Annotated in this window: 42 protein-coding genes; 16 read left to right on the plus strand and 26 right to left on the minus strand. The window is 68.7% G+C overall.

From position 1 onward, the window contains the following. From RT2_RS22200 to RT2_RS22290, 19 genes are all read right to left on the minus strand, one after another. Window positions 1-564 (minus strand): Rv1363c family protein, encoded by a 564-nt coding sequence (locus RT2_RS22200; protein ID WP_139191138.1) that lies wholly within the window; start codon window positions 562-564, stop codon window positions 1-3. Beyond that, window positions 531-1,850 (minus strand): MCE family protein, encoded by a 1,320-nt coding sequence (locus RT2_RS22205; RefSeq protein ID WP_072846982.1) that lies wholly within the window; start codon window positions 1,848-1,850, stop codon window positions 531-533. The genes RT2_RS22200 and RT2_RS22205 overlap by 34 nt, the downstream gene beginning before the upstream one ends. Next, the gene (locus RT2_RS22210) at window positions 1,847-3,010 is read right to left on the minus strand and encodes an MCE family protein (protein ID WP_072846983.1); all 1,164 of its coding nucleotides are present in this window, start codon (window positions 3,008-3,010) and stop codon (window positions 1,847-1,849) included. Before RT2_RS22210 ends, RT2_RS22205 begins: the two co-directional genes overlap by 4 nt. Then, entirely contained in the window at window positions 3,007-4,275 is a 1,269-nt protein-coding gene (locus tag RT2_RS22215; protein ID WP_072846984.1) for an MCE family protein, read from the minus strand. The genes RT2_RS22210 and RT2_RS22215 overlap by 4 nt, the downstream gene beginning before the upstream one ends. Then, entirely contained in the window at window positions 4,275-5,297 is a 1,023-nt protein-coding gene (locus tag RT2_RS22220; RefSeq protein WP_072847020.1) for an MCE family protein, read from the minus strand. The genes RT2_RS22215 and RT2_RS22220 overlap by 1 nt, the downstream gene beginning before the upstream one ends. Beyond that, a complete protein-coding gene (locus RT2_RS22225; RefSeq protein WP_072846985.1) occupies window positions 5,294-6,316 on the minus strand; it encodes an MCE family protein in 1,023 nt (340 codons plus the stop codon). Before RT2_RS22225 ends, RT2_RS22220 begins: the two co-directional genes overlap by 4 nt. Further along, a complete protein-coding gene (locus tag RT2_RS22230; RefSeq protein ID WP_072846986.1) occupies window positions 6,313-7,482 on the minus strand; it encodes an MCE family protein in 1,170 nt (389 codons plus the stop codon). The genes RT2_RS22225 and RT2_RS22230 overlap by 4 nt, the downstream gene beginning before the upstream one ends. Before the next feature lie 9 nt (window positions 7,483-7,491). Further along, window positions 7,492-8,343: an MlaE family ABC transporter permease gene (locus tag RT2_RS22235; RefSeq protein ID WP_072846987.1), complete on the minus strand. Its 852-nt coding sequence runs from the start codon at window positions 8,341-8,343 to the stop codon at window positions 7,492-7,494. A gap of 4 nt (window positions 8,344-8,347) precedes the next feature. Further along, window positions 8,348-9,088 carry an MlaE family ABC transporter permease gene (locus tag RT2_RS22240; protein ID WP_072846988.1) on the minus strand — a complete coding sequence of 247 codons (741 nt, stop codon included), beginning with the start codon at window positions 9,086-9,088 and terminating at the stop codon, window positions 8,348-8,350. A gap of 111 nt (window positions 9,089-9,199) precedes the next feature. After that, window positions 9,200-10,462, minus strand: coding sequence for a cytochrome P450 (locus RT2_RS22245; RefSeq protein ID WP_072846989.1), 1,263 nt, complete (start codon window positions 10,460-10,462; stop codon window positions 9,200-9,202). Between the two features lie 23 nt (window positions 10,463-10,485). Next, on the minus strand, window positions 10,486-12,117 hold the full coding sequence (locus tag RT2_RS22250) for an acyl-CoA synthetase (protein ID WP_072846990.1): 1,632 nt from the start codon (window positions 12,115-12,117) through the stop codon (window positions 10,486-10,488). Between the two features lie 24 nt (window positions 12,118-12,141). Further along, window positions 12,142-13,404, minus strand: coding sequence for a hypothetical protein (locus RT2_RS22255; RefSeq protein WP_072846991.1), 1,263 nt, complete (start codon window positions 13,402-13,404; stop codon window positions 12,142-12,144). Then, on the minus strand, window positions 13,398-13,949 hold the full coding sequence (locus tag RT2_RS22260) for a Cif family virulence factor (protein ID WP_072846992.1): 552 nt from the start codon (window positions 13,947-13,949) through the stop codon (window positions 13,398-13,400). Before RT2_RS22260 ends, RT2_RS22255 begins: the two co-directional genes overlap by 7 nt. 47 nt (window positions 13,950-13,996) lie before the next feature. Further along, on the minus strand, window positions 13,997-14,191 hold the full coding sequence (locus RT2_RS22265; protein ID WP_072847021.1) for a ferredoxin: 195 nt from the start codon (window positions 14,189-14,191) through the stop codon (window positions 13,997-13,999). Beyond that, window positions 14,188-15,567 (minus strand): lanosterol 14-alpha demethylase, encoded by a 1,380-nt coding sequence (cyp51, locus tag RT2_RS22270; RefSeq protein ID WP_072846993.1) that lies wholly within the window; start codon window positions 15,565-15,567, stop codon window positions 14,188-14,190. Before cyp51 ends, RT2_RS22265 begins: the two co-directional genes overlap by 4 nt. 8 nt (window positions 15,568-15,575) lie before the next feature. After that, the gene (locus RT2_RS22275; protein ID WP_072846994.1) at window positions 15,576-16,370 is read right to left on the minus strand and encodes an SDR family oxidoreductase; all 795 of its coding nucleotides are present in this window, start codon (window positions 16,368-16,370) and stop codon (window positions 15,576-15,578) included. Continuing rightward, window positions 16,370-17,587 (minus strand): cytochrome P450, encoded by a 1,218-nt coding sequence (locus tag RT2_RS22280; RefSeq protein ID WP_072846995.1) that lies wholly within the window; start codon window positions 17,585-17,587, stop codon window positions 16,370-16,372. The genes RT2_RS22275 and RT2_RS22280 overlap by 1 nt, the downstream gene beginning before the upstream one ends. Before the next feature lie 4 nt (window positions 17,588-17,591). Further along, window positions 17,592-18,161, minus strand: coding sequence for a TetR/AcrR family transcriptional regulator (locus tag RT2_RS22285; RefSeq protein WP_072846996.1), 570 nt, complete (start codon window positions 18,159-18,161; stop codon window positions 17,592-17,594). A 102-nt stretch (window positions 18,162-18,263) separates the two neighbouring features. Beyond that, the gene (locus RT2_RS22290) at window positions 18,264-19,121 is read right to left on the minus strand and encodes a mycofactocin-coupled SDR family oxidoreductase (protein ID WP_072846997.1); all 858 of its coding nucleotides are present in this window, start codon (window positions 19,119-19,121) and stop codon (window positions 18,264-18,266) included. 269 nt (window positions 19,122-19,390) lie between these two features. On the opposite strand from RT2_RS22290, the gene RT2_RS22295 reads away from it, so the two are divergent. The 6 genes from RT2_RS22295 to RT2_RS22320 are packed head-to-tail and all read left to right on the plus strand — an operon-like array spanning window position 19,391 to window position 25,477. Next, a complete protein-coding gene (locus RT2_RS22295) occupies window positions 19,391-20,863 on the plus strand; it encodes an aldehyde dehydrogenase (protein ID WP_072846998.1) in 1,473 nt (490 codons plus the stop codon). 33 nt (window positions 20,864-20,896) lie between these two features. Further along, window positions 20,897-21,646, plus strand: coding sequence for an SDR family oxidoreductase (locus RT2_RS22300; RefSeq protein ID WP_072846999.1), 750 nt, complete (start codon window positions 20,897-20,899; stop codon window positions 21,644-21,646). After that, complete coding sequence (locus tag RT2_RS22305) at window positions 21,643-22,542, plus strand: NAD(P)-dependent oxidoreductase (protein ID WP_072847000.1); 900 nt, start codon at window positions 21,643-21,645, stop codon at window positions 22,540-22,542. Before RT2_RS22300 ends, RT2_RS22305 begins: the two co-directional genes overlap by 4 nt. Next, a complete protein-coding gene (locus tag RT2_RS22310) occupies window positions 22,539-22,976 on the plus strand; it encodes a carboxymuconolactone decarboxylase family protein (RefSeq protein ID WP_072847001.1) in 438 nt (145 codons plus the stop codon). The genes RT2_RS22305 and RT2_RS22310 overlap by 4 nt, the downstream gene beginning before the upstream one ends. A gap of 58 nt (window positions 22,977-23,034) precedes the next feature. Further along, window positions 23,035-24,501 carry an FAD-dependent oxidoreductase gene (locus tag RT2_RS22315; RefSeq protein WP_072847002.1) on the plus strand — a complete coding sequence of 489 codons (1,467 nt, stop codon included), beginning with the start codon at window positions 23,035-23,037 and terminating at the stop codon, window positions 24,499-24,501. 28 nt (window positions 24,502-24,529) lie between these two features. Next, complete coding sequence (locus RT2_RS22320; RefSeq protein WP_072847003.1) at window positions 24,530-25,477, plus strand: pyridoxamine 5'-phosphate oxidase family protein; 948 nt, start codon at window positions 24,530-24,532, stop codon at window positions 25,475-25,477. Between the two features lie 16 nt (window positions 25,478-25,493). On the opposite strand, the gene RT2_RS22325 is transcribed toward RT2_RS22320, so the two are convergent. Next, on the minus strand, window positions 25,494-26,354 hold the full coding sequence (locus tag RT2_RS22325) for an LLM class F420-dependent oxidoreductase (protein ID WP_072847004.1): 861 nt from the start codon (window positions 26,352-26,354) through the stop codon (window positions 25,494-25,496). Between the two features lie 378 nt (window positions 26,355-26,732). Between RT2_RS22325 and RT2_RS22330 the strand changes: the two genes are divergently transcribed. Then, window positions 26,733-29,999, plus strand: coding sequence for a protein kinase domain-containing protein (locus RT2_RS22330; RefSeq protein ID WP_072847005.1), 3,267 nt, complete (start codon window positions 26,733-26,735; stop codon window positions 29,997-29,999). Window positions 30,000-30,099: 100 nt separating this feature from the next. On the opposite strand, the gene RT2_RS22335 is transcribed toward RT2_RS22330, so the two are convergent. Beyond that, a complete protein-coding gene (locus tag RT2_RS22335) occupies window positions 30,100-30,576 on the minus strand; it encodes a hypothetical protein (RefSeq protein ID WP_139191139.1) in 477 nt (158 codons plus the stop codon). A gap of 24 nt (window positions 30,577-30,600) precedes the next feature. Continuing rightward, on the minus strand, window positions 30,601-30,963 hold the full coding sequence (locus RT2_RS25645; protein WP_139191140.1) for a hypothetical protein: 363 nt from the start codon (window positions 30,961-30,963) through the stop codon (window positions 30,601-30,603). Here RT2_RS25645 and RT2_RS22345 point away from each other — a divergent pair. Further along, the gene (locus tag RT2_RS22345; RefSeq protein ID WP_139191141.1) at window positions 30,950-33,376 is read left to right on the plus strand and encodes a helix-turn-helix transcriptional regulator; all 2,427 of its coding nucleotides are present in this window, start codon (window positions 30,950-30,952) and stop codon (window positions 33,374-33,376) included. The two genes, RT2_RS25645 and RT2_RS22345, sit on opposite strands and share 14 nt — an antisense overlap. A 5-nt stretch (window positions 33,377-33,381) precedes the next feature. Here the strand turns inward: RT2_RS22345 and RT2_RS22350 are convergent, their stop codons facing one another. From RT2_RS22350 to RT2_RS26160, 3 genes are read right to left on the minus strand one after another with little or no spacing between them, the layout of a single operon-like run. Further along, window positions 33,382-35,952, minus strand: coding sequence for a LuxR C-terminal-related transcriptional regulator (locus RT2_RS22350; protein WP_072847009.1), 2,571 nt, complete (start codon window positions 35,950-35,952; stop codon window positions 33,382-33,384). A gap of 57 nt (window positions 35,953-36,009) precedes the next feature. Further along, the gene (locus tag RT2_RS22355; protein ID WP_072847010.1) at window positions 36,010-38,256 is read right to left on the minus strand and encodes a S8 family serine peptidase; all 2,247 of its coding nucleotides are present in this window, start codon (window positions 38,254-38,256) and stop codon (window positions 36,010-36,012) included. 26 nt (window positions 38,257-38,282) lie between these two features. Then, window positions 38,283-41,306: a DUF4185 domain-containing protein gene (locus RT2_RS26160; protein WP_245709175.1), complete on the minus strand. Its 3,024-nt coding sequence runs from the start codon at window positions 41,304-41,306 to the stop codon at window positions 38,283-38,285. A gap of 389 nt (window positions 41,307-41,695) precedes the next feature. On the opposite strand from RT2_RS26160, the gene RT2_RS22365 reads away from it, so the two are divergent. Together RT2_RS22365 and RT2_RS22370 are read left to right on the plus strand one after the other, a co-directional pair. Further along, entirely contained in the window at window positions 41,696-41,887 is a 192-nt protein-coding gene (locus RT2_RS22365) for a transposase (RefSeq protein WP_072847012.1), read from the plus strand. Window positions 41,888-42,435: 548 nt separating this feature from the next. Continuing rightward, window positions 42,436-44,196: a M1 aminopeptidase family protein gene (locus tag RT2_RS22370; RefSeq protein WP_072847013.1), complete on the plus strand. Its 1,761-nt coding sequence runs from the start codon at window positions 42,436-42,438 to the stop codon at window positions 44,194-44,196. Here RT2_RS22370 and RT2_RS22375 read toward each other — a convergent pair. Continuing rightward, a complete protein-coding gene (locus RT2_RS22375) occupies window positions 44,189-44,956 on the minus strand; it encodes an AfsR/SARP family transcriptional regulator (protein WP_072847022.1) in 768 nt (255 codons plus the stop codon). The two genes, RT2_RS22370 and RT2_RS22375, sit on opposite strands and share 8 nt — an antisense overlap. Before the next feature lie 132 nt (window positions 44,957-45,088). Here RT2_RS22375 and RT2_RS22380 point away from each other — a divergent pair, with 132 nt between their 5' ends. The 6 genes from RT2_RS22380 to RT2_RS22405 all read left to right on the plus strand — a co-directional run. Beyond that, complete coding sequence (locus tag RT2_RS22380) at window positions 45,089-45,304, plus strand: hypothetical protein (RefSeq protein ID WP_072847014.1); 216 nt, start codon at window positions 45,089-45,091, stop codon at window positions 45,302-45,304. Between the two features lie 63 nt (window positions 45,305-45,367). After that, window positions 45,368-47,710 carry a hypothetical protein gene (locus tag RT2_RS22385; protein WP_245709176.1) on the plus strand — a complete coding sequence of 781 codons (2,343 nt, stop codon included), beginning with the start codon at window positions 45,368-45,370 and terminating at the stop codon, window positions 47,708-47,710. Then, complete coding sequence (locus tag RT2_RS22390; protein ID WP_072847016.1) at window positions 47,703-48,953, plus strand: hypothetical protein; 1,251 nt, start codon at window positions 47,703-47,705, stop codon at window positions 48,951-48,953. Before RT2_RS22385 ends, RT2_RS22390 begins: the two co-directional genes overlap by 8 nt. 21 nt (window positions 48,954-48,974) lie before the next feature. Further along, window positions 48,975-49,583, plus strand: coding sequence for a hypothetical protein (locus RT2_RS25650; RefSeq protein WP_139191143.1), 609 nt, complete (start codon window positions 48,975-48,977; stop codon window positions 49,581-49,583). Window positions 49,584-49,599: 16 nt separating this feature from the next. After that, window positions 49,600-50,904 (plus strand): hypothetical protein, encoded by a 1,305-nt coding sequence (locus tag RT2_RS22400; protein WP_072847018.1) that lies wholly within the window; start codon window positions 49,600-49,602, stop codon window positions 50,902-50,904. An 18-nt stretch (window positions 50,905-50,922) separates the two neighbouring features. Further along, on the plus strand, window positions 50,923-52,368 hold a 1,446-nt coding region (locus RT2_RS22405), incomplete at its 3' end, for a peptidoglycan-binding domain-containing protein (protein ID WP_139280380.1).

Genomic DNA, 52,368 nt, shown 5'->3' on the forward strand with positions numbered 1-52,368 from the left:
TCACGGCACGAACTCCACACTCGACATCAGCAGTCGCCCGTCCACCTCGTCCACACCGACCCGGAGTCGGTAGGTCCGTTGGGCGCCGTCGGGGCCCGCAGCATTGCTGACCCGGGCCGAGGCCGCGACCACCACCACCGCGGACGTCCCGGACTCCCCGGCCAGCGCGGCCGCGTCGATGCGACCGTCCGAGTTCACATCGGCGTCGCGAATCGAGCCGACGAACCCGGCGCCGCCGTCCCGAAGTTCGGCGGCGAAGGTGCCGGTACTGAGCGCCCGCAACCTGTCCAGGTCCGCGTCGGCGGTGTCGGCGCGGACACCGATCAGGGCCAGGACACCGGCGCCGGCCGCGTCGACCAGCGCCTGCCGGTGCGCCTCCCGCGCCCGATCCGCGTAAAGGGTAGACGCGGCCACCGCGACCGTGGCGACCAGCGCTGCCAGCACCACGCCCACCAGAACTCCCGACACGATGCGCCAGGCACGCGACCCCCGCCGGACCCGCGGAGTCTCTGTCTCGCGGTCCTGCGCCCCTACGGGTTCGGCACGGTCAGCAACTGTTGCCACTGCGGCTCCTTCGGGTCCGTCCCCACGGCCGGCGCGAGGTCGGTGTGCCGGTACCCGGCCCCGTCCGCACCGGCGTAGAGCTCGTCGGGTGCATTGGTGCCGGACGGCACGTAGCCCTCGGCACTGCGGCAGATCTGCGGGGTGGGGGCACGCCTGCCCGGCACCTCGAGGCACGGCATGTTCCGGGACCCGCGGACCGCGAACTTCGAGTCCTGGGGAACCTTGCAGAACAGGTCAGCGGGCGTCTCCGGGACACTCGTCTGGGTGGGGTCCCGGCGCTGATCCGCGGGCAGGTATCCGGTCGAGCAGGCCGCCGGGTCCTGCGCCTGCAGGTGGAAGTTGACGTTCGCCGCGCCGTCGGCCTGCCCGCGCTGCACCACGGTCTCCTGCGCGGCCACCAGCGGCGGCAAGATCACCAGCACCTGCTCGAGGGCCGCGTTGTAGGTGACCGCGACCTGGCCGGTGCCGGTCAGGTTGGCCAGCAGCAGCGGCAGGGTCGGCCGCAGCTCCTGGAACAGGGCGTCGGCCTCGGCGGCGAATCCCGGTCCCCGGTCGAGGATCTCGCGCACGGACCCGTCCGCGGTGGCGAGCTGGCCGCTCAGGTGCGCCACGTTCGAGGCCCACTGCCGGATCTGTTCGCCGGTCACCACCTGGGTGTCGAGCAGCGGCGCCAACTGCTGCACCAGGGTGGTCGCGGGGGTGCTCGCCCCCGACATCTGGTCGACGAACGAGGCGGTCGAGTCCAGCAACCGCGCAAGGTCCGGACCCCGGCCCGCGAACGCGGTCGCCGATTCGTCGATCACCGACCGCAGTTTGTCCTGCGGGACCGACGCGAGCATCGCCTTCGCCTGGTCCAGGACGGGGCCGATCTCCTGCGGGACGTCCACCCGGTCCCTGCCGATCACGTCGCCGTCGGCGAGGAACGGCCCCTCCCGGGTGGCCGGTTGCAGGTCGACGTACTGCTCGCCGATCGCGGACACGCTGCGCACCGAGACGGCAAGCCCGGCGGTCGGCACCGGAACCGCACTCCGCAGCGACAACTCGGCCCGGACGGCGTCCGGGTCCAGACGGACCTGCCGAACCTGGCCGATGGTGTCGCCGCGGTAGGTGACGTTCGCGTTGCGGTAGAGGCCACCGGCGTTGGGCAGTTCCAGCGTCACCGTGTAGCGCCCGATGCCCAGCATGGTCGGCACCCGCAGGTACGAAATCGCGGCGGCCGTCATGCCGAGCACCGCGAGGACAGCGAAGATCGCGAGCTGTCTGCGGACGAGCGGCGTGAGGATCATCGGCCACTCCCCTCCTTCTCGGGCTTGGCCTCGGGCGTGGTTTCGGGCGCGCTCTCGGGCGATGTTGCGGCCCTGCCCACCGCCCGGAGCGGCGCGGTCAACGGGTCGATCGGTGCGGCGCCCGCGGCGGTGGCCGGCGGCTCCCCGAGCGGGGTACCGAAGCCGAGGCCCGACCGCAGCCGGGGTGTCGTCAGGTCGATCAGCGCCCACAGGTTCGTGTAGTCGCCGCGCATGCCGTCGTCGATCGTGGTCTGCGGGAACGGAAAGGTGCTCAGGTTGCCCAGGTTGTCGATCAGGTCCGACCCCGCCGCGACGACCTGTTGCAGCGTCGGTTCGAGGGCCGTCAGGTTCGCTTTCAGGTCGTCCCGGGTCCGGTTCACCAGATCGGTCCCGACATCGCCGAACCTGCCGACCGAGTCGAGGGCGGCGGTCAGGTCGGTGCGCTGGGCGGCGAGTTCCGCCATCGCCGGGTCGAGCGTGTCGAGGGCCCTGCCGAGCACGTCCCGCTGGGCGTTGACCTCACCGGCGAACCCGTCCAGGTTCGTCATCGTCGTCACCATCGCCTCCCGCTGGCGGTCCAGGAGCTCGGTCAGGGAGTCCAACTGCGAGAGCAGGTCCCGCGCGGCGTCCGTGCGGCCGTCCATCGCCTCGTTCAGTTCGGTCGTGATGGACTGCACCTGCGCGAGCCCGCCGCCGTTGAGGACGACGGACAGTGCGGTCAGCGCCTCCTCCGTGGTCGGGTACACCCCTGCCGAGGCCAGCGGGATCACCGATCCCTCCGCCAACTGCCCGGCGGGCACGACGTCCGTCGGCGGCGCCAACGCGACGTGCTTGGAACCCAGCAGGCTGGTCTGGCCGATCTTCGCGGTCGCGTTCGCCGGCAGCCGGACCGACTCGTCCAGCGACACCGTCACCTTCGCGTGCCAGCCATCGGTCTCGATGGCGCTGATGCTGCCGACGGTGACGTCACCCACCAGCACCGGGGAGTTCGGGCTGATCGTGGTGACGTCGGGCATCTCGATCACCACCGAGAAGCTGCCCTCGCCGCGGCCGGCGGCCCCGGGCAGGGGCACCGAGTTCAGTCCGCTCCACTGGCACCCCGACAGCACCAGCGCCGCCACCGCGGCCGCCACACCGATCCCCCTCCTGCGCACCGTCATCGGGTCCCCCTCCCCGGTGTCATCAGCTGGGCCAGGTCCGGCGCCACCGGCACCGTCGGCAGGGTCAGCGCCGGGGGCGCGGCGGCGGCGGGCACCAACTGCGGTTCGCTGTACACCAGCTGGTCGGGGGTCGCACCGAGCGCACGGGTCGGGTTGATGCTCAGGTCCGGGTAGTTGGCCCGGACCGTGTTCAGCAGCGGGCCGAGGTACTGGGCGCACAGTTCGGCCCCCTTGTCCGAGGTCTCGTTTGCCAGTCCGGCGATGCCGCCGCAGATCAGGTCGATCGGGTTGCCCACGTTCTGGAAGGCGGGCACGCCGACCATCGCGCCCTGCGCCGGCCGGTAGACGTTGTAGTAGTTGGACAGCGCGGTCGGCGCCAGGTGCAGCACCTTCTCCAGGCCGTCACGCTTGTCCACCAGCACCTGCGCGACGTCGGCGAGCCTGCTCACCTGCTCGGTCAGCCCGGTCCGGTTCTGCGCGACGAAGCGCTGCACGTCGGTGATCGCGCCGTCGAGGTCCGCCAGCGCCGGCGCCAGTTGCGTTCGGCCGTCGGCCAGGACGCCCGTCACGGTCGCGAGCCGGCCCTGGAACTGGACGATCTGCTCGTTGCTGGCGGCCAGCGCGGTGGTGAACGTCTGCAACCCGCGGATGGTCCCGAACAGGTCCCCGCCGCCGCTGCTGAGCGTGCTCATCGCCTGCGACAGCTCGACGACGGATTCGCCCAGGGCCGCGCCGTTGCCCTGCAACGCGGTCCCCGCCCCGTCGAGCAGGTTCGCCACCGGACCGCGATCGGTCCCCTTGGGCCCCAACGCGTCCGCGGCGCGCCCCAGCTGCTCCTTGACCTGGTCCCACTCGACGGGGACGGCGGTGCGGTCCAGCCCGATCTCGGCGCCGTCGCCGAGCGCCTCACCGTCGTCGCCGGTGACGGCCGGGGTCAGCTGCACGAAGCGCGCCGACACGAGTGACTGCGCCACGATCACCGCCTTCGCGTCCGCGGCCACCGGGACCGATCGGGCGAGCTTCAGCTGCACCCGCATCCGGTCGCCGTCCGGGCTGATGCCGGTGACCCGGCCGACGTCGACCCCCACCACGCGGACATCGTCGCCGACGTACAGGCCGGTTGTGGAGGTGAAGTACGCCGTCACCCGGTAGTACCGGAAGTGCTCCGCCGCAAGGTATCCGACGACCGCGACGACCACCACCAGCGTCAGGGCGGCACCGACGGCGACCGCCCGGCGCCGGCCGAACCCACGCCACGCGGACATCAGCGGACCTCCGGGATGGGGAGCGGCGCGGGCGGCAGCCCGAACATCGAGTTGAGCAGCGGCTGGGTGTACTGCGCGGGCACCAGGTTCTGCACGTAGGCGTAGTAGAAGGGCCCGCTGGCCACGGTGTCGCCGAGCGTCCCGACGTAGGTGCCGAGCCCGTCGATGCCGCTGGCCAGGTTGTCCTTGTTCCTCTGCAGGATCCCGACCACGGTGTTGAGCTTGTCGAGGACCGGACTCAGTTGCGCCTCGTTGTCGTGCACCAGCCCGCTGAGCTGGGTGGACACCGCCGAGACGTTGGTGATCACCGCCGCCAGGGCGTCCTGCCTGCGGTCGAGTTCGCCGAGCAGCGCGTTGCCGTCCACCAGTAGCGAGTCGACCTGCGGGCCGCGCTCGGCCAGCACCCCCGCGACGTGGTTCGCATCGGCGAGCAAGGTCCGCAGCGTCTCGTCGCGGCGGGTGACGCTCTCGGAGATGCGGCTCACCCCGTCGAGGGCGGGCCGCAACGCCGGCGCGGCGTCCGCCATCACGTTCCCGACCTCGTCGAGGGAAGCGGACAGCCGGTCGAGGTCGATGTCCTCCACCGTGCCGGTCAGGTCTCCGAGCACATCCGGCAGGGAGTACGCCGACCGGGTGCGCTCGAGCGGGATCTGGCCGCCGACCGGGATCCGGCCGGCGCCGTCGAGGCCGAGGGTGACGGCCCGCTTCCCGAGCAGCGACATCGTGGTGACGGCCGCGGACGTGGTCCCTCCCATGCCCACCGAGCCGTCGAGGGTGAAGTCCACCCGGGCGCGGCCGTCCTCGACCCCGATCCGCTCGACCGTGCCGACCTTCACCCCGGCGGCGTTGACCTCGTCGCCTACGGCCAGGCCACCGGCGTCCTCGAACACCGCGCTGTAGCCCACTCCGCTCTTCAGGAACTGGAGGTTCTGGTACTGCAGCGCGGCCAGCACCACGGCGGCCGTGACCGCCAGGCCGACGACCCCCACCCGTACCGCCTGCTTCTCCGCCATCATCCTCATCGCGGCGCACACCTCCCGGTCTCCTGGTCCACGAGGTCGACGGTCAACGGTCTGCCGTCGGCACCGTCGACCTTCATCGCGATCCCGCACAGGTAGAAGTTGAAGAACGAGCCGTACGCGCCGACGCGGATCAGCTGCCGGTAGTTCGACGGCATCGACTCGACGATGCGATTGAGCTCGCCCTGCTGCTCGACCAACGGGTCCAGGCTGGTGTTCAGCTCGCGCAGTGTGCCGGCGATGTTCGGCCGGACGTCGGCGAGCAGGTCGGCGAAGGTGCCGGTCGCCGTGTTCACGCTCGTCACCGCGTGGCCGATCGTCTCGCGGTCCGCAGCGAGCCCGCTGAAGAGTTGCTGCAGGTGCTCGAGCGTGCCGCTGAACTGTCCACCGCGCCCACGCAGTTCGCTCAGCACGCCGTCGAGGTTGTCGATCACCTGGCCGATCAGCTGGTCCCGGTCCGCGAGCGTGTTGGTGATTGACCCGGTGTGCGCGAGCACCGACGCGACGGTCCCGGACTGACCCTGGAACACCTCGAGCAAGGACATGGACAGGGCGTTGACCTGCTCCGGGTCGAGGGCCCGGAACAGAGGCCGGAACCCGCCCAGCAGCGCGTCCAGGTCCAGCGCGGGGGCGGTTCGCTCGACCGGGATGGTGACGCCCGGGTCGAGCGGGGGCGCGCCGGTCGAAGCGTCCAGCAGCTCGAGGTACCGGTTCCCGACGAGGTCCTGGTAGCGGACCGCGGCCCGGGTCTCGGTCGTCGGCGTGTTCCCGGACGCGACGGTGAACTCCACCTGCGCGCGGTGGTTCCCGCCGAACTCGACCGAGCTGACCGCACCCACCGGAACTCCCGCGATGCGTACCTTGTCCCCGGACCTCAGTCCCGAGGCGTTGACGAACTCCGCCGAGTACGCCGTCGCCCCGCCGCTGCGCAACTGCCCGAACACGAGGACCAGGGCCGCGTTCACCAACACCATGACCAGGACGAAGATCCCGAACTTGACGGCATGACCCCGCACCTTCATCGCACCTCCGTCCCGAACAGGTAGCTGAGCAGGTTCGGCACCGTCGTCGCCGGTTGGCCACCGTTCGGCTGCCGCTGCGACGCAAACGGATTGACCCCGGTGTCGGTCACCAGGAACGGTGCGTTGACGTTCGGGTCCCGCAACGGCAGGCCCATGCAGTGCGGTCCGCCGGTGGCCGCGACCTTGGGCAGGTCGTCCGGGTACCGGTACGGCTCGGTGCCCGCGATCAGCCCGATCGACATCTTGATACCCGGCTGGCCGTTGTAGGCGCCGTCGCCGATCTTCTTGCTCTCCTGCAGGCCGTGGAACATGCACGGGATCACCGGCGAGTACTCCGCGACCAGTGCCGTCGTCGGACGCAGCAGCGAGAGCACGTCGGCCGCGGCGTCGGAGTTGGCGCCGAGCACCTCGGCGCCGGTGTTCGCCAGCCCGGTCACGTTCAGCAGCAGCAGGTCCAGGCTCTGCCGTCCGTCGAGGACGGTGGTCCCGGTGGTGGTGAGCGATCCGAGCGAGGCCATCAGGTCCGGGGCCGCCTCGGCGTAGGTGCCGGTCACCGGCGGCAGGGAGGTTAGCACCCGGTCGAGGGCGCCGCGGGCGGCGGCGAACTCGGCCAGCGAGCGGTCCGCCTTGTCCACGGTCTCGCCGAGGAGTTCGCCCCGGCCCTGCAGCGCCGTCGAGATCGCGCCCAGCGTCGCGTCGAGTTTGCCGGGTTCCACGGTGCGCAGCACCGAGGTCAGGTTCTCGAACACCGTGTTCATCTCGACCGTCACGTGCGAGGCATCGATCGTCGCGCCGGGGGTGAGCCGCGCGGGGCTGGGATCGGCGGGCGCGGACAGGCTGACGAACTTGGCGCCGAACGCGGTGTTGGAGGTGATCACCACCTCGACGTTCTCCGGAATCGCCTCGAGCGCACCGGGATCGACGAGCAGGGACAGTCGCGCGGTGAGCTCGTCCGTCGGCGTGATCGACTCGACCGTGCCGACCGTGACCCCCGCCATCTTCACCCGGGCACCCGGGTCCATCACCAGCCCGGCGCGTTCGGCGACGACGGTCACCGGGACCCGGTCGGTGAACGCCTGGTTGAACAGTGCGACCGCGAGGGCGACCACCCCGACGGCGGCGCCCACCAGCGCCAGGGCCGCGAGCTTGTAGCGGTGTCTGCGCATGGTCGCCTCCTACCCGGACAGGTTGAAGTTGTCGGAGCCGCCGTAGAGGGCGAGGGAGACCAGCAGCGTCACCGCGACCACGCAGATCAGCGACAACCGGACCGCACGGCCCACCGCCGTGCCCACACCGGACGGCCCGCCGGCCGCGTTGAAGCCGTAGAAGGTGTGGATGAGCATCACCAGGGCCGCCATCACCAGCACCTGCACGAACGACCACGCCACGTCGACCGGATCGAGAAACGTCGTGAAGTAGTGGTCGTAGAGGCCCGACGACTGGCCGAAGATCACCACGGTGGTGAACCGTCCCGCCAGGAACGACGCCACCAGAGCCAGCGAGTACAGCGGCAGGATCGACAGCATCCCGGCCAGCACCCGGGTGCTCACCACGTAGGGGACCGCACTGATGGCCATCGACTCGAGGGCGTCGATCTCCTCGCTGATCCGCATGGCGCCGATCTGGGCGGTGGAGCCTGCGCCGATGGTGGCCGAGAGCCCGATGCCGGCGATCACAGGGGCGGCGATCCGAACGTTGATGAAGGCGGAGAAGAACCCGGTCAGCGCCTCGACACCGATATTGCCAAGCGAGCTGAAGCCCTGGATCGCGATGGTGCCGCCGGAGGCGAGGGTGAGGAAGCCGACCACCGCGACGGTGCCGCCGATCAGGGCCAACGCGCCGGTGCCCATGGAGATCTCGGCGATCAGCCGGAGCACCTCCTTGGGGTGGTTGCGCAAGGCCAGCGGGATGTACGCGACGGCTCGGCCGAAGAACACCGCCTGGTAGCCGAGCTCCTCGGCCGCGTTCGAGAGGCGTCCGAGCCGCCGCCGGGTCCGGCCGAACTTGCCGGTCGCTGCCAGTGACATGCCGCTATCCCGCCGTCAGTCGGATACCCACCGCGGTGACGATGGTGTTGATCACGAACAGCGCCATGAACGAGTAGACGACGGTCTCGTTGACCGCCTCCCCCACCCCCTTTGGCCCGCCCCGCACCGTCAGGCCGCGGTAGCAGGCGACGAGTCCGGCGACCGCCCCGAACAGCGTGGCCTTGACCGCGGAGATCGCCACCTCCGGCAGCCCCGTCAGCAGCGTCACCCCGTCAGCGAACGCGCCGGGGTTCACCCCCTGCAGGAAGACGGAGAAGACGAAGCCGCCCGCGATGCCGATCATGCACACCAGGCCGTTGAGCAGCAGCGCCACCACCGTCGACGCGGCCACCCGGGGGATCACCAACCGCGTCACCGGGTCGATGCCGAGCACCTCCATGGCGTCGATCTCCTCCCGGATGGTCCGCGAGCCCAGGTCGGCGCAGATCGCGGTCGCGCCGGCGCCCGCCACGATCAGCACGGTCACCACCGGCCCCACCTGGGTCACCGCGCCCAGTGCGGCGCCGGCGCCGCTCAGGTCGGCGGCACCGATTTCGCGCAACAGGATGTTGAGGGTGAAGCTGACCAGCACCGTGAACGGCACCGCCACCAGCACCGTCGGCACGATCGAGACCCTCGCGATCATCCAGCTCTGTTCGAGGAACTCCTGGAGCTGAAAACGGGTGCGCACCACTCCGATCGCGACGTCCGCGCCCATCCGGTAGAACTGGCCGAGCTCCCGCATCGGTCCGGACAATCTGCTCTGTTGCACGAGCCCCTCCCCTGCGTCTCGGTGTGTGACTGAGTCTCGGTGTGACGGTGTCTGTGGGTACGCGACTGCTCGGCGCCCGGGGCGTCAGTGCGCGACGGGGCACTGACCTCCGTAGTCGACGTCGAATCGCTTGACCCCGTTGAGCCATCCGGACTGCAGGCGACGGGGATCGCCGAGCTTCGAGATGTCGGGCATGTGGTCGGCGATCTTGTCGAAGATCAGGTCGATCTCCATCCGCGCCAGGTTGGCGCCGATGCAGTAGTGCGGGCCGGTGCCGCCGAATGCCAGGTGCGGGTTCGGGTCCCGGGTGATGTCGAAGGTGTTCGGGTGCTCGAACACGTCCTCGTCGAAGTTCGCCGACCCGTACAGCAGCACCACCCGCTGGCCCGCCGTGATCGCGGTGCCCCCGATCTGCGTGTCCACCAGCGCCGTCCGCTGCATCGACGTCAGCGGGGACGCCCACCGGATGATCTCGTCTGCGGCCGTCTTCGGCCGTTCCCGCTTGTAGAGCTCCCACTGCTCGGGGTTCTCCATGAACGCGATCATCCCGAGTGTCGTGGCGTTGCGGGTGGTTTCGTTTCCGGCAACGGCGAGCATGATCACGAAGAACCCGAACTGCTCCGCGGTCAGCGCTTCGCCGTCCACGTCGGCGTGCACGAGCCGCGAGATGATGTCGTCCGCCGGGTCCGCTCGGCGCGTCTCCGCCAGCTGGTAGGCGTAGCCGAGGATCTGCACCGACGCCATCCGGGACGCACCGGCGAGTGTGTCGTCGTCGTACCCGGTCATCTGGTTGGACCAGTCGAACAACTGCTCCCGGGCGTCATCCGGCACCCCGAGCAGCTCCGAGATCGCCTGCATCGGGAGCTCGCTGGCCACCTCCCGGACGAAGTCGCCGCGTCCGTTCGCGGCGGCCGCGGCCGCGATCGTCTCGGCGCGCGCGGCGAGCTCCGCCCGCATCGACTCGACCGCCCGCGGGGTGAACAGCCGCGAGACCAGCTTGCGCAGCTGGGTGTGCTCGGGCGCGTCCTTGTTGATCAGGACGTGTTTGGTCGCCTCGAGTTCCTCCGCGGTGATGTTGTCCTCGTGCCGCGGAATGCACCCGTTCACGTTGCTGGAGAAGTCCTCCGGTCGCAACGAGACATCCCGTACGTCGGCGTGCCGGGACACCACCCAGAACCCACCGTCGTGGAATCCCCCCGTTCCCGACGCCTGCTCGTTCCACCACACCGGTGCACTGCGACGCAACTGCGCGAACTCCTCGAGCGGCACCCGGTCGCCGTACAGCTTCGGGTCGGTGACGTCGAAGCCTGGCGGCAGGTCGAGTTTCGGAACCTTCAACTCGCTCATGGCTGGGGCCTTTCGGTGGGATGTCAGTCGATCCGGTGATCGGGTGCGTGGGCGGTCGCGTGGCCGCGGGCCCACCGGTACTCCGGCTTGCCGCTGGATGTCCGCTCGACCTCGGGCACGATCCAGAAGGACCGCGGAATCTTGTATCCGGCCAGCTGGCTACGGGCGTGCTTCTCGATGCCCTCGAAGTCGGGCAGGCCGTCGCGGGCGCGCATCACGACGGCGACCCGGCTGCCCCAGCGCTCGTCGGGGACACCGACCACGATCGCGTCGTACACGTCGGGGTGGGCCTTGACCACCGCCTCGACCTCCTCGGCGAACACCTTCTCCCCGCCGGTGTTGATCACCATGTTGCCGCGACCGAGCAGGGTGACGGAGCCGTCGTCCTCGATCCGCGCGCGGTCGCCGGTGACCACCGCCCGCGCGGGTCCGCCGGCGGTGTGCACCTGACGGAAGATCTCGGCGGACTTGGCCGGGTCGTTGTAGTACCCCAGGGGCACCGGTCCGATCTTCGCCAGCCAGCCCTCGGCGCCGGACCCCGGTGCCTGCACCCGGTTCTCGTCGTCCACGACCACCGTGTGACGGTGCTTGCCCACCTTCGGACCACCCCGCTGGTCGAGGCCCTTGGTGGCGAAACCGATTCCCCCGAAACCGGTTTCGGAAGACCCGACCGAATCCGAGATGAGCAGGTCTGGGAGGACCTCGAAAAAGGCGTCCTTGACCGAACCTGAGAACAGGGCGGCACCCGAGGCCACCACGGACAGGCTGGACGTGTCCACCGCGCTGGCGCGCAGTGCCTCCACCAGTGGTCTGCCCATCGCGTCGCCGGTGATGACCATCGCCGTCGGCCGATGCCGGCCGACGAGTTGCCAGGTTCGGGCGGCGTCGAACTTCGGGTCGTAGATCACCGCGTTGCCTGCGAGCAGCGCGGTGAACGTCGGCATCAGCGCCGAGGTGTGGATCAGGGGCGGCAGGATCAGCATCCGCATCGGCTCGCCGGCCGCCCCGGTGCGGGACTGCTGGAACTCGTCGAGGATCGGTTCACCGGTGAAGAAGTCCAGGCCGCCGGCGAGCACCCGCCACATGTCCTCCTGACGCCACACCACGCCCTTGGGCCGGCCGGTGGTGCCGCCGGTGTAGAGGATGTAGACGTCGTCGCCACTGCGCCGGCCGAACCCACGCGCCGGGCTGGCCGCCGCGAGCACGTCCTCGTAGCGGACCGCACCGTGTCGGACGGGGCTCGGCTCCGTGGCGAGCACGTCCGGCACCTCGACCAGGTGCCGGATTCGTGGGGCCCCGGGCAGCGCCTCGGCCACCGGTCCGGCGAATCCCGCGTGGAACACCAGCGCATCGAGGTCGGCGTTGTCGTAGAGGTACACCAGCTCGTCGGTGGTGTACCGGTAGTTCACGGTGATGGGCACGGCCCGGACCTTGAAGGCCGCGAGCACGGCGACCATCGTCTCGATCGAGTTGTGCATGTGGATGCCGATGTGGCTGCCTGCGCCGAATCCGGCGGTCTCGAGATGGTGCCCCAGGCGGTTGGCACGCTCGTCGAGGTCCCGGAAGGTGACCTCCTCCCCCGAGGCGATGAGGGCGATGCGGTCCGGCATCGCGTCGACGGCGTGCTCAAACAGGTCTGCGAACGTGTAGGCCATGCAACGTCCTTCGGGGTCGGCCGCTCACACCACATAGAGCGGCAACGGAATTCCGCGGTCTTCGAAGACAAATCCCGCGCCGGTGCTGACCTTGGTGATCGCCACCTCAACGCATTCGGGTGCCGGCTCGACGTCGGTGTCGACAGCGACGAGCAGACCGGCCGGGCCCTCGCTCACGACCCGCGCCGTGAAGTGCGGGTTCACCCCGCGCACCAGCGCCTGCAACGGCTCCAGGTGGTCGCCGTCGACGAGCGTCGGCCACCCGCCGTCTGCGTCGACCGGGCCGCGGCGACCGATCCACAGCTCGAGGCGGTCGCCGCCGAACCGGATCCCGCTGTCCACGTACTGCCTCGGGTTGAGCAGCGGGTGCAGCGAGAGCACGGCCGCCAGCCCCTCGAGGTCGGACGGCAGGCCTAGCGCGTCGCGGATGCGCTGCGCGGCCACACCGGCGATGCCGGTCAGCTGTTTGCGGGTGATCTCCAGGACCTTGCCCTCGGGGGCCCGCTTGCGCACCGCGACGAGGAATCCGAGCGCGAGCAGGTGGTGCTGCAGGCACACCTCCTCGGCGATCCGCACCAGCGCCGAGGAGGAGAAGTCCGAGAACCGGACGTCGGCGAGCAAGGGTCCCGAGTAGTCGTGGGCGCCGTCCCCGTCGGCCTCGATCGGGCTCAGCTCCAACGCATTGGCCGCGGTGCGACCGATCTGCTCGGTGTGCGGCTCCATCACAGGCGGCACGTGGGCCGGGTCGATGACCACCGTCCACGCGCATTGGGGGTGCCGGTCGGCGGGCCGGCGCGGCGGCCGGTGGATCGGCCGAACCTGGGCGTGCGGGTTGGTGGCGAGCGCGGTCGCGTCGAAGGTCGGGTCCTCGATGTCGTGACACATCGCGGTGACGTACTCGTCCCCCAGCGGTTCGACGTCGATCAGTGCGCCGCAGTGGTCCAGCCAGAACTCGCCGTGCTGCGGGTCGTCCACCCGGTAACGGAAGTCCATGAACTGCGACGGCGCCCCGATGTCGAGCTGCAGGCCCTTGAAGATGGTCACCACCGTGTCGCCCTCGTAGCGCAGCGCCTTCTGCATGCGGCGGGTGTACCAGGGGCTCGACGCCTGCCACTCCTCGATGGCGACCTGCGCCATGCCCTCGCGACCGAACTCCACTATCAGATGGGCCATTCCGGAGCGGTCGATGAGCTGGCCGCAGAGCAGCAGTTCGGGGACCAGCGTGGCCAGGTCACGCCGGGACAGGTCGGCGAACGAGTGCTGGGGCCGCGTCACCGGGCTCACCACAGCGGAACCGGAGCCTTGCCGGCCGGGTACCAGCCGGGCAGTCGCTCGCCGGAGACGGACCGCTGGATCCGAGACTGCATGCCGGTCGAGAGTGCGTTGTCCTGGATCATCTCCATGAACAGCGCGGAGACGTTGCCGAAGTCGAAGAAGTCGCGCTGCCACGACCACTGGAAGTTGCCGCCGTACCGAAACCAGCTGCCGCCGATTCCGTGCACCGCATAGCTGCTGCCGTCGGCGCGGGTGGCGTCCGAGACCTGCTTCCACAGGCCGATCACGTTCCCGCTGTGCTCGTCGACGACGAAGTCCTGGTACGGGTACTGCCAGCCCTCGAGCCCGTTCATCTCCAGGCCGAGGGCCACCTCCCGGATCTCCTCGCGCCCGACGGCCATGAAGTCCTGCTTCGGCCCGTAGTTCCAGCCGTAGGTCGCATCCTCGGTGTACATGTCCGCCAACGGCTTCCAGTCGCCGGCGGCCTCGGCCCGCTTGTTCTCGTCAATCCAGCGCTGAACCATCTCGTCGAGCTCGGCGCGGTCGAATCCGGTCATCGTCAATCGTCTCCCTCGAGTGTGTGTGGATGGTGGCGTGGTGCTCGTCAGCTCTCCGCGATGCGCAGCGCCCGCGTCGGGCAGTACCGGACGGCGTTCTCCACGTCGGCGCGCAGCGATTCGGGGGGTGTGGCGTCGAGGATCGTGACCTGTTCCCGGTTCGGCACCGCGAACACGTCCGGGGCCTCCGTCTCGCAGGCCGCGTGCCCCTGGCACAGGTCCAGGTCCACTTCGACTCTCATCGCGACCTCCTGCGGTAGCGCACCCGGCACGGCTGTTGCAGTTGGACGACCATCTTGCTGTGGTCGTTGCGGTACGTCTCGGGAGGCTGCGCCATCTCGAACTCGTAGTCCCGCAGCAGAATCGAGAAGATCGCCTTGAGCTGCATCTGGGCGAACGCCGCCCCGACGCACCGGTGCCTGCCCGCGCCGAACGGGATCCAGGTCCACCGGTTGACGATGTCCTCCTGGTTCGGGTCGAGGTAGCGGCCCGGGTCGAAGTCGTCGGGTCGCGGGAAGTCCTCCGGGATCCGATTCGAGATCGCGGGCGTCGCCGCCACCAGATTGCCCTCGTGGATCTGGTACCCGCCGACCTCGAAGTCCCCGCGGGCCACCCGCAACAGGATGATCAGCGGTGGGTGCAGGCGGAGCGTCTCCTTCACCACCGACTCGAGTACCGGGATCTGGCGCAGCGCATGGAAGCTGATGTCCGCGCCGTCGGAGTAGAGCTCGTCGAGTTCGGTCACCACCCGCGTCATCACGTCGGGGTGGCGGAGCAGTTCGATCAGAGACCAGGCCGCGGTGCCGGAGGTGGTGTGGTGACCGGCGAACATCATCGAGATGAAGATGCCGGTGATCTCGTCGGCGCTGAACCGCAGCTCGCCGTTCTCGTCCTTGACGGACACGAGCACGTCGAGCATGTCGCGGTCGTCGCGGCCCTGCGGCGGGCTCGCGATCCGCCCGTTCATGATCTCCTGCACCAGCGCGACCAGCGCGACCCTTGCCTCGTCTCGGCGCCGGAAGCTGTCGATCGGCGCGTACGGGTCGACGAAGGCGATCGCGTCGGTGCCCTGTTCCAGCTCGTGGTACAGCTTGGCGAACCGGTCGTCGAGCTGGTCGCGGAACTTCTTGCCGATCAGGCAGGCCGACGAGGTGTAGATGGTCAGCTCGGCGAAGAAGTCGAGCAGGTCGATCTCGCCCTCGTCGTCCCAGCCCGCGACCATCGCCTCGACCTCGTTGCCGATGGTGGCGGCGTGGCCCTTCATCTGCTCGCCCCGCAACGCCGAGTTGTGCAGCATCTCCTTGCGCCGCTCGGGGCTGGCGTCGAAGACCACGCCCTCGCCGAAGATCGGCTTCATGAACGGGTAGGCGGCCTGCTGGTCGAGGTCCTCGTCGGCGGAGCGGAAGAAGAACTCGTTGGCCTCGGCGCCGGCGAGCAGCACCACCTCACGGTCGGCAAGCTGGAAGATCCCCACGTCGCCGCACTCCTCGCGCACCCGGCGCATCAGCGCGATCGGATCCGTGCGCAGCTCCTCGAGGTGCCCGTGCTCGTGCTCGCCACCGGACACCCGGGGCGGATCCGGCAGTGTCGTCGGCTTCTCCTGCACTCCGTGTGTCATGTCGTCTCCTAGGAGGTGGTGGTGGGGAGCGGGTTGAGGGGCGCCTCGGGCTGCACCTCGACGAGGACCAGATGCGCGCCACGCGGTGCGGTCACCACCGCGACGACGGCGCTGGCCATGTCGGAGGCGCGCAGGAAGTAGCCGTGCCGCGCAAAGCCCCACTTGGTCCAGAGCTCGGCGACCGGGGCGAGGATCTCGGGAGTGGAATCCATCCCCATCCCGGTGAAGGTGGGTCCGGGACGGACGACGGACGCGCGAATCCCGGTGCCCTCGAGCTCCATTCGCATCTGCCGCCCCATCGCCTCGAGACCGGCCTTGGCTGCGTCGTAGGCGCCCATGCCGGGCCGCGGCCGGTCGGCGCAGTCGGAGCCGATCAGCACGAAGTCACCGCGCCGGCGCTCCCGCATTCCGGGCAGGACCCGGTGGGCCAGACGCTGCGCCCCCACCAGGTGCACGTCGATCTGCCTGGCGAAACTGACCGGGTCCATCTGGTCCGCGGTACCGAACTCGAGGTCGCCGGCCCCCGAGACCACGATCTCGCCGGGACCGAGCGCCTGCTCCGCGGCCGTGACGAACGCGTCCACCGAGTCGTTGTCGGTGACGTCGAGGAAGTGCGCGAACGCCTCTCCCCCGCCGCCGCGAATCTTCTCGGCAATCGCCTCGCTCTGCTCGACCCGCCGGGCGCCGAGAGCGACGGGATGACCGAGCTCGGCCAGCGCATAGGCGGTGGCCGCGCCGATCCCCGAGGACGCGCCGCTGATCAGCGCGGGCCGCCTGGCGGGATGGGGTGCGAATCTGGGCATCAGCGCACCTGCACCTTCACCGGCAGGGTGGCGAAGCCCCGTACGTTGGTCGAGTGGACGCGCTCGATCCCGGACTCGTCGACCTCGAATCCCGACACCTGTCGGGCGAACTCGGCGAGCGCGATGTTCGTCTCCAGCCGGGCCAGGTGGGCACCGAGACAGAAGTGCACGCCGCCCCCGAAGCTGGCCAGCTTGGTGGTCGAACTCCGGCCGATCTGGTACTCGTCGGCGTCCTCGAAGACGTCGGAGTCACGGTTGGCCGAGCCGACCAGGAGCAGCATCTTCTCCCCGGCGGGCACCGCCTCGCCGTAGAACTCGAGATCCTCCGTGGTGGTCCGCGCGATGATCTGGCTCGACGTGTCGTAGCGCAGGGTCTCCTCGGTCCACTGCGACACGTCGACAGACCCCCGGCCGGCGTCGTCCAGGAGCGGAGCGACCTGGTCGGGATTGCGGGCGCCCCAGTAGAGCGCGTTGCCGAGCAGCTTGGTGGTGGTCTCGTTGCCCGCCACCACCATCAGGAACATGAACCCGAGGATCTCCGCGTCGGACAGCTTGTCCCCGTCGATCTCCGCGTCCAGCAGCGCCGACGTGAGGTCCTCGGTGCGCGAGCGTCGACGCTGCGCAATCATGTCCTTGTAGTAGGTCATCAGTGTCATCGAGGACTCGACCGCGGCCGGCGGGACGTCCTGGACGCCGTCCTCCCGGTGCACCACCAGGTCCGCCATCCTGCGCAGCTCGGCGCGGTCGGGTTCCGGCACGCCCATCAGCTCGGAGATGACGTCCATCGGCAGCTTGCCCGCGAAGTCCGAGATCGCGTCGAACTCCCCCGCCGCGAGCGCCGGAGCCAGGTGCAGCCTCGACAGTTGCTGGATGCGACCGTCCAGTTCCGCCACCCGGCGGGGGGTGAATCCGCGAGAGACCAACTGCCGCAACCGCATGTGCCTCGGATCGTCCATCGCGAGGAACGACATCACGTAGTGCGCGTGGGGACCGTAGGCCGCCGGGTCGAGCGAGACGCCGTTGGCACTCGACAGGCGTCGACCGTCCTTGAACGCCTCCACGACATCGCGGTGCCGCGACAGCGCCCAGAACCCGAGGTCCGGGTTGTGGTAGATCGGCGACTGCTCGCGAAGCCGTTTGTAGACGGGGTAGGGATCGTCGTGGAAGTGGTAGTCGTACGGGTTGAAGACCACCGGGTCGACCAGGGCTTCGGTCATGGAATCACTCCAGAATCATTGTGGCGGAACGCTCGAGCCGATCGGCGAGCTGCTCGTAGGAGCCGTATCCCATGCCGGCGCGCAGCAGTGCGCCGGCATAGAGGAGTTCGAGTGTCTCCAGCACGTCGGGGTCGTGTCCGGCACCCAGTGCGCCCTCCAGGCGCCCCCGGATCTCGAGGCCGATCCGGCCGCGCAGGTGCTCGACGTCGGGATCGCCGCCGAGCAGGGCGTTGGTGACGGCGGCGGACAGGCCGGGCTCGTCCGCCAGCAGGAGCGCGATGTCGCGAAGCACCGCGACCACCCGACCGGTGCGGCCGGAGTCCGAGGGCTCGGGCCGGGGCGAGCGCGAGAGCCGGCGCCAGAACACCTCGGCCACCAGGTGTTCCTTGGAGGAGAAGTAGGTGTAGGCGGTGGCGGGACCGACACCGGCACGTGAGGCGACGGTGCGTACCGTCAGGCCCGCGAAGTCCTCCTCGCGGAGCACCTCCACCGCGGCCGCGCACAGCCTGTCGACGGTGTCGGCCTGCTTGGGGGTCAGGCGCCGGCGGGTGGACTCGAAACTTTGACTAGACACATGTCCAGACACTACTACAGTTCGAGGCCCGGAACGATCCCGCCGGGCGCCGCCCCGGCCCGTCTCGATCGTCATCACGGCTGGTCAGCAGGGCGACGTGCCCTACAGTCCGATCTTCATGCCGGCGCCGCCGTCGACGCGCAACTGCTGGCCGGTCACGTACCGGGACTCGTCCGAGGCGAAGTACAGCACCGCGTGCGAGATGTCCTCCGGCTCGACCCACGGAATCGGCATGGCCTGCATGAACGGGAAGGTCACCGCCGCGTCCTCACCGGTGGGGTTCTCGAGGTCCGGACGGAACGTCTTGTACATCGGCGGACTCTGCAGCATGTCGGTGTTGCAGTTGGTCGGATGGATCGCGTTGACCCGGATCGAACTGGGGCCGAGGGTCAGCGCGAGCGAACTCGTGTACGTCGCGATCATCTTCTTGGCCAGCCCGTACCCGTCCCCGCCCGGCCCCTGCAGCGCCTGCTGGCCGTTGAATCCGGTCTGCGGCACCAGGCCGGCGACGGACCCGATCGCGATGATCGACGCCCCCGCACTCAGGTGCGGCATCGCCGCGTGCACGGTGTTGACGACGCCGACGAAGTCCACGTCGAACGCATCGACGAAGCCCATGACCGGAATGTGGTTGCCCAGCGGGCAGATCCCGGCATTGGCGACGACGATGTCGAGCCCGCCGAGTTCGGCCACCGCCTCCGCCAACCGGGCCTCCATCGCCACCCTGTCACGGACGTCGACCTTGGCGGCGACCACCCGGCGGCCGGTCTTCTCGACCAGCTTCGCGGTGTCGGCGAGGTCCCCCGCACCGGCGAGCGGGTACTCGTTGGTGCCGATGTCCTCGCAGATGTCGAACGCGATGACGTCGGCCCCCTCCTCGGCCAGCCGGACCGCGTGACTGCGGCCCTGACCCCTGGCCGCGCCGGTGACGAACGCTACCTTGCCTGCAACTCGGCTCATTGCATCTCCCTCCGAACGAACGAACAGGGAACGGTGATCGGGCACACGCTGCACCCACCCGCGGACGCACCGGACCGCGAGTCCGGTGCGCGATGGCGACCGTCCCGGCACTATGCCTTCCGGGCGCCGCGGTGGTGTGACGAAGAGTAGACACGAAGTCCCTCACTTGTCGATACCGATTTCGAAATCTCTTCTGCCCGATACTCATTGCGCGTGACAACTGTGCGAACTATAGTCCAGACACCTGTCCAGAAAGGAAGGGTTTGCGCATGACGCTCCGACCAACCGACAGCTCGGCACTGCTCGTCGACGGAAAGCTGATTCCGGGGTCCGGGGGCACCTTCGAGGTCCTCAACCCCGCCACCGAAGAGATCGTCGGCCTCGCCGCCGAGGGCACCGCCGCGGACATGGACGCCGCAATCGGGGCCGCGCGACGCGCCTTCGACACCACCGACTGGAGCCGCGACCACGCCTTCCGCGCACGGTGCCTTCGGCAGCTCTGCGACGCGCTGCAGTCCCACCTCGAGGAGCTGCGCGAGATCACCATCGCGGAAGTCGGCGCCCCCGCCCTACTCACCAGCGGACCCCAGCTCGAGGGACCGATCGCCGACCTGCGGTACTGGGCCGATCTGGCCGAAAGCTACTCCTGGGAAACCGATCTCGGCACCGCCACACCGATGGGCGTCGCCACGCGGCGACGGGTGTTCAAGGAGGCGGTCGGCGTGGTCGGCGCGATCACCCCCTGGAACTTCCCGCACCAGATCAACTTCGCCAAGCTCGGCCCGGCCCTGGCCGCCGGCAACACCGTCGTGCTCAAGCCCGCCCCCGACACTCCGTGGTGCGCCGCGCTGGTCGGGAAGGTGATCGCCGAGGAGACCGACATCCCGCCCGGCGTGGTCAACGTCGTCACCTCCACCGACCACCGGATCGGCGCCCAACTCGCCGAGGACCCGCGCGTCGACCTGGTCTCGTTCACCGGATCCACCGCGACGGGAAAGGCGGTGATGCGGGCGGCGGCGGACTCGATGAAGAAGGTGTTCCTCGAACTCGGCGGCAAGTCCGCCTTCATCGTCCTCGACGACGCCGACGTCCAGGCCGCCAGTTCATACGCGGCGTTCTCCGTGTGCATGCACGCCGGTCAGGGGTGCGCGCTGACCACCCGATTGCTGGTACCCCGGGCGCGCTACGACGAGGCCGTGGCGGCGACCGCCAAGACCATGTCCGGCATCCGGCCCGCTGATCCCACGAACCCCGGAACCGTGTGCGGCCCACTCATTTCCGCCAGCCAGCGCGACCGCGTGGAGGGCTACCTGCGGCTCGCGGTCGAGGAGGGCGGCACCCTCGTCACCGGCGGCGGGCGCCCCGCCGACTTCGGCCGCGGATTCTTCGTCGAGCCGACGCTGATCACCGGACTGGACAACTCCGCCCGCGTCGCGCAGGAGGAGATCTTCGGTCCCGTGCTCGTCGTCCTGCCGCACGACGGCGACGACGACGCCGTGCGGATCGCCAACGAGTCCCCGTACGGACTCTCGGGCGCTGTCTGGGGCACGGACCCCGAACGGGTCGGCCGGGTGGTTGCCGGCGTCCGCACCGGAACCCTGAGCGTCAACGGTGGCGTCTGGTACAGCGCCGACGCACCCTTCGGCGGCTACAAGCAGTCCGGAATCGGACGCGAGATGGGCGTCGCCGGCTTCGAGGAGTACCTGGAGACCAAGCTCGTCGCCTCCCCCGCATCCGCGTAGTTCATTCCACGACAGCAGAAGGCAGGACTTCCCATGGGACGTTTCGACGGACGCACCGCCATCGTCACCGGCGCGGCGCAGGGCATCGGCGAGGGGTATGCGAAGGCGCTGGCCGCCGAGGGCGCCAACGTGGTGGTCGCGGACCTGAACCGCGAGCTCGGCGAGACCGTGGCCAAGCAGATCGCCGCGGACGGCGGCAGCGCGGTGTTCAAGGAGGTCGACGTCGCGGACGGCGCGTCGACCCAGGCGCTGGCCGACTTCACCGTCGAGAAGTTCGGCGGCATCGAGCACCTGGTCAACAACGCCGCGATCTACGGCGACATGAAGATCGACTCGCTGCTGACCGTCGACTGGGACTACTACCGCAAGTTCATGTCCGTGAACATGGACGGCGCACTGCAGGTCTGCCGGGCCGTGGTCCCGCACATGCGCGCGAACGGCGGTTCGATCGTGAACCAGTCCTCCACCGCCGCCTGGCTGTACTCGAACTACTACGGCCTGGCGAAGGCCGGGGTCAACAGCCTCACCCAGCAGCTCGCCACCGAACTCGGCTGGTCGAACATCCGCATCAACGCGATCGCGCCCGGCCCGATCGACACCGAGGCCACCCGCACCGTCACCCCCGGCAACATCGTCAAGGACATGGTCAAGCGAATTCCGCTGCAGCGCATGGGAACCACCGACGACCTGGTGGGCATGTGCCTGTTCCTGCTCTCCGACGAGGCGGGCTGGGTCACCGGCCAGATCTTCAACGTCGACGGCGGACAGGTCTACCGGTCATGACCGCGGCAGCCACCGACACCACGCTCGGCTACATCGGACTCGGCAACATGGGCGCGCCGATGGCCAAACGGCTGCTCGACTGGCCCGGCGGCCTGGTGGTCTGCGACGCCCGTCCCGAGGCCACCGAGCCGTTCGCGGCGGCCGGCGCACGTGTCGCGGCGAATTCGGCCGCCGTCGCCGCCGAGGCCACGGTGATCTCGGTGACCGTGCTCGACGACGCCCAGGTCCGTGACGTGGTGACCGGGCCGGACGGCATCCTGTCCACCGCGCGGGCGGGGACGGTGATCGCGGTGCACTCCACGATCTCGGACGTCACCGCGGTCGAACTCGCCCGGACCTGCGCCGAGGCCGGCGTCCACCTGATCGACGCACCGGTCAGCGGCGGTGCGCCGGGCGCCCAGCAGGGCCGCCTCGCGGTGATGGTCGGCGGCCCGGAGGAGGCGTTCGCCGCGGTCCGTGAGCCGTTTGGCGCCTTCGCCGAACTGGTGGTCCACGCCGGCGACGTCGGCGCGGGAACGCGGATGAAGCTGGCCCGCAACCTGCTCCACTTCATCTCGTTCACCGCCGCCACCGAGGCCCAGCGTCTCGCCGAAGCCGCCGGTCTCGACATCCGCGAACTCGGCAAGGTGGTCCGGCACACCGACGCGATCACCGGCGGCGCCGGGGCAATCATGCTGCGCGAGACCACCGCCCCGGTCGCCGAGTCCGCCGGCTGGTTCTCGATCCTGAGCCACGTCCGCAACCTCGGCGAGAAGGACCTTGCCCTCGCACTCGACCTGGGCGAACGCCTCGGCGTCGACCTTCCGCTGACGCTGCGCGCCCTGGCCGGACTGGGTCCGGGGCTGGGCGTCGGCACCGGAACCATCGCAGAATCCACCGTGAAGGAGAACGCATGACCGACCAGAACGGCTCGGACCCCACGGAGGCCCGCAAGCGCGGCGTCGCCATGATGAATCAGGTGTACGGCTGGGAGATGCCGACGGACGTGCCGGGCGACTTCTTCGCCGTGACCGCGGACCACCTGTTCGCCGACATCTGGACCCGGCCGGGCCTGAGCCTGCGCGACCGGCGGCTGCTGCTGCTCGGCGCGATCACCGCGCAGGGGCAGGGCGACGTCGCGAAGATCCAGCTCAATGCGGCGTTGCACAACGAGGAGCTCACCGAGCAGCAGTGCGAGGAGGCCGCGATCTTCCTGTGCCACTACGTCGGCTGGCCGCTGGGCACCGGGCTGAACAACGCGCTGATCGCCGTGAAGGCCGACCGGCGCAGGGCCGCCCGGGAGGCGGAGCAGGCGGCGGCCGCGGAGTCCGCCGATTCGACCACGGGCTGAGGCCGCAGCGGAAATACTTCCGCTGAAGGCAACAACTCTCGAGAGAAGGACCCGATCCATGGCCGAGGCCACCCCCATCCGCCCACTGTCCGTCGACCAGGTGCAGGCCTGGGACCACGAGGCCGACGTGGTGATCGCCGGCTACGGCATCGCCGGCGTCAGCGCCGCGATCGAAGCCGCCCGCGCCGGTGCCGACGTGCTGGTGCTCGAGCGAACCAGCGGATGGGGTGGCGCGGCCGCCCTCGCCGGCGGCTTCATCTACCTCGGCGGCGGCACCCCGCTGCAGCAGGCCCTCGGGTTCGAGGACTCCCCCGAGAACATGAAGGCGTTCATGATGGCGGCGCTGGGCCCCGGCGCCGACGAGGAGAAGATCACCGACTACTGCAACGGCAGCGTCGAGCACTACAACTGGCTCGTCGACAACGGGGTGCCGTTCAAGGAGAGCTTCTACGGCCAGCCCGGCTGGGAGACCCCTTACGACGACGGACTGATGTACTCCGGCGGCGAGAACGCCGCACCCTTCAACACCGTCGCCACCCCCGCCCCGCGCGGGCACGTGCCGCAGATGACCGGCAAGCGCACCGGCGAGAAGGGCGGCGGCTACATGCTGATGAAGCCGCTGGTCGAGACGGCCGAGGAGCTGGGCGTGCGTCACGAGTACGACATGCGGGTGCAGCGACTGATCGTCGACGGCAACCAGGTCGTCGGCATCGTCGCCAAGCACTACGGCAAGGAGCTCGCGATCCGAGCCCGTACGGGAGTCGTGCTGGCCACCGGCAGCTTCGCCTACAACAAGGAGATGGTGCAGGCGTTCGCCCCGCAGCTCATCGGCAAGCCCGGCGCCTCGATCGAGGAGCACGACGGCAAGTCGATCCAGATGGCACAGGCCATCGGCGCGGACCTGGCGCACATGGACGCCACCGAGGTCGCGTTCTTCGGCGATCCGCAGCTGATGGCCCGCGGCATCCTCGTCAACGCTCGCGGTCAGCGGTACGTCAACGAGGACACCTACCCGGGCCGCATCGGTCAGGAGACGCTGCTGCGCAACGGCAACCAGGCATACCTCGTCATCGACGAGGCGGCCTACGAGGAGGGCTGCGCGGCCGACAGTTCCACCCCCTTCTTCCGGTTCCAGCCGAAGTGGGTCGCCGAGACCGTCGAGGAGCTCGAGTCCGACATGGGACTGCCGGCGGGCACGCTGCAGGCCACCGTCGAGGTCTACAACCGGCACGCCGCGAACGGCGAGGACCCGGTGCTCGGCAAGAAGGCCGAGTGGTGCAAGCCGATCGGCTCCCCTGTCGCGGCGCTGGACCTGCGCAACTTCACCGCCGGGTTCACCCTCGGCGGGTTGCGCACCACGATCAACTCGGAGGTGCTGCACGTGAGCGGCGAGCCGATCCCCGGCCTGTTCGCCGCCGGCCGCTGCACGTCCGGAGTGTGCGCGGGCGGCTACGCGAGCGGGACCTCGCTGGGCGACGGCAGCTTCTACGGTCGCCGGGCCGGGATCTCCGCCGCCAAGGGCTAGGCGGCTACTGCGCGAGTAGCCTCGACTCATGCCGGTCACGTGGTCGGACGACGTCGACGCGATCATCGGCGGCGACCTCACCTGCGGTCTCGCCTGCCTCACCCCGGCGGGCGGGGCGGTGGTGACGTCGGTGTCGCCGTTCGGGATACGCGATCGCGAACTGGGCACGGTCGGCTTCACCACCTCGCTCGGCTTCGGCCGCAAACTCGAGCACATCAGGGACGATCCGCGGGTCGCGCTGGCCTTCCACGCCCGCGAACACGGCGTCGGTGACCGACCCGACCCGCGGTTCGTCCTCGTCCAGGGCGAGGCCCGATTCGACCCGCACCCCGACCGCGCGACGCTCGACGAGATCGGCACCGTCTCGGAGCCGTTCATGGGCGCACCGAAGACGGGACGGTTCTGGGGCCGGTGGCTGCACGCGTACTACGAGGACCGGGTGCTGGTGACGGTGACCGTGACCCGGGTCCTCAGTTGGCCCTCGTCGAACGCGGAGGGTGAGCCCGAAGTGTTCGGAGCACCACGGCCCGAGGCCGCCGCCGCGCCGCAGTCGCCACCGAAGAAGGGCACCGGCCCGCGGGTGGACGCGGCGAGAATCGGCGAGCGGGCCGCGCGGCTCCCCCACCTGCTGCTCGCCTACCGCGACGCGGACCGGTACCCGGTGGTCGCGCCGGCCAGGGTGATCGACGCCGACGCCGACGGCGTCCGGCTGCGGGTGCCCGCCTGGGTGCCGCCCGGCGGCCGCCGCGCCGGGCTGCTCGCACACTCCTACCGGGCCCAGCTCGTCGGCCTCGAGTCCCGCCAGAACTCCGGCTGGCTCGAGGTCACCGGCACCGAGGCGCACTACGCGCCGCACACCGAGTTCGGCTTCCGCGCACCCGCGAACAAGACCATCCTGCTGCTGGCCAACGGCTTCCTGGCACGGCGCGGGCTGGCCAAGGCCCGCAAGGAGGGTCGGGCTGCGGCTCTGGGCTGAACCCGCCCACCGCGGGTCAGCGCGCGACCGGCGTACGGTCCAGCTTGCCGGCGAGCCTCTCCAGGTAGGCCACGACCTCGGCCTCGGACTTGTCGGGTACCCCGAACACGACCTCGGTGACGCCGAGGTCGTCCCAGCGCGCGAGCCGCTCCGGGTCGGGCTTGCCCGCCAGCACCACGATCCGGGGAGCGCCCTCGCGGCCGGCCTCCGTCCAGATGCGTCGCAGCAACAGCACGTTGTCGTCGATGTCCTGCTCGATCGGGGTCGTCATCCAGCCGTCAGCAGAACGCGCGATCCACTTGAAGTTCTTCTCGTTGCCCGCGGCCCCGACCACGACGGGGACCCGCGGCTGCTGAATCGGCTTGGGCCACGCCCAGCTGGGACCGAACTTCAGGAACTCGCCGTCGAACTCGGCCTCCTGCTGCGACCACAGCGCCTGCATTCCCTCGAGGTACTCGCGCAGCATGGTCCGGCGCCGGCCCGGCGGGACACCGTGGTCGGTGAGCTCGTCGAGGTTCCAGCCGTATCCGACGCCGAGGATCACCCGGCCGCCGGAGAGGTGGTCGAGGGAGGCGATGGTCTTGGCGAGGGTGATCGGGTCGTGTTCGACGGGCAGGGCCACCGCGGTGCCGAGGCTGATCCGCTCGGTCACCGAGCAGGCCGTCGCCAGCGCCACCCACGGGTCGAGGGTGCGCATGTACCGGTCGTCGGGCAGCGTCTCGTCACCGGTCTGCGGATGGGCGGCGTCACGGCGGGCCGGGATGTGGGTGTGCTCGGGCACGTAGAACGAGTCGAAGCCACAACGTTCCGCGGCCGCGGCGGCCGAGGCCGGCGTGATCCCACGATCACTCGTGAACAGCGTGATACCGAATTTCACCGTAGGTCTCCCTTGCGCCGTCTGCGAGCACTCGAATCAGACCGAGACTATTAGCTGGACAGCTGTTTGCCAAGGTGTCCAGACCGATCGGTCTCGATCCCATATCTAGAACTCGTTCACCGGACGCTGCAAGGGCCGGGACCAGCCACGCGATCCTGTCCCCCACCAGCAACATGACACATGTTCCGACGTTCACGAAGCCAACCCCAACGGTGCGCTTCGTCGCATGCGGCGTCCAGCCGTTGCCGGGTGGCAGTATGGGATTCCAGAGGCCTGCCGGGCAGTGTCCCGGTCGGCCACGACGTTCCGGGATCTGCCGTGAGGTGAGTGCCGTGCCGCATCGTCGAGGACGCCACACGCGGCGGATCGGCATGACCGATGGCCGGTGACGACCCGTTCGTGACTCAGCGCGGTGTGCCCCCGTCGGCGACGCCGGAACTCGCCGCCGTCGGGTTCGCCGATGCGAGCGAGATCGGGCGCGGCGGCTTCGGCGTCGTCTACCGCTGCACCGAGGCGAGCCTGGACCGCACCGTGGCCGTGAAGGTGCTCACCGCCCACCTCGACGAGGAGAATCGGGCACGCTTCATCCGAGAACAGCGGGCGATGGGCCGGCTCACCGGGCACCCCAACATCGTCAACGTCCTGCAGGTCGGGACCACCGCGAGCGGCCTTCCCTACCTCGTGATGCCCTATCACGCGCAGCGTTCGCTGGACGTGCGCATCCGCGACCACGGCCCGCTGTCACTCGAACAGGCACTGCAACTCGGCGTGAAGCTGGCCGGTGCGGTGGAGTCCTCGCATCGGCTCGGCATCCTGCATCGCGACGTCAAGCCGGCGAACGTCATACTCACCGACTACGGCGAGCCCGCGCTCACCGACTTCGGCATCGCTCACCTCCCCGGCGGGTTCGAGACCGCCACCGGCACGTTCACCGCCACCCCGGCCTTCACCGCACCCGAGGTCCTGGGCGGTGGCCCGCCCAGCACCGCCGCGGACGTGTACAGCCTCGGCTCCACGCTGTTCTGCGCCCTCACCGGCCACGCGGCCTTTGAACGCCGCACCGGCGAGCAGGTCGTCGCGCAGTTCCTGCGCATCACTTCTCAGCCCGTGCCGAACCTGCGCGAACTCGACATTCCCGACGACGTGGCCGGGGCAATCGAGCGCGCCATGTCCGCGGATCCGGGCGCCCGCCCGACTGCGGCACAGTTCGGCGACGAACTGCGGGAGATCCAGTTCCGCCACGGACTTCCGGTCGACGAGATGGCCCTCAAGTCCCCGACCAGTCCGAAGCGAGCCGAGCGTCCGCCGACTGGTGGCGGGCTCCCGCGGACCGGCCCCTCGACGCGGGGCGGGAGGGGAAACCTGCCCGCGGAGCTGACGAGTTTCGTCAACCGTCGCAACGAACTGGCCGAGGCGAAGGAGCTGCTCTCGTCCTCCCGCTTGGTGACGCTCACCGGAATCGGTGGCGTCGGGAAGACCCGCCTCTCGCTGCGGATCGCGCAGAGCACCGAGCGCGCCTTTGCCGAAGGGGCGTGGCTGGTCGAGTTGAGCGACCTACACGACGAGTCGCTGCTGGTCGGCGTGGTGGCGACCGCCCTCGGACTGCAGTCCTTCTCCCGCGAGCCGCTGCAGACGGTCCTCACGGAGTACCTCGAGCCTCGCCAGATCCTCCTGGTGCTCGACAACTGCGAGCAGGTGATCGACGCGGTGGCGGACCTGGCCGAGACCCTGCTCCGCCACTGCCCCGGGCTGCGCATCATAGCCACCAGCCGGGAATCGCTCGGCATCGGCGGGGAGGCGACACTGCGGGTTCCGCCGCTCAGCGCACCCGACCCCGACCGCCAGCTCGACCTGGCGGGACTGCCCAGCTACGACGCGGTGACGCTGTTCGCCGAACGCGCCGCGTCGGTCCTTCCGGGATTCACGCTGACCGAGGACAACATGGCCGCCGTGGCCGGGATCTGCCATCGGCTCGAGGGACTGCCGCTGCCGATCGAGCTGGCGGCGGGGCGATTGCAGGCGCTGTCACCCGAGCAGATCCTGCAGCGGCTCACCGACCGCTACACGCTCCTGACCCGTGGCGGACGCACCGCCCCGACCCGGCAGCAGACCCTCCGGCTGTGCATCGACTGGAGCCACGAGTTGTGTACCCCCCGGGAGCAACAGTTGTGGGCTCGCATGTCCGTGTTCGCGGGCACCTTCGAGCTCACCGCGTTGGAACAGGTCTGCGGCGCCGACCTCACCCCGGACGAGCTGCTCGACCTGGTGGCGTCGCTGGTGGAGAAGTCGATTCTGATCCACGAGGAAACGGCGACGGCGGGGCGGTACGGGCTGCTGGACACCATCCGCGAGTACGGTCTCGAGAAACTGGAGGCGACCGGCGAGTCCGCACAGATGCGGCGCCGCCACCTGGACTGGTACGAGCGCCTGGCCCTGAGGGCCGAAGCCGACTGGATAGGACCCCGCCAGCTGGACTGGATCGCCCGACTGAAACTCGATCAGCAGAACTTTCGCGAGGCACTCGATGCCAGCATGGCGGAGCCGGGTGACGTAGCGGCCGGGCTCCGCATCACGGCCGCCCTGTACTCGTTCTGGCTTGTCAGCGGACAGATCAACGAGGGCGCTCGCTGGACCGAACGAATGCTGACCGTCGAGGGGGTTCCGCGCGGCGCGGAGTGGGTGCGAGCCGTGAGCCTGGGCGCGGCGCTCAACGCGTTTCGGAGCGACATCGAGACCGGCACCGAATGGATCGGCTGGGCGCGCGCGGCAGCAACGGACGCGGACGGCCCTGACGTCGCCGCCACCGTGCGGTACGCCGCAGGTGTCCTGGCGTTGGGCGCCAATGACATATCCACCGCGGCAACACATTTCGATGCTGTCCTGGAGGCGTGTCCGCCCGACAACCACCTCCTGCGGGTCATCACCTTGACCGGCGCCGAGGTGTCCGCCGGGCTACTCGGACAAGCGGAGCGGGCGGCCGACTTCCTCTCACAGGTGCTGGACATCACCGAGCCGCGCGGCGAGCTCGCGTTCCGGTCGTGGGCCGTGCGGACGCTCGGGTTGGCGGTGTGGTCGACCGATCCGGAGCGAGCGATCGCGCTGCTGGAACAGGCGTTGCGACTGTCCCGGTCCGTCGACAATTCGTTCGGCTCCGCGCCGAGCCTCGAGGGCCTGGCCTGGATCGCCGCGGCCGGCGGGAACTACACGAGGTCGGCGGTGTTGCTGGGCTGCGCACAGGCCATGCGGCAGACGGGCGGCCTGCCGGACATCGCGATCCCGGGCCTGCGCGCACAGCACGACGAGTGCGAGCGACGGACCCGCGAGGCGCTCGGCCAGAAGTCGTACGACGCCGGATACCGGAAGGGAGCGTCCGCGAACTTCGGAGAGGCCGTCGCGTACGCCCTCGCCGAGTCCCGCGAGCCGTCTCGGCCACGGGCGACCGCCTCGGACAAGACTGCACTGACCCGGCGCGAGCTGCAGGTCGCCGGCCTGGTCGCCGAGGGGCTGACCAACAGCGCCATCGCCGCCAAGCTCGTGATCTCGCAGCGGACCGCGGAGGGACACGTCGAGCGCATCCTCGCCAAGCTGGGCTTCACCTCGCGAACGCAGATCGCCGCCTGGATCGTCGATCGCAACCAGGGCTGACCAGGCTGGCGACCGTCGAACCGGACGACCAGCGCAATCGCCTCCGACGAGGCGGTCGCGGCGGTCGTCCGGGTGACTTCGACGAAAGTCGTCGACGGTCTCAGTCGACGACGATGGTGCCGCGGCCCGGAACGTGCGGGAAGTTCGTGTCGATCTGGACTTCGATCCGCCCGACCCCGGTGGGCGCGGTCATCGGCACCCACAGCCCGTCCGTCGGCGACAGCGGCGTGTCGTCGCCGAGCGGCACCGGCCGCCCCGGGAAGACTCCGCTCGCTCCGGTGTCCAGGTTCTTCCAGCGCAGGGTCGCCTCGACGCCGCAGTACGGGGTCTGGAACACACCCGGAACGAAGGTGAACTCCGGTCGCACCCAGATCGTCGGATTCTGCCCGAAGAAGAGGGCGTTCGGATCGTAGTGGGCGTCCACCGTCCCGACGCACCCGATCGCCCCGCCGCCGAGCGTGTACGTGGGCGAGATCCCCACCGGGTCGGCCGACGACCCGGTCGACGCCGCGGCGGTACCGCCCGTCAGCGACGCCGCCACCACAACCGACACCACAACTGCCCTGGTAATTTTCATCGTCCCTGCCCCCCCCAGCCGACGCTACGGCGTCATCACGTAGGCGCCATCGTAGGCGACCACCTGATCCCACACCGACGCAAACCGCTGGTTGTCGACCACCGGCTTGCGGATCGCGCCGAGCGCCCACGACTGCTGGGCCGGGGTGGAGGAGAATGATCGGGCACCCGTCCCGGTGCGAGCACGGACTAGAATCGTCGCTGTGCACCAGCCGTGGCCGGTGATCGAAAGGCGAGCGGAATCCACCGCGATCGTCGAGGCCTTGGGATCGACCGACGGTCCCCGCGGCGTACTTCTCGATGGCCTCGCCGGCACCGGAAAGAGCACGCTGATCGCGGACTCCGCCGCTTCCCGGAACCGCCCCGTCAAATGGATGATCGGCACCACAGCGGCGCAACACACGCCGTTCGGCGCCTTGGCTCAACGCGTCGACGACACGTCCCCGTGGAAGCTGGCGGCGATGCTGTCGGATTCCCACAAAGCCCTCGCTCAGGAAGTACGAAACGGCACCATCGTCGTGGACGACGCGCACCTGCTCGACCCGCTGTCGGCCACACTGCTCAATCAGCTCGCGACCGACGGCGCCGTCTCGCTGGTCGTGGCGATCCGGACGGGCGAGCCCGCACCCGACGCGATCACCGCCTTGTGGAAGGACCGAGGATTCGCCCGGATCACCCTCGGCTGCTTCGATCGCGGCGAAACCGACACGGTACTCACTGCCGCCCTCGGCGGTCCGGTGGAGTGCACCACGTCCGAACGCATCTGGACGACCACGCAGGGCAATCCTCTGTATCTTCGGCACCTGGTCGAGGGTTCGCTGGCCGCGGGTAGCCTGCGCTGCAGCGACGGGATCTGGCACCTACGCGGTGAGCCCGCCATCACCCTGGAGCTCGGGCTGCGCCTTCATCGCCAGTGCGCCTGTGCACCTCTCGCCGCCCGTCGCGTCCTCGCACTGGTCGCATTCGGTGAGCCCCTCGACCTGACCGTTCTCGGCGAGTTGACCAGCCAGGAGTCGATGCTGGCGGCCGAGCGTTTCGGCCTTGTCCGTTTCAGCAGCGAGGGCTCGACACTGGTGGCGCGGCTGGCACACCCGTTCCTCGGCGAAGTGGTCCGCAAGAGCGTGGACGTTCCGGCGGCCCGCCGAATCCGGGGCGAGCTGGCAACCCGACTCGGCGAGGACGCCACGGGTCCGATCGAGCGCATCCGCGCGGCGGAACTCTTCCTCGGCAGCGACCGCAAGGCGAGCGCCCCATCGCTCACCGCAGCCGCTGCCGACGCTACGGCGCTCTGTTCCTTCGACAGCGCAGAAACCCTGGCTCGAGCCGCTGCTGCGGGTGGCGGCGGATTCCAAGCCCAACTCATCCGCGCCGGGGCACTCGCCTGGACCGACCGGGGCGACGAAGCGGAGCGGCTCCTGTCCGCATTGGATGTGACGGGCAGCGCGGAGTCGGACCTCGTCCGATGGGCCGTGCTTCGTGCGGGAAACCTCTTCTGGAACCTGGACGCACGCAGGCGCGCATCGGACGTACTCGATTCAGCGGGCACGCACGTCACCACGCCTGCGGGCCTCGACTGCCTGAACGCCGCCCGCGCAACCATCGACGTCTCCATCGGTCACGCCTCCGCCGCGGCGAAGACTGCCTGCCGAATCCGCGACTCGTCCACCGCCCCACCGGGCGCCCTGATGTGGGCCGGAAGCGCGGGCTGTCTCGCGCTGAGCCTGATCGGACGCGGATACGAGGTACCCCCGTGGGCACGACAAGCCCTCAGTTCCGCCGACTCCGACACGTCCGCACTGAGATTCGCAGTTGGACACGGCGAGGTACTGGCGCTGACCTACACCGGACAGTTCGACCGGGCAGAGTGCTCGGCACAGCAGTACCTCGAGATGGCACGAAATCACGACGTCGCATGGTTCGGCATGAGTTCATCGTTCGGAAAGCTCGAGCTGGCCATGGGACGGCTCGACGAGGCGAGAAACCGGCTGGAATCGGTCATCGCGATACTCGGTCGGTCCAACCCCGTATGGCGAGTGCTTGCCAATCTCCTCCTCGCCCAGTCCCTGGCACTGTCGGGCCGACAGACCGACGGGATCGCCGCAGTTCGGCGCGCGGAGGCCTCTTTCGGGGAGAACACGCTGCTCTACAAACCTGACCTCGCCATCGCTCGGGCATGGATCTCGGCCGGATCGGGCGACCTCGGAGCTGCCATTGGGCTCGCGCGTCGGGCTGCCGACACCGCCGGTGAATACGGACTGCTGGCCGTCGCCGCGGAGGCGATGCACACCGCGGTCCGATTCGGTGACCGCTCTGTTGCCTCCCGGCTGACCGCGCTGTCGAACGTCGTCGACGGCTTCCTGATTGCGCCCATGGCCGCACAGGCCGTTGCGATGGCCGCGTCGGACTGCAGCGGACTGCTTTCTGCCGCAGCCCGGTTCGATCAGCTGGGTGCACGGCTGTTGGCGGCGGACGCGTACGCCCAGGCTGCGCACTCGTACCGGCGAGCGGGTGATCGCCGCCACCAGCTGGGTACGTCCGCACGCGCATACTCCCTCGCACAGCAGTGCGGCGGTGCACGCACGCCGGCAATCTTGGCTGCGGCCAGCCCGCTACCGCTGACGACGCGTGAGCACGAGATCGCCCTGCTGGCCGCTACCAAACTGACGAACCACGAGATTGCCGATCGGCTGGCCGTGTCGACACGCACCGTCGAGGGGCACCTCTACCGCACCTTCACGAAGCTCGACGTGTCCGACCGGGCGGAGCTGGCCGAGACCATCCGTATGGAGAACGGCCAGTAGGCGCCCTAATTTCCTCGACGAAGCTTGTCCACCAAGGCTTCCCGATCCGCGACCTCGAGCTTCGCGAACATGCGGTACACGTGGCCTTCGACCGTCCTCACCGACAAGGTCAAGTGCTCGGAGATCTCCCGATTCGTCATTCCGGTGGCAATGAGCGAGGCAACCAAGTTCTCTCGGGCGGTCAGCGGTGTCGGGTTCTCGAGCGCATCGAGCGCGGGGGTGCGCGCGCCGGGGCACCGAGACGCGAGCAGCCTGGCCGTTGCCGCCGACCGCTGTTCACCGTGACGGTCACCGTTCCGTCGGTGCGCCGCCGCGGCCTGCGCCGCCGCGTCGGCGGCCAGCAGGTTGGCGGACATCTCCTCGAATTGTGCTGCGACCCGGTCCAATCCGTGACCGTCATGGGATTCCAACATCTGGGCGTGCCCTGCAGCGACGCGAACGAGTGGGCCGTCGACGCGGCGCGCAAGGCGTCGGAGCCGACCGGTGGCCGACCGGTCCCCGAACCGCACGGCGGTGTGGAGTGCCGTCGCCTCGAGTCCGAACATCGAGCCGGCCCGCGCGAGGGCGGCCGCCTCTCGCGCCACCCTGATCGCGCGGGGGTACTCGCCCCGCGCGGCGACGGCCCAGGCCCGGGCATGCACCAGATCGGGTTCGAACGACGCGAGGTGTTCGCCGAAGGACTCCCGGGCGCTTTCGAGTGCTTCGGTCGCCTGCTCTGCCTGCCCCAGTGCGCCGAGCGCCTGGCACAGGCCGACGGAGCACAGGACGATCCACAACTGCGGGCCGCCGTTCATGGCGGCGGCGCGGCCGCGCCGAAACTGATCCTCCGCATCAGCCACACGGCCCGTGGCGAGGTGCGCGAGACCGCGGATGTAGCCCTCCACCACCCACCTCGACCGACCGGGCAGCGGCACCGACGAGCAGCGGTCGAGCACCGCGCCGATGTCGGCAAGGTTCCCCGACAGCGTCGCCGCCAACACTTCGGCAGCACCGATCTGGGTCTGGCCGAACACGAACCCATCGGCCCTCGCCGCCGACACGCCGCGCGCCGCGATTGCGGGCACGTCATCGGCGCGACCCGCACGCGCCATGGCGATCCCGCCCGCGGACACGGCCAACACCATTGCCAGAGCCGCGCAATGCTCGGCCCCGAACAGCCTCCGCGTCAGCTCGATCGAGCGCGGCACCTTGTTGGCGAGCGAGTCGAAGACGACCTCCGCCGAGGTCACCACGTCCTTCCCGTTGCTGGTCGTCGCCCGCGCCCGCAGTCCGGCCAACTCCTGACGGGCCGCGGCCTGCTTCTCACCGAAGAAGAGGCTGATCGAACGCCACAGACCACAGGTCAACATCTCGGGCTCGGACATCTGGTCGGGGTCGAACGCGGCGAGAAGCGTGTCGGCCTCGTCGGCCCGACGCTGCCAGATCATCGCCCGGGCCACCACCACCGCTTCTCTCACTCCGCCGCCGCGGGCCAGGGCCGACTGTGCGAGGCGTTCGGCCAAGGGATGGTCGCCCAGGGCCAGCGCACGCTCGGCCGCGGCGGCCAGGAGACCGCCGTCGAGCTCGACATCGCTGTCCAGGGCGAGCGTCGACAGCCGGAGCTGATCGCCGGGCGTCCCGCGGTCGGCGAGGGCTCGTGCAATTCTCCCCCGCCGGCTGCGCGCGGCCAGTGCGCTGGATCGCTCCCGGATCGCCTGCCCCAGAATGGGGTGGCTGAGCCGCGCGACGCGTCTTGCCCCGTCGAAACCGATCCGCAGGTGGCCGCTGCGGTGCGCCGCCACGACCGCGTCAGGCGACGCGGCATGGTGAAGAACGTCCACCTCGAGCACGCCGCCGAACGCCAGGAGCCGGAGTACTTCCAACGCGCCGGGTGCCACGTTGCGCAGGCGCGACGCGAGCAGGGCCGCCAACTCCGCGGTCATGACGGGCCGGGAGCGTAGCTGCCACACGCGCCCGATCTCATACAGCAGCCCCGCCCCCCAGGACCCCTCCACGAGATGCCGGAGGTACAGCGGGTTACCCTCCGACACCTCCCATATCCACTCGGCGCTGACCTGGTCCAACGGCCCGCCGAGGGCGGACTCGACCACCCGCGCGGACTCGTCGTGACCGAAGGCTGTGAGGTTGACGCGCTCGAGCAACCCATCGGTGAGTATCGCGGTGTCCGAAGTGGTTTCGCCGCCGCCCAGCGTCACGACCAGGTGGACGATTCCGTCCTCGGCGAGCTGCCTGACCAGGGCCGCAGACAGCGGGTCGAGCAGGTCGGCGTCGTCCACGACGATCGTCGTCCGACGGCCGCGGCTCTCGAGGACGGAGCGGGCAGTCGCGAACGCCGCGGCCGCGTCGGTGGTCGCGTCGATCTCGACCAGATGGGCAAAGGCCCCCAGCGGAATCCGTCGAGATGACTCCGTGCCGACGGCCCACAGGCTGTTGCGGCGGTTTCGTGACGCAATGGCCCGCGCCAGGGTCGTCTTCCCCACCCCGGCGGGACCGACAATCACCACCCCGCGCGTCGAGCCCCGTGAGGCGGCGATGATCTCGTCCCCCCACGCGATCGATGGCCACCTCAGGACCATTAAGGGATTGTAGGCCGCCGAAGTTGGTGGACGCGCGAGATCAGCGGCTTTCGACTGCTACGGCTGCGTGGCCCGGCGTAGTGGCGAGGCAAGCTCCCCGGTGGCAACCAGCGCAAAGTCCTGGGGGCCGCGCAGGAGATTGCGGGCGAACACCTGGATCACCCAGCGGCCAGGCGTGGGGTCCTCAACACGGACAACCTCCACGTTGTTCTCTGCGTCGGAGGGCCGCCGAATGCTGCCTGGCAGATCGGCATTGCCCACGAACTTCCGCCTGCCCGGATCCTCGACAATCATGCTGACGTCATTCTGCAGCGCTCTACCAGGCAGATCGGTGTACGCCATGCAAATCCGCAGCGGGAGTCCCGCTCCCACCTGCACGGTGAAACGGAAGGCCCGCCCCGTTTCGGTGAACCGCAGCACTGTGCTCTTCCACGTGTCCACGAACTCGAGTCGGAAGGTCGGCTCAGCGGGGCTCGGCAACGTGTCTCCCAGGTCCACTTCCCCGAAGCCCTGATGGTAGTTGGGCCGTAACCGGTGATCTGCTGTCGCGTCTGCGCCGCTGAGCCAGCGTGTTCCGTTGATGAGCGTTGCCTTCAACAGCGCGGCGCTGGGCGTCGTGTCCCGTTCCGCTACGAAGTACTCGCGGACCAACGCGGCGCAGCCGGCGACAAGGGGGCAGGCCATGCTGGTGCCGCCCATGTAGGCGTAGCGGGAGTTCGCGTGCTGACCCCAGTAGTTTGCCGCCGGCGCCGAAGACGATCGGGTGGACAGAATGTCGGTGCCGGGTGCGACGAGGTCCGGCTTGATCCGGTGGTCGTCGCAAGGCCCCCTGCTGCTGAATGCGGCCATGCACTCCGGGTTCCCCGACACCTTGTCCGTGGCGATCGGCGGGTTCGGAAAGTCCCGACTCCACACTCCGCCGTACGTCTTGGTGGAAATGCCACCGGAGGTGCGGCTGCTGCGGGCAGCCCCGACTGTGAGCGCATTCTTGCAGGATGCCGGAGACCCCAAGGACAGCCAGTCCACAAACCCCGGTGCGGAGTTGACCGGCGCGGCCGCCGTCCCCTCGTTTCCCGCTGCGATGACAATCAGCATGTCCCGCCGTTTGGCGACGTAGTCGTCGACCTCGTTCGAGTTCACCGTGTAGGCCGATGCGGTGGCGGCACCCCAGCTGTTGTTGTGGATCCGAGCGCCGGCCTGGTATGCGGGTTCGAACAGGTCCTCCAATGCGACCGGCAGTCCACCAAGGTCCCCACCCGAATCCAGAACAGACTGGAAGTACAGTCGCGCCTCCGGTGCCACCCCACGGAACTTACCGGCCGACGAGACGCCGTCTCCGAGAACTGAACCCGCCACATGGGTGCCGTGCCCGTTCGGATCCGATGCGTTACCCGGCCGACCCAGGGCCACCGCAGCAGCAACCCGTCCCTGAAAGTCGGGGTGGGTTTCGTCCAGTCCGGTGTCAGCCACCGCGACGATCTGTCCCGCACCGCGGTATGCCAGATCATGGCCCGGGTTCGACGAGGTGACCCCGAGGATCACGCGCGCAACGTCATTGCACAACTTCGGCGGCACGTACTCGACCATGCTCAGGACGCCGGGCAACGTCGCAATGCGACTTTCGAGCGCGGGGTCGGGGTCCATTTCGAGTCGGACCTTCCGGCCTCCCGCGCCGATGACGGCCACCTGCCGGTCTGACAACCAGCCCCGGACCGAATCGCGCACGGACTCCTCGGAGAGCCACAACTCCCAGACACGCCGACGCGGCGTCGCCGATTCCTGTCCGTCATCCTCGCCTCGAGCGGCGTCGGTCAGGGTGATCGGTCCGGTTACCTCCGGACCGTACCGGGCCACCTCGTGAACAAATGGCAGATTGACGAGGTCCTCGGCCTGTTCCGGAGTCGCCGTCGCCACGTAGGCGAACCGAGGCACGTACTCCTCGAGCCGGGCACCTGCGGCCTCGACAGCAGTTCTCCGGTCGGCATCCAGCGGGCCGTCGAGACTGACCATCCAGTGGATCGGCACGTGCGGTTCCGGTGCCGGCATGTCGTCGTTGTCGCCGGCAGTCCAAGCCTCCACACCGGTCGACACCGTCAACGCTCCTCGGGCGATCGCCGACGTCGTGGGAGGTCCCGCGGCAGGCAACTCGTCGACGATCAGGCCCTGTGCCTCCAGCGCCGCTATTCCGCTGTCGTCGATCGTGCCGATCAGGTAGCTGTCCGTCTGTTGCACCGGATCGATCGCGCCGGCCGCCAGCCACTCCTGCTCGTGCATCGGATACGCGATGACCCGCTTGATTGCCATGACATGTACTCCTGACCTACTCCACTTCACCGACCACCGTGGCTTCCGGCTGCCCCGTCGTCGCGGAGCTCGGTGTGACTCGACACCGGGATCTTGAACTGCAGAACGCGGTACGGCCACCCCCGGTCCGGGCCCTCGGTCTTCCATTGACTCAGCAGGATGTGGAACCCCCGGTCCAGTGTCGAACCGGGGACGATCGACGGTCCGTAGAGCTGCGCCACCGCGTCGTCCCCCTCCTGCCCCCAACCGACGCCGCGGATGGGCGTGCTCTTGTGCGCCTCGTAGAGGTTGTCGGTGATCTCGGCGAAGACCCGCACGTCGATGTCGTATCCGCCGACGTTGGAGGAGTCGAAGTTCACGAACACCCACTTGCCCTGGATGCGCCGCAGGCACATCTCTCCGAACTTGTCCGCCGAACCCGCTCCCTCCAGCACAGGCGTGGGCTCGTTGCCCCAACCCCACGCCCCGTCCTTCCATCCCCAGCCCTCGTACCCGCCCGGGTCCGCGATCCGGTCACTGCGCACTCGCCTGAGAATCAGCGGCTTGTCGCGTTGGAAGCCGGTGGAGAACACGTACACCCACCCGTCCTCGGCGACATCCCAGGTCCACAGCTGCGCGAGTCCGCGGTGCAGCCCCGGATCGAACTTGGCCCCGGTGTGCTGCCAGGTGTGGCCGTCGTCGGTCGACTTCCAGATCTCGGTCCACACCACGTTGCCGAGGCCCTTGTTGACCATGACGTGCAGGTACATCGTCTCGCCCACGGTGATGACGTCCGAGGGCAGAACCGTGGAGAACACCGGATTGTCGTGCGGGTAGTCCCAGAGCTGACGGGCATAGTTGGGGTCTCCGCCCGCGGCCTCGCTCCAGGCAATCCCCTGGTCCAGCATCTTGGTGTCGGAGAACAGCGCGACTGGTGCGCGCCAGTCACCGTCGCCCACCCGTGGTCCGCGGAAGGTGTCCCCGAACACCGCCAGAATCCGCCCCGACGGCGTACGCGCCATGACGCCGAGATCGGTGGCCGCCATTCCGAACCGGTCGGTCAGGCCCGGACCCGTGGCGTCCTCGATCTTCTTCGAGCGCTGGACCTTGGGCCCGGGGTCGATCGGCAGCGTCCGCTTTGGCGGCTCGGGTGCCGGTAGCCGCCACCCGTTGTGAATGACCTCGTTCCACTCGCCCTCGTAGACGTTCCCGGTGACGGGCCAGCCCCACAGCTGCTGCATCCGGGTGGCGGCCTGCTTGGTGGCGTTGTCGAAGATGCCCGATCCGGGGATGCCGATCGTCTCCTGCCAGCGCCTGAGGCCGTCCTTCGAGGACTGCGGCTCGTTGCCGTAGGTGTTCGACCACGACTCGGTGGGGCCGTCCAGCGGGCCCCAGTAGTGACCGGCGGGGAGCGGGAAGCGGTCCGGATCGTCCTTGATTCCCGCGTAGCGCTTCGCCGCCGCGAGCACCACGTCGTACGGGAAAGTGTCGGGCACGTCCCAGTGCGTGCCGTCCTTGAATCCCTTGAGGATCACCGACCCGTAGGTGTAGTTGTTGTGGCTGCTCACACCCCGGAGGTTCGCCCCGACCCCGCCGATGTCGACGCGCTCGATGGGGATCTCGTAGTCCCTGGCGACGGTGGCGATCACGAACGCCACCATGTCGAGCTTCTTCTCGTGCGCGAGCCACTGCTCGCGGGTCTTCGGCCGTTCCTCGCGGTTCGGGTTCGCGCCGCTCCAGGTCTCGACGGTGCCCGAGGTGCCCACCATCGCGATCTGGACGCTCACGCGATTGTCGCTCAGCACGCCCCACGCGGTGTTCTTGGTCGTGACGGTGTTGATGATGTGCTCGTCGTCGACGAGGTAGTGGTAGCTGCCGTCCTGCTGGCGGGCCTGGTAGTCGGCGACGTTCTCGGCGCGGGTGGTCCACTCCTGGTTCTCCGTGGTGTGCAGATAGATTCGCAGATAGGCACCGTGCCCGGCGTCGTACCCCGGGCCGCCGTACCACGTGATCGGGTATCCGGCGTCAGCCGCGATCGGCCCGGGCCGTGCCGGTTCCGTGACGGGGGCGGGGGTACTGCCCCATTGACCGAACGGCTCCTTCAGGATGCGGTTCCGGTCGATACCGACGCCTGCCACCTTCTGCTTGTCGATCTCGAACTGGTGCAGGTGAGCGGCGGGGTGGACGCGGCCGTTGCTGCCCCAGTTGTGCATCCAGAAGTAGGTGCCGATGCCGTCGCGGATCGCCCAGTCGATGGTCGGGTAGTTGCAGTAGAGGCCCAGCCGGTCCTTGCCGAGACGGTCCTGCCACGCCTGCAGGTACGGGCGGACCAGGGAGTTCCACTGCTCCTCGCTGGGAGAGGCGTCCACCGACACGTAGATCGCGGCCGTGTCGGGACCGCCGGCCTCGCGGTGCAGCGCGATGCCTCGCTCGGCGTCGCGACGCCCCTGCTCCGCGCCACCGAGCCAGTCGGACTTGCCGAACTGGAAGTTGGAGACCACCACCATCCCCCGGGCGCGGAGGTCGTCGGCCTCCTGCCTCCGCAGAGGCTTGCCGATCATCCATCCGGCGCGCGGATCCGAGATGTAGCGGATGGCGCCGACGAATCCGCTCGACTGGATCTGCTGCGCGGTCGGGACACCGGCCGAGAAGTCCACCAGCAGCTTGCCGACCAGCGAGCCCTGCCCGTCGCCCGTAGTGACCCCGCGCGGATCGACCGCATCGCGCAGCCACATCACATTGGGATCGAGGTCCGGCCCCCCGAATCGACCGGGCGCGCCGAAGGTCTCGAAGTGCAGGTGCGGTCCGCTCGAGCCGCCTTCGTTGCCGACCACGGCGATCTTCTGACCCGCGTGCACTATGTCCCCGAACCTCCACTGCCGCCCGGTGTCCGGGTTGACGAAGGATGACGGCGGCGTGTGTCCGAACGTGAAGTCCAACCCGCATTCGTTCTGCGAATCGATGACGAGCCAGGACCCGTAGCCCTGCGGGTCGTCGTTGATCCCGACGTGCGCGATGGTGCCGTCGGTGGGTGCGTAGATCGGAGTGCCGGTGTCCGCCGCGATGTCCACGCCGCGATGGTCCGGCCGGTCTGGGGTCCGGTAGCCGCTGCTTTCGCCTGAGTAGGTTCCGCGGGCCAAGGGGTGGTAGCGCTTCATCTTCTTCCTCGCGAGCGCGGGAGGGAACGAGTCAATATCGTCTATGGGGATGACGCATCGGCGGTGTTGCGTCTTGGGCGAGTCACCGCAGTACGCCGCGTACCCTTGATCATCCTGCCTGCTCCGAAGGGCGTCATGCGTAGTCGCCTACTCTATTTCCGGCCGGAACGTCCGGATCAGCCGACGCAGGGCCTGCATAGCGAAAGTCATGGCGGCTTCCGACTTGGGTAAGCGGACCGACGACAACACCGGCGCCGTCAATCACCAGACTGCGCGAACATGTCCGTGGCTTCGCCGAGATCATGGTCGAGCGTCACGGACACGATCTCACCGACTGGGTGAGCGACGTCGACGCCGTCACCGCCGGACTGACCCTCGAGCACAGTTCAGGCCCGGTCGAACGACATGTGAACCGGACCAAGATGCTCAAACGGCAGATGTATGAGCGCGCCAACGTCGACCTGCTCCGCAAACGCGTCATCCACCTCGAATGACCAAGCACCGCAACCTCTTCACGAAAAGTGCGCCAGATCCAATGACGTGACCGTTGAACCCCTCAACCTGGGGAATTACCTGACCGCTGACAGCTGCTTGAGTCGTGTGCCGCGACGAGTGACACGCACGGTTCTGACGGGCCCGGCGCGGCAACGTGCTGGGGCTACCCGCCCAATCAGCTCCACTGGCATGTTGAGCGCACTACCGCCGTGTCCTGCATGCAGTGGCTCGCCGGTGGGTCGATGCTTCGACCAGGAGCATGGGCGAGGACCTGAGCACCGTCAGTACCGGTGGTGGCCTCGGATGGGATGATGGCGGGCCTGCGGAACCTCTCGATCAACCTGCTTCGGCTGGCTGGCGTTCAGAACATCGCAAAGGCCTTATGCCGCACCGGGCGAGACCCCAACCGGGCCATGCCGCTACCAGCTGAGACGCGACTTTGCCTCAGCCTTGGGTGACCCCTCAGCCGGCATGTACTGCTCGGGACATTCTCCAGCGGATCTGCGACGATGGTTTGAGTCTATGACCGCGACGCTTTGCAGGAGCCATGATGGTCGTCGATTTCACGACGGCGCCGCCGCCGACGGTCGTGGACGGGCTGGTCGCCGTGCCCGTCCACGTCGAAGGTCTACGCGCACACGTGAGGCTTGACGGATCCACTTCCACGGCCCGAGTTGACGTCACAATGATGTACGTCGTGGGACCCACCCCGGGGAGCCCGATCTTCGATCTCCGTCAGGAGGTCGATCGATGCTGGCTCGACGACCGCCTGATCGAGCCAGATCTGGTACGTCCGCGCGATGTCGGCGAGGGCCTCTTCGGTTCGATCCGAGTACTGCAGGCAGTCCAGGCTGCCGGATCAAGCCACACACTTCGGTTCCAATACCGGATGGCTACACCACGGTCTCAGCTCGACGGCACCTACCCGCCCGCACTGGAATGGTATGCGGGGCCGCGGCTACGGTGGTCGTTCGGCATGGCGGATCTGTACGCGGGGCGGTATCTCGAGGCCTGGTTGCCATCGAATCTGCAATTCGACCAGTTCCCGATCGAGCTGACGATCCGGATCGCCGGAACAGCGGTCCCCCACACCGTCATCAGCAACGGCACGGTCGTGGCGATCGATGACAACGCCTGGTCGGTGCAGTTTCCGCCGTGGTTCACGTCGATGTCTCCGATGTTGGAAGTCCGCGCCGCCGATGCGGTTGAACGGGCGTGCGTGACCGTGCAACTGCGGTCTTCGTCGGTCGTGGTCGTAGTCTGGAAGCTCGTCACCGATCCGACATCGCTTGCGGAACAGCTCGAGCTCATCGCGATGTTGTTGGCGGGCAACGAGACCAGTTTCGGAGCGTATCCGGGTGACCGCTTCGTTTGCTTTCTTCATGGCGCTTCGGGCGGCATGGAGTATGCGCTCGGAGCCACAACATCCGTCTCAGCGCTACGGCACGAAGTCTTGCACTCGTGGTTCGCTCGGGGGTTGTCGCCTGCTTCGCAGGCCGACGCGTGGTGGGACGAGGCATTTACTCGACTCAACGACAACACGTCCGATCGAGTACAGCATTTCGATTATCGTGAGCGGGCCGTCGAACTGTGTTCGCGGCGACCGTTTCAGCGACGGACGGCACCGAACAGTTACACGGACGGCTGCCGTTTCTTCCTTGGGGTGGCGGCCACTCTAGGTGCCGATCGGTTGCGCGTCTTGATGCGAGAGTTGCATGAGTCGCGTTTCCGTACAACGGTATCGACTCCATATCTGGAGTCACATTTGATCACCCGTTCGGGCGACGTCACTCTCGTCGACGCATTTCACCGGTTCGTCTACGGCTTCGACGATCCAACGCCGAGCCCACGGCTGTGGTTTCGCAACACCGTCGATCACGACTACTTCGACGTCTGGACCGGGGCGCATTGCGATTCGCCGGACCTATGGATTACGCACACCAATGACGCCGGGAGGAGCCACCAGTCGCCGCGTCCGTGCGCAGACAACTGGCTTCACGCGCGTGTGCGCAATCATCGGACGGGCGGTGATTGCCGGCATTTCGTCGTGACGTTCGCGGTTGCCGGTGCGAACGGTCATCCCTTTTGCTATCCGGACGACTTCTTTCCCTGCATTGCTACTGCGGTGGGTTTCCAACTGGCTCCCGGTAGTTCCCAGGTGGTTTCGGCACGGTGGCCTGCCGACGCGGTGCCGACCGGTGGTGGGAAGCTGTCGCTGCTGGCAGCCGTTCACTCGCGCCGCTGCCATCCTTCGGAGTGGTCACATGTCTGGAACCAGGTGAGCCTCGTGCAGAAGAACCTCACCTGAAGTGCGGTCCGCGTTCGCTCGGGAAGGCGTCGGCCCCGACCCGCCCCACCAGTTCGGCGGACGGCAGCAAGCCGAGTTCGTTCCACAGCATGGTCGCGAACGAATCGAATTGCCGCCGGGCCTCGGAGAGGTTCCCTTCGGATATGTGTGCCTCGATCAACTTCGCCTGAGCCGATTCGCGCAGGGGCTCCTCGGCAACCACTGCCAACAGTACGTCGATCGCCGCCGCGAATCCGCCCGCTTCGCACATCTGAACCGCCGCAGCTTCCAGCGCGTGCAGCCGAAGTTGCCGCAACTGTTCGCGCGCAAGCAGCAACCAAACTTCATCCCAGCCGGGCAGCAGCTCGGCTGTTCGCGACAACAGCTCGGTGGGATCAGTGAAGTCGTCGATCTGATGTGACAGGATGTGTCCTGCACGGCACCGGTAGCGGTGCACGTCGACGTCTACCCTGTCTCCGAGCCGTACCCTGTCGATCCCGACCAAGACCAGATCCGGGCTCGCTCGCCGGATCCGCCACAATGCCGTGCGCAGGCTGGCCCGCGACCGGTCCGGTGACGAGTCCGCCCACAGCCGCTCCGCCAGGACTCCCCGGTCGCAATCAGGTTCGGAGATCTTGTCCAGCGAGAGGTACGCCAACACCCGCCGGGCGTGCAGCGGCAGTGCGACGGTCGCGGTGCCGATCCGCAACGAAAAGCCACCGAGCAGGGCCAGTATGGGCCTGGCGCCGCCGGACCCTGCGAGCTTGTCCGACGAAGGCATCTGACCTTCCTCCTCATCCACCGCGACGTGCGCTCAGATCGTCGGGTATCGCCGTGTCACGAGCGTCAATGATTCGTAGACGCAACGCATCGTTGACGGCGCCTGCCACGGGCGGTCCCGATCTTGTGTCGCATGACGGATGACGAGGCCAGGGTCATCGTGGTCCGTGCGTGGCGTGACATCGATCGCTCCATCATCCGGGTCATCGCGGCCGCCGGCGTCACGACGATCGCACGGCAGTGGGCATTCTCCGACGTTGCTGAGGCGTGCAAGCAGATCGAAGAGGTGATCCGCGAACTCGATGACGGCCCACCCCACGAGGCGCCACGTCGGACTACGGAGCGTTGACGCCGTCGTAGACGACGGTCTCGATCATCGAACACGACAGACTCTCGCTCGGAGGTGGGAACCGTGCAGACCGACACCTACACCTCGCCGTTCGCGGGCTTATCACCGATCGCCGAGGCCGGCGGTCCCGGCGACGTCGAGGCTCCGCCGGACGCAGGCGAATCCCCGTTCGAGGCGGTCTACTTCGCCGAATCGCCGTTCGGCGAGGCCGACTCCGAGGCCGACGGCGAAGCAGCGGCCGCGCAGGACTTCCTGGAGTCGCTGCACGACGAGGAGTTCGAGGACGCGATCGAACAGTTGCTCGACGAAGGCGCGGCCTATCTGCTCGCCGACTCCGCGCAGTGGTCGGAAGCGCCGCCGGAAATGGATGCCCGGGAAGTTCTCGATGAGTGGATGTCGCCGCTGATCTCCGAATGGAAGCGGGCCGTCGACAGCCTCGCGGCCGGGCTCGAGAACGTGGACCTGACCGGCATGAACGAGCATGAGGTCGAGGAACTGATCGATTCGCTCGACACGCCGGAGATGCTCGGCGTCGAGGGGTTCGACAACTTCCTGGGGAAGTTGTGGCGCAAGGCGAAGCGGTTCGTCAAGTCCAAGGTCAAGCAGGCGATCAAGTTCGTCAAGAACCCCGTCAAGGGAGTGATCGAGGTCGCGAAGTCCGGACTGAAGACGATCGGCAAGGGCGTGAAGGCGCTCGGCAAGTTCGTGGTCGGGCCGATACTCGACAAGCTCAAGCGCATCGGACTCAAGCTCCTGAAGGGCGTGATCGCCAAGCTCATACGACCGTTGAGCCGCGCGCTTCCCGCGTCGGTTCGACCGGCCGTGCAGATCCTGATGACGAAGCTCGGCATCGGTCAGACCGCCGACCGCGAATCCGGCGGGGAGGAGACTGCCGACGGCGAGACGGGAACGGCGACGGATCTCGCGGAGGCGTTCGATGCCGAACTCACCTCGCTCTTCTTCGCCAGCGAGGCCGATGAGGCGGATACCGAGGAACCGGAGGTATCCGACACCGAGGCCGACCCGGTGGCGCAGCTCGATCAGGCCCGCGCGCTATTGGCCACCCAACTGGCCACCCATGAGGGCAACGAACCCCCGATCGCCGAGATCGAGCAGTTCCTACCTGCGATACTCGCGATCCGCCCGCTGCTCAAACTGGGGCTGACCGTCACCGGTGCGAGAGGCAAACTGATCAACCTCATCGCCTCGCCGCTGGCGAACCTGATCAAGAAGTGGGTAGGGCCGGAGCCTGCGCGGATCATCGCCCGCGCCGCAGTGGGTGTCGGCTTCAGTGCCCTCGGGCTCGAGGCCGGACCCGAACAGGAGCAAACGGTCGCCGGCGAGGCGCTGGCCTCGGCTGTCGAGGCAACCGTCTTGCAAACCCTCGACGAGCTGTCCGACGAAGCGCTCGAAGACCCGCTGCAGGTCAGCGCCGCGGTGCAGCGAGCGTTCGCGGAGGCTGCTGCGGCGTATCTGCCGGATCGGATCCTGCGCGCCGACCTGCCCGAACGGGAGACCGCGGGCGAAGGCGGATTCTGGGTCCTCATGCCCCGCGCGATGCGACCGCGCTACCGCTTCCGCAAATACACCAGGGTCTTCGCGACACCGATCCCGCGCCAGATCGCGCGCGCGGTTCCGTGGTCCGATGGCGGCACTCTCGAAACGTACCTGCTCGACCGCGGCGTCGACCGGTGGCCTGTCCAGGCCGAGATCGACCTCTACGAGACAATTCCCGGCACGCTGCCCGGCCACTTCACCCGAGACGAGACACTTCCCGCCGACGAGAACCCGCTCGGCGACGAATACCAACCGCTGACGCCCGAAGCGGCGGGGCTGCTGCTGCGCGAACCGGCGATCGGGCGTCGAACTGCCCCGGTAGGCCGGAGACGGCATCGGCCCGTCCCCGGTCGCCGATACTTCCGGGTGCGCACCAGCAAATTGCCCGCCAAACGCAGCCGCCGACCCCGCAGGCTGTTCACGGTTCGCCTCGATCCGACCAGCAAACAGCTTCGGATCGCGATCCGGCTGTCCGAACGTCGCGCCCGGATGGTTCTCGCGCGGATGCAGCGATCGGCCCCGTCCGGGCAGCGCGACCTGCCGGCGGTTCTCACGGCGCTGCGACAGATCTTTCTCCCCAGGCTGCAGTACCGGGTCGCCCGTCGCCTGGTGAAGTCGTCGCTCGTCCCCGATCCGCTGACGGCAACCCAGCTCGCGGGCTCGATCGCCGCCGCGACGAGTACCGCCATCGCCACGTTCCTGGCGCAGAAGGCCGGCGCGTTCGCGTCGGCGGTCGGCGACCCGGCGGACGGGGTCACCATCACGGTAGCCTTCGGCGGGCTGGGCGCCGATCCGAAGCAGGAGCTGACGCCTGAGGTCGCCGCGCATCCAGGTTTGCAGCATGCCTGACGAATTCGCAACGGAAACAGCCGCACTCGGCACGGAGGTGAGGCACTGGCGGCGCGCGTGCGCCGGTCTGGGCGAGCTCGAGGTGGCTGCCTCGACGCAGGCGTGGAACGAGTTGGAGTCCTATCTGGGCTTGTCGGTCCGCTCCAATCTCGCGGCACTCGCAAAACGTTTGGCCGCTCGGGCCGACCGGATCGCTTTCACGTTGGGGGTAGCGCAGACCCCCACCGACCTGAAGTCCGTTCGGGCCGAGCTGCTCGATCTGCGGCGCCGGTACCGGCGTGCCGAAGCCGTGGTCGATTTCTTCGGCGACGCCGTCAACACCAGGACCAACCCGCGAACCGGTGCCGTCCTCCGCGGCCTCGACGCCCTTGCCGTGCACAGCATGGACCAGGTGCTGCGCCCCCTCGGGATCGACACTCCCCCGGTGTTGACCTACCTCGACAAGGGCATGGGAGCCTCGATCCTGCGCGCGGGTGCGCGGCTGTGGGACTCGTCAATATCGCCCGCCGCCGCCATCAAGATCACCAGACACAATCTGTGGCAGCCGACGTCACTGGTGCACGAAACCGGTCATCAGGTCGCGCATTTGACCGGCTGGACCGCCGAACTCGGTACAGCGCTGCGGGCGTCGCTGGCACAACACGACCAGCTCTCCGCCGAGGCCTGGCAGAGCTGGGCGAGCGAGGTCGCGGCCGACACGTATGCCTTCTGCCTGCTCGGCTACGCCCCGGTCCCGGCCCTGGCGACAGTGGTCGACGGGCCTACCAGGGCGGTGTTCCGCATGCCCCTCGGCGATCCGCACCCCTTCGCGTTGCTACGCGTCCTGTTCAACGTCGCGCTGTGCCGATCGTGGTTTCGCGACGGGCCGTGGGACGCGCTCGGCGCCCGATGGATCGCGAGGCATCCACTCGCGCAAGCACCTTCGGATGTCGCGGCCATCACGTCGGCAAGCCTTGCCCAGCTCGGCGCCATCGTCGATGTCTGCACGCGGCGACCGATGGCGGCCTTCAACGGTGTGTCCCTGTCTGCCCTGGTCGATCCGAGACGAGTCTCTCCGCAGGAGCTCGAGCGCTTTACCGACCGCGCCGGACCGTCGCTGTACACGTCGAGCTACCTGCAACGCATCGAACCGATGCGGATACTCGCTCTCACGGTGCTGCGTGGCCTGGAGGCTCCCGCGGCGCCGACGCACTTGGAGACATGGCTTCGACGCCTCGGCGGCGACCGGTCCGCGGCCGCGTGAATGAAGAGATTGGAGACGACAATGACTGCCAAGACGCCAGAACCTGCCGAGCGGAAACCGGCGGGATCCGGATCTCAGAAGGAACCGAAGCCGGCGACGACGGAGCCGGGACCGGTGACGTCGGCAGACATCCAGGCCCTTATTGCCGTCATTCGCGAGGGCATGAGCAAGTCCGACTGCACAAAGCCGTGCGAGCCGAAACCGTGCGAGCCGGAAGGGAAGCCCGAAGGCGGAAGCGTCGAAAACGCACTCGCATTGTCTGTGTTCTCGGAGCTTGTGTATTCGCTGCGCACGCACGGTTCGATCGTCGGGATTCCCGCCCAGAAAGTGCCGGTCGAAGTCAACGCCGACGGCGAGCTCGTGTTTCCGAAGGAGCCACCGGCGTTCGCAGAGACGGTGGTCGTCGTCCACCGCGGTGGTGTCAACCCGGACCAAGACCTCCCCGTTCCTGGCAAGAACATGCCAATCGACGTGTACCACCCTGAGACCGTCGTCGCGGTACGGCTCAAAGATTGCAATGGAGAGGTGCGCATGGTCAGTTTCGTGACGAACAACTACGTGGCCGACGAACCCGACCCTTGCTCCTACGGGCCGTACTCGTACGCAACGCATTCCGCGAAGACGAGCTGAGAAAGAGGCAGGCGCCATGTTCCGCACACTCGCCCAGTTGCTGAACCCGTTACCGCAGCCGGCCGGTCTGACGCACGCGGACACGGTCTTCGCATTCCATCCCGAACAGTCGAGTAGATGGCTCGACGAGATCTGGCGCTCCGGCGGCATCGCCTCCTGGGCGAACGTGCTTCTGCCGCAGGCAGTTCCGCTCGGCGATCCGTCCGCGATCACCCGAACGCAGCTTCCGCCTGGCCCGCTCATGACCGCGTCGGGTGTCAACGTAGCCGCACCGGGCGGCCCGCTCCCGCTTCCGCTTCCGCCGGGATACAACCTGCCACCGCTCGGAACCGTCGGGCCCCCGTTGCTCTGGCAGCACCTGATGTACGCCTACCTCGTGGAGAGCACCGGCGTCTTCGAGATCCTTGCCGAGGTCGCCCGCCGATACGCCGTCGGGGAAACGCTGCCGACGCCGAGGCTCGACACGGTGGTGTGGCTGCGGGCAACGGAGGAGCTGTTCTTCCGTGACCCGCCGCTGTTCCGGGTGGGCGGCCTGACCAGCCAGTTGCGCCCCGACGCGCGCGTGAACCGGCGCAACGCGTACTGGCGGATGTTCGGGCTCGACCTACCACATGCGGCAGGCGCGCGGATCGAAGGGCAGCCGTGGAAGCGCGACGCCGGAACGACCAGCAACACCCGTTTCCTCGAACTGTGGAACGAGCTGCTGCGACAGGTGTGGCTCGGAATCGAGAACGTCACCAACTCGAGCGGGCCGAAACCCACCGACGACAGCTACATCGCCTACTTGGCCCAGACGATCGGCGAGATGCTCCGGTTGCGTCGTCGCGGCGGGATGCTCTCCCGCGAAGAGTTCTCCTACGTCTGCATGCTCAGCTGGTTCCATCTCACGGTCGAGTTCGACAACTCCGTGGTTCTCGACCTGCACGCCACCGCCGGCGCGGGCGGCAACGCGGCGGATCGGCTCGCGGCGATCGGGGAACGCGTCGGAATCGCGCCGTCACGCCAAGCGCGCGAACTCTTCGAGCTGGCCGACTTGGTCTCGCCGTTGCTCTGGGCGCTCGAACTGCGGATATTCGACCCCCCACTGGCGGCACCTCTGCTCTACAACGTCAATGTCTCGCTGGCTGCGCGGTTGATGAACCGCATTATCGACCTGTGGCAGTCGGCGACCGGGGAGCGAGTCAAGGACCTGGCCGTGACCATGCGGCGAGGTGCGGCACCGGCTCGTTCGGCGCAGCCCGTCACTCTTCCACGCGAATTCGTACCGACCGCACCACGGCCGTCGTCCACCAACGGCAAGCCCGTCGGAACCCGGTCCTGACCCGAGGCCCGGCATGTCATGACCGAGTCGTCGGTGTTCGTCCCCCTCGCCGAGGCGCAGTCGTTCGCACCGGTGGCGTGGCCGGTCCGAGCCGACGTGTTCGCCGACGAGGTACTGGGCGAGTCCGGCGCGGTCCCCGGGCCGTGCCGCGATGTCACGGTGGCGCCCGCGGATCGTCCGCCGGTGCTGCGTCAGGGCGCCGTGCACCCGAGCGTTCGGGAGGTACAGCGCAAGCTCAATGCCTTCCACCGCTATCGCGTCGACAACGGCGAGACCGGCCTGCCCCACGCTCCGCTGGTTCCGGACTGTGTCTATGGCACCAGAACCCGCGACGCCGTCAAGGCGTTTCAGGTTGTCGCCCTGCCCGGCCAACCGAAGGAGCACGACGGCAAGGTCGGGACAAACACTTGGCCGCACCTTGATTCGATCGCGGTCGGCAGTGACGGCGCCGCCGAAGTCACGGTCGCGGCGTGCCGGTTCACCGATGCGAGCGGACGGGCGATCAACTGGAGCCACATCATCGGCCTGCACGGAACGGCCGTCGATGTCGAGATATCCGTATCCGGTCTGCCGGTCGCGGCCATGCCAGCGGTGATCGTTGCTCAGATCGCCGCCCACCCGCCGAATCTCGTGACGCCTCCCGGCGGAGCGCCGATTCGAGTCGACGTGTCCAACACAGGGGCGGATCCGGCCGACCCCAGTCGGATCCGGTACCGGTCCTCACGACCGTTGCGCGAACTGGCGCCGCTCCTGTTCGGCGGCGGGTCCAGCGTCGCGACCGTCGGGCGACGTGGCGCGACGAGCGACGGTGAGTTCCGTGGAAACCTGGACGCGCTGCATCGGGGCGCTGCGACCCAACCACTGAGTGCCGGGTCGCGCACCGCCGACGAATTCCAGGAAGCCCCGGACGCGTTCGACCTCTTCCGCGCGGGCGGTGTGCACGTCCTCGAGGTGCGCGCCGCCCCACGTACGCACTGGCGCGCTCCAGTCAGGCAACGGCGTCTCGGCAGGAGCCCTGCGCGGTTCTTCTACTACTCCGGACACGGATTGTCGTCGAGCGGAATGCTGGCCATAGATACGCAGGGGAAGCAATGTGGGCAAAGCGGTTCGGCATTCGAAAACTGGCTCGGGCCGGCCGAGATTCTGCCGTTGTGGACGAAAGGCGCCAGCCCTGATGTTCTGATCATCGCGGGCTGCTCCATGCTCAAGATCAATCTCGGTGAGCACCTGTTCATGAAGAAACCGCTGGTCGGACCCGGGCTGGCGTGGTCGCAACTTCTCTCCAACCGGGCGGGAGGCCTCACCGCGCTGCTCGGTTACGGCGGAAGGGCACCGTGCGACAAACCGAACGGCGACCGCATAGCAGCGGCCATGGCACGTCGAATCCAATCAGGAGCTACAGCCTTCGCGCAGGATTGGCTGACCGTCAACGGCGACAACAACGCCGATAACGCCGCAGCAATT

The organism is Rhodococcus tukisamuensis NBRC 100609 (assembly GCF_001894985.1).
In the GTDB taxonomy this organism is placed as follows: Bacteria; Actinomycetota; Actinomycetes; order Mycobacteriales; family Mycobacteriaceae; genus Rhodococcus_G; species Rhodococcus_G tukisamuensis.

Coding starts and splice junctions, on each gene's coding strand:
- RT2_RS22400 (WP_072847018.1), top strand. CDS start 49,600: ATGTTCCGCACACTCGCCCAGTTGCTGAACCCGTTACCGCAGCCGGCC.
- RT2_RS22330 (WP_072847005.1), top strand. CDS start 26,733: ATGGCCGGTGACGACCCGTTCGTGACTCAGCGCGGTGTGCCCCCGTCG.
- RT2_RS22220 (WP_072847020.1), bottom strand. CDS start 5,297: ATGAGGATGATGGCGGAGAAGCAGGCGGTACGGGTGGGGGTCGTCGGC.
- RT2_RS22210 (WP_072846983.1), bottom strand. CDS start 3,010: ATGACGGTGCGCAGGAGGGGGATCGGTGTGGCGGCCGCGGTGGCGGCG.
- RT2_RS22225 (WP_072846985.1), bottom strand. CDS start 6,316: ATGAAGGTGCGGGGTCATGCCGTCAAGTTCGGGATCTTCGTCCTGGTC.
- RT2_RS22295 (WP_072846998.1), top strand. CDS start 19,391: ATGACGCTCCGACCAACCGACAGCTCGGCACTGCTCGTCGACGGAAAG.
- RT2_RS22275 (WP_072846994.1), bottom strand. CDS start 16,370: ATGCCCAGATTCGCACCCCATCCCGCCAGGCGGCCCGCGCTGATCAGC.
- RT2_RS22290 (WP_072846997.1), bottom strand. CDS start 19,121: ATGAGCCGAGTTGCAGGCAAGGTAGCGTTCGTCACCGGCGCGGCCAGG.
- RT2_RS22310 (WP_072847001.1), top strand. CDS start 22,539: ATGACCGACCAGAACGGCTCGGACCCCACGGAGGCCCGCAAGCGCGGC.
- RT2_RS22350 (WP_072847009.1), bottom strand. CDS start 35,952: ATGGTCCTGAGGTGGCCATCGATCGCGTGGGGGGACGAGATCATCGCC.
- RT2_RS25650 (WP_139191143.1), top strand. CDS start 48,975: ATGACTGCCAAGACGCCAGAACCTGCCGAGCGGAAACCGGCGGGATCC.
- RT2_RS22265 (WP_072847021.1), bottom strand. CDS start 14,191: ATGAGAGTCGAAGTGGACCTGGACCTGTGCCAGGGGCACGCGGCCTGC.
- RT2_RS22370 (WP_072847013.1), top strand. CDS start 42,436: ATGATGGTCGTCGATTTCACGACGGCGCCGCCGCCGACGGTCGTGGAC.
- RT2_RS22235 (WP_072846987.1), bottom strand. CDS start 8,343: ATGTCACTGGCAGCGACCGGCAAGTTCGGCCGGACCCGGCGGCGGCTC.
- RT2_RS22260 (WP_072846992.1), bottom strand. CDS start 13,949: ATGACCGGATTCGACCGCGCCGAGCTCGACGAGATGGTTCAGCGCTGG.
- RT2_RS22215 (WP_072846984.1), bottom strand. CDS start 4,275: ATGTCCGCGTGGCGTGGGTTCGGCCGGCGCCGGGCGGTCGCCGTCGGT.
- RT2_RS22250 (WP_072846990.1), bottom strand. CDS start 12,117: ATGGCCTACACGTTCGCAGACCTGTTTGAGCACGCCGTCGACGCGATG.
- RT2_RS22335 (WP_139191139.1), bottom strand. CDS start 30,576: ATGAAAATTACCAGGGCAGTTGTGGTGTCGGTTGTGGTGGCGGCGTCG.
- RT2_RS22315 (WP_072847002.1), top strand. CDS start 23,035: ATGGCCGAGGCCACCCCCATCCGCCCACTGTCCGTCGACCAGGTGCAG.
- RT2_RS22390 (WP_072847016.1), top strand. CDS start 47,703: ATGCCTGACGAATTCGCAACGGAAACAGCCGCACTCGGCACGGAGGTG.
- RT2_RS22375 (WP_072847022.1), bottom strand. CDS start 44,956: ATGCCTTCGTCGGACAAGCTCGCAGGGTCCGGCGGCGCCAGGCCCATA.
- RT2_RS22280 (WP_072846995.1), bottom strand. CDS start 17,587: ATGACCGAAGCCCTGGTCGACCCGGTGGTCTTCAACCCGTACGACTAC.
- RT2_RS22365 (WP_072847012.1), top strand. CDS start 41,696: ATGGTCGAGCGTCACGGACACGATCTCACCGACTGGGTGAGCGACGTC.
- RT2_RS22240 (WP_072846988.1), bottom strand. CDS start 9,088: ATGCGGGAGCTCGGCCAGTTCTACCGGATGGGCGCGGACGTCGCGATC.
- RT2_RS22355 (WP_072847010.1), bottom strand. CDS start 38,256: ATGGCAATCAAGCGGGTCATCGCGTATCCGATGCACGAGCAGGAGTGG.
- RT2_RS22245 (WP_072846989.1), bottom strand. CDS start 10,462: ATGAGCGAGTTGAAGGTTCCGAAACTCGACCTGCCGCCAGGCTTCGAC.
- RT2_RS22380 (WP_072847014.1), top strand. CDS start 45,089: ATGACGGATGACGAGGCCAGGGTCATCGTGGTCCGTGCGTGGCGTGAC.
- RT2_RS22320 (WP_072847003.1), top strand. CDS start 24,530: ATGCCGGTCACGTGGTCGGACGACGTCGACGCGATCATCGGCGGCGAC.
- RT2_RS22205 (WP_072846982.1), bottom strand. CDS start 1,850: ATGATCCTCACGCCGCTCGTCCGCAGACAGCTCGCGATCTTCGCTGTC.
- RT2_RS22300 (WP_072846999.1), top strand. CDS start 20,897: ATGGGACGTTTCGACGGACGCACCGCCATCGTCACCGGCGCGGCGCAG.
- RT2_RS22345 (WP_139191141.1), top strand. CDS start 30,950: ATGATCGGCACCACAGCGGCGCAACACACGCCGTTCGGCGCCTTGGCT.
- cyp51 (WP_072846993.1), bottom strand. CDS start 15,567: ATGACACACGGAGTGCAGGAGAAGCCGACGACACTGCCGGATCCGCCC.
- RT2_RS22305 (WP_072847000.1), top strand. CDS start 21,643: ATGACCGCGGCAGCCACCGACACCACGCTCGGCTACATCGGACTCGGC.
- RT2_RS22230 (WP_072846986.1), bottom strand. CDS start 7,482: ATGCGCAGACACCGCTACAAGCTCGCGGCCCTGGCGCTGGTGGGCGCC.